Below are 56247 nucleotides of genomic sequence, written 5' to 3'. Positions count from 1 at the left end.
CGCCGTCAGCGGCATCAAGGGCCCGAAGAAGTGCGCCCTGCTGCTGGTGCACACCGACGGCACCTCCGAGCGGGTCGCCGACTGGACCGTGACCGACGCGGGCTGGGGCACCGCCGCCAACCCGAAGCCGCTGCTGCTCCAGGCGGTCACCGCGACCCCGCGCAAGGAGATCGCGCACGTGCGGGTCCAGGAGATCACCACGACCGGTGCGGGCGAGACCTTGGTCAGCGTTCCGTAACCGTCAGTACACGAAATGGCCCGGCCGCGTCAGCGGCCGGGCCATTTTTTGCCTGGTGGATCTTACTTTTACGTACGCGACGGCCGGAAGGTTCAACCGAAAAATCATTGATTTGATCGACCCGAATGTTCAACCGACTTCGCACCCCCTCCGTACTACTGCCCGGAAATGGCCAAAGCCATGACACACCCGGGAGGGGCCACGTGGTACCGGAGAAGCGCAAGTTGATGGTTGTAGGCGCAGCGCTGGCGGCGGGGTTCGCCCTGTCGGCATGTGCCCCGACCGGATACACCGCCGCCGACTACGGCAACGCGGCCGAGCCCGCATCGAACGATGTCGCGGCCACGCCGGGCGCCACCGCCGGCGCGGAGGCCGAGGTGGACCCCACCGCGGAGGCGACGGCCCCGGCCGCTCCGGCCGGTGGCGGCGAGGCGAACACCGCCGAGATCAGTGACGAGCTGGCGACGACCGAGCTGAACGCCGCGAAGGTCGCCCGGATGGGCACCACCGTCCAGGACGAGGACGGCTTCGTGCTGTACCGGTTCGACGACGACCAGGACGACCCGGCGAAGTCGAACTGCAACGGCGACTGCGCCAAGGTGTGGCCGCCGTCGCTGACCAACGACGGCAAGCCGACGCTCAAGGGCGTCGACAAGTCCCTCGTCGGCACGGTGACCCGGGCCGACGGCACCAAGCAGCTCACCCTCAAGGGCTGGCCGCTCTACCGCTACATCGGTGACAAGAAGCCCGGTCAATGGAAGGGCCAGAACGTCGGCGGCAAGTGGTTCGTGATCCAGCCGAACGGCGCGAAGAACCTCACCTGCCTCCCCGCCGTCTCGAAGGCGGTCGCACCGCCCGCCGACGACAGCTCCGGCGCCGCCGGCAGCGACGCGAGCGGCGACATCAGCTACTGAATCGGCACAGGCACCGGAAGTTGGAGGAGAACATGAAGGCGGGCCGTATCCCCCGATGGCTGGTCGGAACCCTGGCGATGACCTTGGCGTTCCTCATGACGCCGGCCGGGATGGCTCGTGCCGACGAACCCGTGCCCGTGCCGCCGAACACCGGCCTGACCGACACCGGGGCCGGGACGATCAGCGCCGCGGACCGGGACTTCGTCGTCAAGGTCCGGCTCGCCGGGCTCTGGGAGGTCCCGGCCGGCAACATGGCGCAGGAGAAGTCGGACAACGCGAACGTCGCGAAGATCGGCAAGGCGATCGCGGCGCAGCACGTCGCGCTCGACAACCTGACCCGTGTCGCGGCCAGGAAGCTGGGCATCAGCCTGCCGAACAAGCCGAACGGCGACCAGCAGGCCTGGCTCAACGAGATGAAGACGGCGCCCACCGCCCGGCAGTTCGAGCAGATCTTCATCGACCGCCTGCGGTCCGCCCACGGCAAGATCTTCCCGGCCATCGCCACGATTCGCGCCACCACGCGCAACGACACGGTCCGCAAGCTCGCGCAGCAGACCAACCAGTTCGTGATGACGCACATGACCCTGCTGGAGAGCAGCGGCATCGTCGACTACGCCGCGCTGCCCACCGCGCCGGCGCCGGCCGCTGCCGCGGGGCAGGGCCCGGTGTCCATCGACAACCAGATGCTGGTGGCCGCTCAGAAGGGCGAGAACATGCCCGGCCTCAGCAACACCGTGATCCTGTTGGTCCTCGCTGCCGCGCTGGTGGTCGGGGTTGTAACGACCATGCGCATCTTCCGCGCGCGGTAACTCGAATCGCCCCCGGCGACGAAGAAAGGTGTCACCCATGCGAAGGTCCAAGTACCGCCGCGCCAATTCTCCGACTTGGTTCAGCGGTCGGCGCCGCGTCATCGCCATCGCCGCAGCGTCGGCGGCCGCGTTCGCCGGCGTAGTGACCGTCACGCAGATCTCCAACGCGGCAACCGAGAGTGACAAGGTCACCGACCGGGCTCTCGCCGCGTGTGACGATCTGGCGGCGCCCAAGTCGGCCAAGCTCTCCACCCAGACCCGCAAGGGCACGTACACCACGAACAACGGCAAGGTCACGCAGCACGCGGACGACGGCGCCGGCGACGTGGCCACGACGGCGGACGTGCGCGCCCGCTGCCGGGAGTGGGTGCTGCAGAACGTCTCGTCCGACGGGGCCGCCCAGGCGGAGACCCTCCGGCGCAACCGTGGCAACAACGGTGGCGGCGGCCGTGGCAACAACGGTGGCGGCCAGAACGGCGGCCAGAACGGCGGCCAGCAGCCCAGCGCCGCGCCGTCCGACCCGGCGGCCAGCGCGCCTGCCGAGGACGGCCAGAACCAGGGTGGCGGCGACCAGAACCAGGGTGGCGGTCAGAACAACGGGGGCGGCGACCAGAACCAGGGTGGCGGTCAGAACAACGGTGGCGGCGACCAGAACCAGGGTGGCGGTCAGAACAACGGCGGCGGTCAGAACAACGGCGGTGGCCAGGCGACCACGCCGCCGCCCGGCGCCGGCCTCGGCATCCTGACCAACAGCTGCGAGACCTCGGGCCTGGATGCGCACGACGGCTTCCAGCGGGGCAACCGCTGCGTCTCGACCGAGTTCGGTGAGGTCGGCGCGGCCGCCAACAACCCGACCCTGCTGATCACCAACGCTCCCCGCCAGGTCAACCGGAACACCCCGTTCACCCTCCAGGTGAGCACCCGGAACCTGATCCGGGACCGGTTCCTCGCGGCCGGCCAGGGCGGTTACTACGTGGAGTCCAGCGTGCTCCAGGGCGGCCTGGTGCGCGGTCACTTCCACACCGCGTGCCGGATCCTGGACAACCAGAACCAGGCTCCCGCTCCGGACCCGGTCCCGGCGTTCTTCGTCGCGACCGAGGACAGCCGCGGTGGCGCGCAGCCGGACACCGTCGCCATTCAGGTGCCGGGTCTGCCGCAGTCGGGCACCTTCCAGTGCTCCTCGTGGGCGGGTGACGGTTCGCACCGTACGCCGATGATGGAGCGCGCCAACCAGACGCCGGCCTTCGACTCCGTTCGGATCCGCGTCCGCTGATCGTGGAACCGGCCGCCACCGTGGCCGGGAGCGAGCCGGTCCGGGATCCACGCGTCCCGGACCGGGCCCCCCGACGTTCCCGTCCCGCGTCCTTCCCCCTGCCGGACGCGCAGGTGGCGGACCGCCCGGCCACCACCGGGCATCGGTTCCACCCCGGGTGACCGGACCGTTCTCGGGTGTCCGGTCACCCGTCCCGATGGCCCTGACCACGGAGCATGGTCAGGGCCATCGGCGTGCCCGGCGGTGGCATAGTGGCCCGGTGACCGTGTCCCGACGGCTGACACCACCGGAGCGTTACGCCTTCGGCGCCTCGGTGCGGCCGCTGCTGGTGCCGAAATCGGACCCGTGCGGGCGGTTCGCCGACGACGGGTTCTGGCTCGCGTTGCGTACGCCGCAAGGTCCTGCGTCTCTGCACCTGGCCCGCGCAGCGGGTGATCTGATCGCGACCGGACATGGACCGGGGGCGCGCTGGGCCGCCGACCGGGCCGACGCGATCGCCGGGCTGCGCGACGACGTGAGCGGTTTCCCGGCGCTCGCCGCGCGGCATCCGCTGGTCCAGCGCCTGGCCAAGACCTTTTCGGGGGTACGCCTCCCGGCCACCGGCCTGCTCTTCCCGCGCCTGCTCCGGGCGATCCTGGAGCAGAAGGTCACCGGCAAGGAGGCCCATCGGTCATACCGGGCGATCTGCCGGCATTTCGGTGAGCCCGCTCCCGGCCCGGCCGGCCTGGTCCTGCCACCGGACCCGGCCGCGGTGGCCGCCACGGCGTACTGGGCGTTCCACCCGTTCGGCGTCGAGCAACGCCGTACCCAGGCCCTGCTCCGCGCCGCCCAGGTCGCCGACCGGCTGGAACGCTGTGCGGACGCCGTCGAGGCGACCGCCCGGATGACCGCGCTGCCCGGCATCGGCCCGTGGACCGCCGCGGAGACGGTCCGGTTCGCGTACGGGGACCCGGACGCCGTCAGCGTCGGCGACTTCCACATCCCGAACACCGTCGCCTACGCCCTGGCCGGGGAGGCCCGCGGCACCGACGAGCGGATGCTGGAGCTGCTGGAGCCGTTCCGGGGGCACCGGGGCCGGGTCTGCGACCTGTTCGCCCTGGGCGGGATCTCGGCGCCGAAGTTCGGTCCCCGGATGCCGCTGCGGTCGTTCTCCCGATTCTGATCGGCTCGGCTCGCTAGCTTGGGTGCATGGAAGGCGTTTGGCCGGTCGTACTGGTATTTATGCTGATTCTGGTCAATGCCGTGTTCACCGGCAGCGAGATGGCGCTGATCTCGCTGCGGGAGGGCCAGGTGCAGCGCCTGGAGCGGGAGTCCCGCTCCGGCCGGGTGCTGGCCCGGCTCAGCCGCGACTCCAACCGGTTCCTGGCCACCATTCAGATCGGCATCACGCTGGCGGGGTTCCTGGCCTCCGCGGTGGTCGCGCTCTACCTGTCCGATCCGCTGGCCGTCCGGCTCGGATTCCTCGGCACCGCGGCCGAGCCGGTCGCCACGTTCCTGGTCACCCTGGTGCTGACCTTCGTCACCCTGGTCTTCGGGGAGCTGGCGCCCAAGCGGATCGCGATGCAGCGGGCCGAGGGCTGGGCGATGCTGGTGGCCCGGCCGCTGGACCTGCTGTCGAACTTCTCCCGCCCGGCGGTCTGGCTGCTCGGCCGGGCCACCGACGGGGTGGTCCGGCTGGCCGGCGGCGACCCGCACGCCCGGCGCGACGAGGTCACCCCCGAGGAGATCCGTGACATGGTCGCCGCCCAGCAGGAGTTCTCCGCCGAGCAGCGGTCCATCATCTCCGGCGCGTTCGAGATCGCCGACCGGATCCTGCGGGAGATCCTGGTGCCCCGCCGGGACGTGCTCTCGCTGCCCAGCGGCCGGCCGGCGCCCGAGGCGCTGCGCACCCTGATCGACGGCGGGCACTCCCGGGCCCCGGTGATCGGCCCGGCCGGGCTGGACGACGTGATCGGCGTGGTGCACCTGCGGGACCTGGTCGGCGCCGACGGGCCGGTCGACGACGTGGCCCGGCCGCCGCTGTTCCTGCCGGAGACGCTGCGGGTGTCCGACGCGCTGAAGCAGCTGCGCGCCGAACGGCAGCCGCTCGCCCTGATCGTCGACGAGCGCGGCGCCATCGACGGCATCGTCACCATCGAGGACCTGGTCGAGGAGATCGTCGGGGAGATCTACGACGAGACCGACGCGGACGTCGCGGCGACCGTCCGGGAGGACGACGGGGCGCTGCTCATGCCCGGCTCGTTCCCCATCCACGACCTGCCGGACGTCGGGTTCCACGGCAACGCGCCGGAGGAGGGCGACTACACCACGGTCGCCGGGATGGTGCTGGCCCGGCTCGGGCACATCCCGACCGAGCCGGGGGAGGTGGTGACGCTGCCGGAGTTCACCGCCGAGGTGACCGAGGTGACCGGGCGGGCGATCACCGGGCTCCGGGTGCGGGCGCTGCCCGGGGACATCGACTGACCTCTTGTGCGACGCCGGCGCGACCGCCGGGAATAGCCTGCCGTCCATGACAGAGCCGTCGAACGCCTACGAGTACCTGGACAACGTGGATCCGCGGGAGCGGGCCCGCCTCGCGGCCGTGCGCCGGTACCGGCTGGTCGATCAGCCGGTCGAGGACGCGTACGACCGGATCGCCTTCATCGCCGGAGCGCTGTTCGGCACGCCGATCGCCACGGTCTCGCTGGTCGAGCAGGACCGGGTGTGGCTGGCCGCCTGCCAGGGACTGACCGGGGTACGGCAGCTCGGCAAGGAACCCGGCCTGTGCGCCTCGGTGATCGCCCAGGACGACGTCTACGTGATCAACAACGCGGCCGTGGACCCGCGCACCCTGGAACATCCGCTGGTCCGCGGCGATCTGGGCCTGCGGTTCTACGCCGCCGCGCCGATCCGCACCCACGACGGGTACCGCCTGGGCACCGTCAACGTGATCGACAGCGTGCCGCGGGAGGCGAACCCGCGTCAGCTCAAGGCGCTGGAGCACCTCGCCGCGATCGTCGCCGACGAGCTGGAGCTGCGGCTCATGGTGATCCGCAGCGCCGCCGCCGAACAACGGATGCGGGAATCGGTGAACTGATCGCCCGGAATGGGTAATACAGCGGCATGTTCATCTGGAGTTTCATCCGCCGTGCCGTCCTCACCGCCGTCCTCGTCCCGCTCGGCGTCGCCGGAGCCCGCAAGCTCAGCGACACCGTCGAGCGCCGCCGGGGCCCGAACAACCGCGCGTCCCGGCTGCTGCGCCAGGGCGCCGACACCGCGCAGACCCTGTTCGGCCGGAAGAAGAAGCGCCGCTTCGGTTTCCTGTGATGGTTTCGGCCCCGTTCCGGACCGGGTAACGGCGGCGATATGCGAACCCCCCGCACGATCGCCGTCGTTGCCCACCAGCGCAAGACGCTCGGTGGCGGCCTGGACGAGCTACGCCGCCTGCTCACCGGCCGCGGCGTCGAGAAACTGATCTGGTACGAGGTCCCCAAGAGCCGCAAGGCCCCGAAGAAGGTCCGCAAGGCCGTCCAGGCCGGCGTCGACCTGCTCGTGGTGTGGGGCGGTGACGGGATGGTCCAGCGCAGCCTCGACGTGCTCGCCCAGGAGAAGGGCGGCAACAAGATCCCGGTCGCGATCATGCCGGCCGGCACCGGCAACCTGTTCGCCGGCAACCTGGGCATCCCCACCGACCTGGCGAAGGCCGTCGACATCGCGTTCACCGGCGAGCGCCGCCGCTTCGACCTGGGCCGGCTCGACGGCGAGCACTTCGCCGTGATGGCCGGCATCGGCTTCGACGGGGCGATGATCAAGGACGCGGACGGGGCCCTCAAGGACCGCCTCGGCAAGCTCGCCTACGTCTGGACCGGCCTGCGCCACGTCAACGGCGAAGCGGCCCGGGCGAAGATCAAGGTGGACGGCACCGACTGGTTCGACGACGAGGCCAGCTGCGTGCTGATCGGCAACGTCGGCCGGATCACCGGCGGCATCGAGGCCTTCGACGACGCCTCGCCCGAGGACGGCTGGCTCGACGTCGGCGTGGCCACCGCGCAGAACGCGATCCAGTGGGCCCGGGCGCTCGGCACCATGGCGGTCACCCGCTCCGACCACTCGCCGTTCGTCCGCACCACCCGCGCCCGCCGCATCGACGTCACCCTGGACTCCAAGCTCGAATACGAGCTCGACGGCGGCGCACGGGCCAAGACGAAGAAGTTCACCGCCGAGATCGTCCCCGCCGCCGTCCAGATCTGCGTCCCCGCGTGAGAACCCGGCTGGTCGTCAGGGCTGTCTCCACGCCGCCGAGACAGCCCTGACGGCCAGCCGCCGAGAAACCTCAGCTGATCTGCTGCCACCAGCCGTCGACGGCGGGCGGGTTGTCGATGTCGATCCGCTCGCCCGGCCGCGGCACCGCCAGGGTCACGCCGCGGGCCTTCGCCTCCCGCCAGGTGCGGTCGGCCGGCTCCGCCCAGTCGTGCAGGGCCAGGTTGAACGTCGCCCAGTGCACCGGGATCATCACGCCGGCCCGCACGTCGACGTGGGTGGCGACCCCGTCCTCCGGCGTCATGTGGATGTCGGGCCAGGCATCCCCGTACGCCCCGACCTGCACCAGCGACGCGTCGAACGGCCCATACGAAGCGCCGATCTCCGCGAACCCGTCGAAGTAGCCGGTGTCGCCGGAGTAGAACACCTTCCGGGTCGGGCCGTTGATCACCCAGCTGGCCCAGAGCGTCTCGTCCCGGCCCAGCCCACGGCCGGAGAAGTGCCGGGCCGGTGTGGCGACGAACTCGATCCCGGCGACCGTCGCCGTCTCGTTCCAGTCCAGCTCGACGATCCGCGGCGCCGGGACGCCCCAGCGCTCCAGGTGCGCGCCCACCCCCAGCGGCACCAGGAACCGGGCCGCCTGCAGATCCACCAGGGTCCGGATGGTGTCCATGTCGAGGTGGTCGTAGTGGTCGTGGGAGATCACCACCGCGTCGATCGGGGGCAGGTCCCGCAATGCCACCGGCGGCTCGTGCAGCCGGCGCGGGCCGGCCAGGCGGGACGGGGAGCAGCGGTCGCTCCACACCGGGTCGAGCAGGACCCGCCGGCCCTCGATCTCGATCAGGGCGGAAGAGTGCCCGTACCACGTCACGTGCAGACCCTGAGCGTCGCCGCCCGCAGCCGGGGTGACCAGCGGAACCGGCTGATGGGGTCGCCGCGCCTCGCGGCCGGTGGCGGCAGCCACCGCGAGCCGGGGCATCGACGCCGCGACCAGATCGGTCGCCGGGACGGTGTTGCGGAACTTCCCGCCGGAGAACTGCGGCGACGCCTCCACCCGCGCCAGCCGGGCGCCACGCGCTCGCCCGCCGATCTGGGCGGGGATGTCACGGGCGGCCCACACCGCCGCCGCGGCGCCCAGCGCCAGAGCCATCACCGTACGGGTACGCGTTCGCTTAGCCATGACCACCAGTCTGACCCGCTCCGGTTACCGGTTGCCACCGCCACCCACAGCATCTCCTCAGGAAGTGACCGGTATGACACACTGCCGCGGTGACGCTCCATACCCTTCAGGCGCAGCAGCACCTCATCGTGCGTCAGCGCATCCGTTTCATGGTCAACCAGTACGAGGTTCACGCCGTCGACCCGCAGACCGGCGGCGAAGCGGGCATCCTCGCGTTCGCGCAGCAGAAACGGCTCGCGTTCAAGGAGCAGGTGACCCTCTACACCGACGACACCAAGCAGACCCCGCTGCTCGGTTTCAAGGCCCGGCAGGTCATCGACCTGGGCGCGACCTACGACGTGACCGACGCGAACGGGCACCCGATCGGCCTGTTCCGGAAGAACTTCGCGGCCTCGCTGTTCCGGTCCAGCTGGGTCGTCGAGCAGCCCGGCTACGGCGAGATCGCCGGCCAGGAGCGCAACCAGTGGGTGGCGATCCTGCGGCGCTTCGTCGACTCCCTGTCCTGGCTGCCGTACCACTTCGACTTCACCGTCCAGGGCCGGCCGGCCTTCTCGGTGGTGCGCAAGTGGGGTCTGCGGGACACGTACCAGGTCAGCATCCACGACCCGAACCTGGACCGCCGTCTGGTCGTGGCGATGGCCGTCGCACTGGACGCCCTGCAGTCCCGGTAACCTCCCGGCATGGACGATCCACGTGCCCAGCGCCTCTTCGGTGACAGTCTGGTAGCTCCCGGAGACCTGGCGTCGAGCCCCTTCCGGGTGGACCGGGACCGGATCGTCAGCTCGCCCTTCCTCGCCCGTCTCGCCGGGGTCACGCAGGTGATCAGCCCCGGCGGGGCCGGCCTGCTGGTGCACAACCGGCTCACCCACAGCCTCAAGGTGGCGCAGGTGGGCCGGGCCGTCGCCGAACGGCTCCAGGCCGGCGACCCGGACCTGGCGGAGAAGCTCGGCGGCTGCGACCCGGACGTGGTGGAGGCGGCGGCGCTCGCCCACGACCTCGGGCACCCGCCGTTCGGGCATCTCGGCGAGCGGGTGCTGGACCGGCTGGCCCGGCACCGGCTGGGGCTGCGCGACGGATTCGAGGGCAACGCCCAGTCGTACCGGATCGTCACCAGCACCGAGATCCGCGGCCAGGCCACCATCGGGCTCAACCTGACCAACGCGGTCCGGGCCGCGATCCTGAAATACCCGTGGACCCGGCACACCCACCCGGACCCGCACCCGCGATTCATGGACCCGCCGCCGCGCGGCGCCGCCTCCGTCCCCGACGACCCGGACGGCGGATCACTCAAGTTCGGCGCCTACTCCACCGAGATCGCCGACGTACGGGCCGCACGCGCCCCGTTCGCCGGCCGGGTCGCCGACTGGCAGCAGACCGTCGAAGCCTCGGTGATGGACGCCGCCGACGACATCGCCTACGCCATCCACGACCTGGAGGACGTGCACCGGGTCGGCGTGCTCCAGCAGGGCGCCGTCGCCTCCGAACTGATGGCCTGGCAGCGCTGGGGCAGCGAATCCGACCTCAACCGGGCCGGCGGCGCCATCGAATCGCTGCGCCGCCGGCTGTGCCGCAAGGAAGACTGGATCGCCGACGACGAGGCCTTCGCCGACGCCGTCGAACTGGTCCGCGCCGAACTCGTCGACGGCCTCCTCGCCCGCCCCTTCGACGGCTCCCTCGAAGCCGAGGCCCGGGTCGCCGCGTTCAGCGCCAACTGGACCCGCCGCCTCGTCGAATCCGTCGAACTCATCGAGACACCGGCCATCCGCAGCAGCCACGCCCAACTCGCCCGCGCGCAGTGGCACGAAGTGCAGATCCTCAAGTTCGTGCAGAACCGGTTCGTCCTCGAACGCCCCGACCTCGCCCTCCACCAGCGCGGCCAGGCCCGCCTCCTCGCCTCCCTGGTCGAAGCCCTGATCGCCTGGCTCACCGACCCCGACGAGGAACAGCGCCTGCCCCGCCGGCTGCGCGACCTGGTCGAACTCGCCGAGACCGAGCTCCCCGCCGGCACCCCCGACCGCATCACCCTGGCCCGCGGGCGCGCCGTCGTCGACTTCGTCGCCGGCCTCACCGACAGCCAGGCAGTCGGCCTGATGGAGGCGCTGTCCGGCCGCTCCCGCCAGCTCTGGACCGACGCTTTCGTCCTCTGACGATCCGCCTGCTCGGGTACGGGGTGAGCGCCGCCCTCGCCGCGGCTACCCCGAGTTCGTGAGCCGTACGGCAGGCGGGTTTCGGGGTCGCCGTGGGGTGTGTGGGCGACGGCTGAGGTGGCGGGCTGTTCGCGGGCCGTACGTCAGGCGGGTTTCGGGGTTGCGGTGGGGTGTCTGGGCGGCGGCTGAGGTGGCGGGCCGTACGTCAGGCGGGTTTTGAGGTTGTGGTGGGGTGTGTGGGCGACGGCTCGTTCGGCCTGGTCGGCGCGCCACGGCCGGGGAACCGCCTGCGCGGCGCGGAGTGCCACGGGATCAGAGCAGTAAGCCGCCGCCTGCCCGCACGTTCTGGCCGGTGATCCAAGCGGCGTCGGGGCCGGCCAGGAAGGCGACGACCGCGGCGATGTCGGCGGGGGTTCCGAGACGGCCGAGGGCGGTGAGGGCGACGGACTGCGCGAGGGCTTCCGGTGGGTTGGCGCCGCGCAGCATGTCGGTGTCGGTGGCGCCGGGGGAGACGGTGTTGACGGTGATGGCGCGGGGGCCGAGTTCCCGGGCGGCGACTTTCGTGACCTGTTCGAGGGCGGCCTTGCTGGCGCAGTAGAGGGCGAGGCCGGGCGCCGGCACGGCGGTGTTGAGGGTGGACAGGTTGACGATCCGGCCGCCGTCGCGCAGCAGGGGGATGGCGGCCTGGATGGTGAACAGCGGGAACTTCGTGTTGATCGTCAGCAGCCGGTCGAAGTCGTCCGGGGTGAGGTCGGCGATCGGGCGGCTGACGGTGATCGCGGCGTTGTTGACCAGGATGTCCATGCCGTCGCGGACCGGTTCGAGGATGGCCGGGAGGGTGCCGAGGTCAGCCTGGTCGCAGCGGACGGCGGTCGCGCCGATCTCCTCGGCCAGGGCTTCGGCGGCGTCCTTCGACGAGTGGTAGGTGAGGACGACCCGGGCGCCGTCGGCCGCGAGACGTCTGGCGACGGCCTGGCCGATCCCGCGGGAACCGCCGGTGACCAGCGCGGTCTTTCCGGTGAGTGTCATGCCTTCGGACGCTAGGCGACGGCGCGGTGCGAAGTCTTGAAGGAATGCGGCGGTTCGGCCCGGGTCAGCGCGGGAGGAGGGCGCGGAGTTGAGGCTGGGCCAGCGCGGGAGGAGGGCGCGGAGTTGAGGCCGGTCAGCGTGGGATGAGGGCGCGGGGTTCGGGCCGGGTCAGTGCTGGATGAGGGCGCGGAGTTCGGTGGGGGTGAGGCCGGCGAAGGCGCGGATGTCGCGGGTGAGGTGGGGCTGGTCGGCGTACCCGGTGTCAGCGGCGGTCGTGACGATCGGGGCGCCGGACAGGAGGCGGACGGTGGCGCGCTGGAAACGGGCGATCCGGCTGACGGTTCCGGGAGAGAGGCCGATCGTGCGCTGGAAACCGCTCTCCAAATAGCGCCGGGAGACTCCGAGAGCGGCGGCCACGGCCCCGACCCGGGTTCGTCCCGGACCTCGTTGCAGGCGTACCCAGGCCTCCGTGATCAGCCCGTCGTCCGGCGGAGTGGGCAGGCGTGCCGTCAACCAGCGGTCCAGCAGGGCGAACCGGGCGTCCCAACCGCCGGCGGCGGCGAGCTGTGCGGTGGGAAAGCGAAAAAGGAGATCATCAATCGGGACGATTTGTCCAGAAATTTCGGTTACCGGCAACCCGAGCAGCGCGGACACGCCGACCGGGGTGAGCGCCACGGTGACGCCGTGACCCCAGCGGCTGGCCCCGCCCACGGTGGGAGTGGCACTCGGACCGGTGATCACCCGGCACGCCCCGGTCAGGTCGATGACCAGGGCGGGCACGTTGATCGCCAGAAGACGGTGCGGGATCGGGGAGGCGGTGGAGAAACCGCTGTAGGCCAGCACGTGCCCGCGCAACCGCGGATCCGGCCGGCGCATGACCGTCCGGCAGGGCGTCCCGACCGCCCGAGCCGGCACCGAGTGGATCATCGGGGGCGGATCGTCAGGCGGAGCGCCGCCGGGGCGTGCGCCGGAACGGCGGGCGAGCGCGGCGCGATCGGTTCGAGGCGCTGGTACGGGTCCCCGAGCGCCGGCCGCTGATCCGTCTCGCCCTTGTTGGGCCAGAGGGCGATGGCCCGCTCCGCCAGCGCCGTGATCGTCAGCGACGGGTTGACGCCGAGGTTGGCCGGCACCGCCGAACCGTCGATGACGTGCAGGCCGGGATGGCCGAAGACCCGGTGGTACGCGTCGACCACCCCGGTCTCGATCGACTCGCCGATCGTCGCGCCGCCGAGGATGTGCGCGGTGAGCGGGATGTTGACGATGTCGCCGACGGTGCCGCCCGGGAAACCGCCGATCCGGTCCGCGAGCCGCCGGACCGCCTGGTGGCCGACCGGGATCCACACCGGGTTGGGCTTGCCGTGCCCGAGTGAGGTGGTGAGCCGGCCGGTACGGGTACGCCGTACCGTCAAGGAATTGTCCGCCGTCTGCATGACCAGCGCGATGATGGTCCGCTCGCTCCATCGCCGTACCGACAGCGAATGCCCGAAGACGACCGGATGCCGCACCGCCTGCCAGAGGAACCGCAACGGCCGCGGCACCCGCCCGCCGCCGTCGACCAGGATCGTCGACAGCAGGCCCATGGCGTTGCTGCGCGGGCCGTACCGGACCGGCTCGATGTGGGTGTCGGCGTCCGGGTGGAACGACGACGTGATCGCGATGCCCTGGGAGAACGGCTGCTCCGGCACGTCCTTGACCGCCGCGCCGAGCAGCGCCTCCGAGTTGGTCCTGGTCAGCCGGCCCAGTTGCGCGGACAGCCCGGGCAGCACCCCGGTGTCCTTCATGGCGTGCAGCAGCCGCTGGGTGCCGAGCGCGCCGGCCGACAGGATCACCTGGCCGGCGGTGAATCCGCCGCGCCGGGTCGCGATCCGCCAGCCGTCGCCGTCCGGCCGCAGCGCCGTGACCTCGGTGTCCGGGTGGACCGTCACGCCGGCCTTCTCGGCCAGGTAGAGGTAGTTGACGTCGAGCCGGTTCTTCGCGCCGACCCGGCAGCCGATCATGCAGTCGCCGCATTCCCGGCAGCCGGTCCGGTCCGGGCCGGCGCCGCCGAAGTACGGGTCCGGCACGGTCTTGCCGGGTTCGCCGAAGAACACCCCGACCGGGGTCCGCCGGAACGTGTGCCCGACCCCCATCTCGTCGGCGACCTGCCGGATCGCCACGTCCGACGGGGTCATCGTGGGCTGCTCGGTGACGCCGAGCATGCGGGACGCCTGGTCGTAGAAGGCGGCCAGCTCGCCGGCCCAGTCGGTGATGCCGGACCACCGGGGGTCGGCGAAGAACGGGGCGGGTGGCACGTACAGGGTGTTGGCGTAGACCAGCGAGCCGCCGCCGACCCCGGCCGCGGACAGCACCATGATGTCCTTGAGCAGGGTGATCCGCTGCATGCCGCGCAGCCCCAGGTTCGGCGCCCAGAGGAAGTTGCGCAGGTCCCAGGACGTCTTCGGCAACGTGTCCGGGGTGAACCGGCGGCCGGCTTCGAGCACGCCGACCCGGTAACCCTTCTCCGCCAGGCGCAGGGCGCTGACGCTGCCACCGAAGCCGCTGCCGACGATCACGATGTCGTAGTGCGTCATCGTGTCACCTAAGCATTACCGATCGGTAACCTTCAAGAGGTCAGCGCCTATAGATGCTGATGGAGTGGCCTACCTGATCGATCTCCCGCGAGGTGGAGATCATCTGTTTCAGCCGCGGGCTGGCCAGCGCCACCCGCGAATCGGAGATCACCAGAAGACCACGGACCTGATCGAGGGGTGCGGCGTAGGGGTTGCCGGCCTGGATGCCGTAATAGCTGGGCACTCCGGAGCCCTTGTAGACCAGCCAGACCGTTTCGCCGGGATATTTCGTCTTCAGATGCTGGGCGAGGCGGGCCAGATCCTGTCCCCAGTCGACGTTCGCGTCGTGCAGGTTGCGGTGGGTGTTGGCGGTGCCGCCGAAGGCCTCATTGGAATACGGCAGATAGAACGGGAATGTCAGAAGTGAGCTGACGGCCACGAAGGCGACCAAGACCGCTGTGGGCCATTTCATCCGGATCAACGCGAGTGTTCCGGCGGCGACCGCGAGGAACATCGGCAGAACGATCACATAGCGGGTGCCGAAGTTCCGCGCCCCGGTCATCGTCACCAGCAGGACCACCAGCGAGATCGGCAGAACGTGGAGCGCCGCCGCCCGCAGCCGCGGCAGCGCGAGCATGGTGATCGCGCCGGCCAGCCAGAGCGCCAGCATCCCCAGCGGCGTCTTGATCAGGATCGCGGCCGGCATGTAGTACCACGGCGAGCCCCGGTACGCCTCACCGAGCAGGAACCCGTTGTAGACCTTGTTCTCGAAGGAGAACTGGATCAGCATCCCGTCCCGGTACGCCTGCGGGAACGGCAGCAGATCCACCGCCAGCCCCTTCAGCCCGCGCAGATCCGGCAGGCCGGGCGGGGCCGTCCAGCGCAGCCGCGGATCCACCACCAGATAGGCGAGCCACACCACCGCCACCGCGATCAGCCCGGCGCCCAGCGCCCCACCCACCGCCCGGGCGATGCGCCGCTTGCGGTCCGCGGCCCGCTCCCGCCAGCCGATCCACCCGCTCCACCCCAGGAGCAGGACCAGCAGCGGTACGGCGGGAAGCGCGCTCATCCTCGTCGCGAGCGCCGCCCCGAGCGCCGCCCCGGCCAGCGGCACATAGCGTCCCGGGTTCTCCCGCGCGCGCCAGGCCAGCCAGAACGCGGTCAGCAGGAACCCGGCCGCCGGCACGTCCAGGGTGGCCAGGGAGCCGTGCGCGATCACGTCGGGGGAGAAGCTGTACAGCGCCAGCGCGATCAGCCCCGCCCACGCCCCGGCCAGGTCCCGCGCGAAGACCAGCACCACCAGCCCGAACAGCAGGGTGAGCAGGATGACCGGCAGGCGGGCCAGCAGCATCAGCCGGAACGGGTTGTTGCCGCTCTCGTAGAGCAGGTGCCGGCCCAGCTGGGTCTGGTCGCCCGGATAGGCCGGGTCCAGCTCGGCCCCGGCGAACGCCGTCCCGGCCGCGATGATCAGCTTGCCGAGCGGTGGATGCTCGGGGTTGTACCGCAGGCTGTGCTGCTGCCGGTAGACCTCGGCGGCGGCCACGTAGACCGGCTCGTCGATGGTCGGCGACTGCTGCGTCGCCGTGGTCACCATCGCGAACGCCATCTGGCCCAGCATCGCCACGACCGCCAACAGGTACAGCAGACGGCGTCGGGGCATCGGGCCAATCTATCCCGGACCCGGTCGGACGCCCACCGTACGGGTGGCGACCAGCCCCCGTGTCGCGTCACCGGTCACCGACGGGATCTCCAGCGCCCACCCGCCGGTGGAACAGCCGTCCGGGCGATGCTCATCCCGTCCAGCCGCCGCCGTTCGGCCGCGCAGTACGCCTTCGCGCACGCGTCTCCCGGCAGCGCCAGCTGCGCGGCGTGCAGCAGCCCGTCGGAGTCGCCGTCGGCGTGCACGGCGACGTGCACGGGCGGCCCGAGTTCGCGCTCACCAGGCGCAGTCTCACGGTGAGCGGCACACCCCGCGCCACGTCGTCACGCTGCTCCGTCATGGCCGTCTGTTGGGCGCGCCCGGGGAATCCGTTACCGGTTGCCGGTTGCGGAACGGTCGCGGCGCAGGTCGGCGCCGACGTCGTGCAGGTGCCGCAGGGCCTGCCGGTACGACTCGATCAGCCCGGTCATCTCGTACGGCACCCCGATCTCGGCGCAGTAGTCCCGCACGATCGGCTGCGCCAGCCGCAGGTTCGGTGTCGGCATGGCCGGGAACAGGTGGTGCTCGATCTGGTAGTTCAGCCCGCCCAGCGCCGCGTCCACGAATCGGCCGCCCCGCACGTTGCGCGACGTCAGCACCTGCTTGCGGAGGAAGTCCTCGGTGCCGTCCGGATGCGGCATACCTTTGTGGTTGGGGGCGAACGTCATCCCCAGGTAGACCCCGAACAGCGCCTGATGCACCACCAGGAAGGCCACCGCCTGCAGCGGGGTGAGGACCAGGAGCAGCGCGGACGCGTACGCCAGGAAGTGGATCCCCAGAAGCGTGGCCTCCAGGCCGCGCCGCTTCACCGTGCCCCGCCGCACCGCCCGCACGCTGTCGCGTTTCAGGGAGACGCCCAGCAGCGTCAGCATCGGGAAGAACAGCCACGCCTGATGCCGGACCAGGAAACCCTTGCCGCGGGCCTGCTCCCGGGACCAGACCAGGTTGTCCGGGCTGACGTCCGGGTCCAGATCGTCGTGGTTCGGGTTGGCGTGGTGCTTGGTGTGCTTGTCCATCCAGAAGCCGTAGGACATGCCGATGGCCAGGTTGCCGGCGATCATCCCGGCCCGGGAGCTGGGCTTGTTGGTGCGGAACACCTGCCGGTGCGCCAGGTCGTGCGCGACCAGCGCGACCTGGGCGAACGCGACGGCCAGGAGGACCGCCACGGCCAGCGTCCACCAGGAGGCGCCGACCAGGAAGAAGGCGGCCCAGCCGCCGATCAGGGCGATCGAGACGAGACTGAGGCGTACGGCGTAGTAGCCCGGCCGCCGCCGCAGCAGGCCGGCCGCGCTGATCCGGCGGTTGAGTTCGGCGAAGTCGCTCCCGGTGGCACGGGGTTCGGTCGTCGTGGTCATACCCCGACTCAACCGGTTCGGCCCCGCCGGGTCAGGAGACCCAGCACCCCGTGGTAGGTAGGGCTGGCACTACCGACAGACTGGCGGCGGATGGCCAGGATGGGAGCATGGACTCGCGTGACTGGATCCGGGAGGGCATGCGCGCCGTGGGAGGCGGAGCCGTCGCCGTCCCGCTCGCCCTCGTCAACCTCCCGCTCCTCGTGCTCTTCGGAGTCGCGCTGGTGCTGACCCCGGTGCTCGGGCTGGGCCTGCTGCTGGTGCCGCTGGTGACGCGGCTGATCCGGTTCCGTGCCGACCTGGCCCGCCGGTTCGCCGCCGGGTCCCGGGTGCCGATCGCCCGGCCCTACCTCCCCCGCCCGGAGCGGGCCGTCCTCGGCGGCATCCGGCACTTCCGGTGGATCGTCACCGACCCGGCGACCTGGCGCGACGTGGCCTGGCTGCTGCCCGGTGGGCTGGCCGGTCTGGCCCTGGGCGTGCTGACCCTGGCGATCCCGCTCTACGGGCTCCAGGGCATCCTCCTCATCCCGCTGTGGATCTCCCTCGGCGTGGAGGGTTACGGCTACGGCGTGATCTGGCCGATCGAGACCCTCGGCGAGGGCTTCCTGTCCCTGCCGCAGGGCGCGGTGATCCTGGCCATCGGCGTGGCCCTGGCGCCCTACCTGCGCCACGGCGACGCGCTGGTCAACCGGCTGTTCCTCGCCCCGACCCGGGCCGCCGAGCTGCGGCTGCGGGTCAGCCAGCTTACCGTCACCCGGGCCGACACGGTCGACGCCCAGGCCGCCGAGCTGCGCCGGATCGAGCGCGACCTGCACGACGGGGCCCAGGCCCGGCTGGTCTCCCTGGGCATGACGATCGGCCTGGCCGAGGCGATCCTGGACGCCGACCCGGCCGCCGCCCGCGCCCTGCTCGCCGAGGCCCGGGACAGCAGCTCCGCCGCCCTGGTCGAGCTGCGGCACCTGGTCCGCGGCATCCACCCGCCGGTGCTCGCCGAGCGCGGGCTCGAGGGCGCGGTGCGGGCCCTCGCCATGGCCCTGCCGATGCCGGCGACGGTGACCGCCGCGCTGCCCGGCCGGCTGGACACACCGGTCGAGTCGGCCGCCTACTTCGCGGTCGCCGAGGCCCTGGCCAACGCGACCCGGCACAGCGGCGCCACCGGCCTGACCGTCGACCTGTGGCACACCGGCGGCACGCTGCTGCTGCGGGTCGGCGACGACGGCAAGGGCGGGGCCGACCCGTCCGGCGGCACCGGCCTCCGGGGTATCGAACGCCGTCTCGCCGCCTTTGATGGCACGATGAGCCTGTCCAGCCCGCGGGGCGGGCCGACCGTCGTGACCATGGAGCTGCCGTGCGCGTTGTCATCGCCGAGGACCTCGCCCTCCTCCGGGACGGGCTGATCCGGATCCTCCAGGCGTACGACTTCGAGGTCGTCGCGGCGGTCGACAACGGACCGTCGCTGCTGCCGTCCCTGCTGGAGCACCAGCCGGACGTCGCCGTGGTGGACGTGCGACTGCCACCCACCTTCACCGACGAGGGCCTGCAGGGCGCCATCGCGGCCCGGCAGAAGATCCCCGGGATGCCGGTGCTGGTGCTGTCCCAGCACGTCGAGCCGCTCTACGCCCGGGAACTGCTGACCGACCGGGCCGGCGGCGTCGGCTACCTGCTCAAGGACCGGGTGGCGAACGTGTCCCAGTTCGTCGACGCGGTCCGCCGGGTCGCCGCCGGCGGCACCGCCATGGACCCGGAGGTCGTCTCCCAGCTGCTGGCCCGCCGCCAGCCGCCGCTCGCGGCGCTGACCGCCCGGGAACGCGAGGTCCTGTCCCTGATGGCCGAGGGCCGCTCCAACGCGGCGATCGCCACCAAGCTGTTCGTCGGCGAGAAGGCCGTCAGCAAACACATCAGCGGCATCTTCACCAAGCTGGGCCTGCCACCCTCGGACGACGATCACCGCCGCGTCCTCGCCGTCCTCGCCTACCTGGACGTCTGACCCGCGTGTTGAGTTGGGGCGGGCCGTCCCGCCCGAACTCCACACGCTCTTGGGTGTGTTGAGTTGGGGCGGGCCGTGCCGCCCGAAAACCACACGCTCTTGGGTGTGTTGAGTTGGGGCGGGCCGTGCCGCCCGAAAACCACACGCTCTCGGGTGTGTTGAATTCGGGCGGACCGTGCCGCCCGAACTCCACACGTGGGTTCAGCGGAGGCGGGCGATCCGGCCCTTCTCGCCGGAGGCCCAGCAGGCGCCGGAGGACGTGCAGGCGACCGCGTCGAAGCTGCCCGTGTCGAAACGCCGCCACGTGACGCCGCCGTCGTAGGACACGTCACTGCCGGTCGGGCCGACGGCCAGCGCCGTGGTGCGGCTGCGCCAGGCGACCCCGGAGCGGTATTCGCCCGGTTCCCGCTTCGCCACGGTCCAGTGCCGCCCGCCGTCCCGGCTCACCGCGGCCGCGTCCGGCGCCGCCGCCGGGGTGACGTAGTCGCCGCCGACCGCGAGCCCGTGCCACGGGTCCCGGAACGCCAGCGAGTAGATCCCGGCGCTGGCCCCGCTCGGCACCGGTGTCGTGGTGACCGTCCAGGTCCAGCCGCCGTCGCGGGAGGCGAACACCCGGGCGGTGGCGTCGCCGCCGGTGGCGAACCAGGCGTGCCGCCCGGCCGAGACCAGGCAGGTGCCGCTGGCCGCGAACGCGAACTCGCCGGGCAGCGCGTCCGGCATGCCGGTGGTGGGCCGGACCTGCCAGCTGCGGCCGCCGTCGCGGGTCGCCAGGATCCGGAACTTCCCGCCGACCGGGTCGGACAGGGCCAGGCCGTGGCTCCGGTCGAGGAAGGTCACGCAGTCGTAGAAGGCCGCCGGGTCGTCGTTGCGGAACGCCTCGGTCCAGGTGGCGCCGCCGTCGGTGGTGCGGTAGATCCGGGAGTCGGGGCCGTTGCCGATGGTCAGGGCCACCGCGTGCCGGGCGCTGAACGCCTCGATGTCGCGGAACTCCAGGCCGGCCGCCTCCGGGGGCCCGACGGAGGCCCAGTTGCGGCCGCCGTCGACCGTGCGCAGCACGGTTCCCGCGGACCCGGCGGCCCAGGCGACGGTCGCGCTGACCGGCGCGAGCCCACGGAACCGTGCGGTGGCGCCGGTGTCGGTGAGCTGCCAGGACAGCCCGTGGCCCGGGGTGAATCCGGTGCTCGCGAGCATGACGAGGGCAAGCACTGCGATGGACAGTTTTCGATGCAGCGTCATGCCGGAAAACTACCGTGTCAAGCGATGGATCTCGATGGGCTGGGGGCGGGTGACGGCGCCGGCGTGCCGGGTTCCTCCTCGTCGAGGAGCAGGCGGCCGGCGAGCAGCGCGCCGCCGAGGATGACGACGGCGGCGAGCATCGCCGCGACGCCCTGGACGATCGGCCGTTGCCGCCGCCCGGGCACGCGCGCGAACCCGCTCCGCGGATCGCCCATCCCGCCACCCCCTCCGCAGTCCTCCTCGCATCTCAACGCGGAAGGGGCGCCGGCGGGTATCACCCGAACCGGGCGATGTCCATGACCACATCTAGCGGTCCAGCAGCTCCCTGAGGCGGATGCTGTCGGCGGTGGTCCAGCCTGCCGGTGGGGCGATGGCGGCCCACCCGTCGACCGTCTCGGACTTGTAGACGTGCCCGTGCCCGGTCGGCACCTTGGTGGAGAAGACCAGGTCGCAGGTGATCTGCCAGAACGTGATGCCGGGGTACCAGTGCATGTCGGGGGTGACGTCGGCGGCCCGTTTCCCGGTCAGCCACTGCGGTTTCTGCCAGAGCAGGTCCCAGCTCCACCAGACCACCGGGTCGGTCGCGTTCTGCAGGTACACCACCTTGGGCCGGGGGCCGGTCAGGTCGCGTAGCTGGGTCGCGTCGTCGGCGAACTCGATCGGCAGGCGGGGGTACTGCGGGTCCCAGACCGGGCTGCCGGCGGCCCGCCCGTCGGTGAGTTCGCGGTGTGCCGGGTTGGCGAAGGTCGGCCCGAGCAGCAGCGCCCCGTCGGCCCCGTCGACCAGGCCCTCGGGCGTGCCGAAGGTGGTCTCCATCCCGTACGTCCCGAGGCTCTCGCCGAACAGCAGCAGCCGGGGCCGCTCGCCCGCCGGCATGGCCGCCCAGCGTTCGCGGACCGCGCCGATCAGGGCGTCGGCCGCGTTCACCACCTCGGACCGGTCGCCGACGAAGGCGAAGAAGCTGGGCAGGTACGAGTACTGCATGGAGACCAGGGCGGTGTCCCCGGCGTACATGTACTCCAGGGCGCGGGTGACCTTGTAGTCCACCCAGCCGGTGCCGGTCGGGGTCACCACGGCCACCACCGACCGGTCGAAGGCCCCGGTCCGTTCCATCTCGGCGACCACCAGCCGGGACCGTTCGGCCAGGGAGTCCGCCGAGGTCAGGCCGGCGTAGACGCGGATCGGCTCGACCGCCGGGCGCCCGGCGAACCCGGTGAGCTCCTCGACCGTCGGCGCGCCGGTCACGAAGGCGCGGCCCTGCCGGCCCAGCGACTCCCAGGTGATCAGCGACTGCGGGCCGCCGGAGCGCAGCGCCGAGGACGGGACGGTCACCCCGTTGGCGGTGCCGCTGTTCTCCAGCGCCGCCGAGCGGTCGGCCATCGCGAACATGTTGGCCACCAGCACGCCGTCGAAGGCGCCGTAGGCGAGCACGGCGACGACCAGGATGCCGGAGAAGTACGCCGCCGGGGCCGGGAAGACCCGCTGGAACAGCAGCGCGCAGCCGCGGGTGGCCAGCCGGAGCAGGCGGGAGATCAGCAGCAGCAGGCCGAAGGTGAGCAGGCTGATGCCGACGGTGCGGAGGATGTCGATCTCCGGGACGGCCGGCATGCCCAGCCGGACCCGCAGGTCACGCTGCCACCGGGTGCCGAGCCACAGGAAGACGGCGACGAGCACGGGCACGAGCGCGGCCAGCAGCGCCCAGCCGATCCGCGCGGTCCGGGCCCGCATCGGCCCCCGTAGCCGGCGGGCCAGCGCGCCCAGGGTGGCGCCGAGCGCGTACCCCATCGCGGCGGTGATCCCGGCGACCACGCCCTGCAGCAGCCAGGCGCGTGGCAGCAGGGACGGGGTGAAGGAGAGGCAGTAGAAGGCGGCGGCGAAGGCGGCGCCGGTGAGGCTCAGGCCGGATCGGACGATGCGGCGCGGGCCCGGGGGGCCGGTCGTGGGGGCGGGGGTCCGTTCGGAGGAGCGACGCGGCGAGGGGATCCGTCCACGGAGCGGCGTCAGCCACCCGGGCGGTGGCGCCACCACCTGTCTGCGCATCCGGTGCTCCGTTCGTCGGGCCGGGACCGTACGAGGGGTGAGGGATCCACCCCGGTACGTGGCCCCTCCATCATCGTGGGTCTATGGCGCTGAACGCCGCCCTATTTGCCTCCGGGTTCTCCCTGGTTTTGTCCTCCGGGGTTCTTTCACTCCGGGCCGCCGCTGCCGATGGGCAGCGTGAGGAGGATTTCCATGCGGCTGCGCAACTGGATCGCGGTGCTGGTCAGCGTCTTACTGCTGGCCTGTGCCGGGGTCGTCGGCATCCTGGTGAACCGGTCGGCCGTGCAAGCGGTCGAGAGGGTGCACCGGAATGACACGACCGCGCTCGGCGACAACAACGGCACACTCACCGCCCAGCTCCAGACCTACTCCGCGGTCGAGCTGGGCCGGATCGCCGCGCAGTACGCCGCCGGATCGCCGGGGACCCCGGCGCAGATGCGGGCGGTGCTGGCCGCGGCCGCGAAGAAGACGAGCACCTTCACCTACGGCCTGATCCTGGCGGACTCCACCGGCGCGCGCGTGCTCGCGAGCCGGCCGTCCGGCCTGCCGTCGGCCGCCGATCCCGGCTGGAAGCGGATGTGGTCGCAGGTCCGCGGCACCGGGGCGGGCTTCTCGGACATCATGCTGGTGGAGGGCGCGAACGCGGGCGACCCGGAGTCCTATGTGGCGGCGGTCGCGGTGCCGATCTCCACCGCCGCCGGGTACCTGATCGGCCTGAACCAGGTGGCCCGGACCTCGCTGCAGGGATACATCGGTGAGCTGAAGAGCGACATCCACGAGACGACGATCGTGGACGCCAACGGCCGGATCGGCGCGGCCAGCAACCGGTCCCGGGTCGGCTCGACGATCAGCCAGAGCGTCTTCGCGCCGGAGGAGACGTTCGAGACGGACTCGCGGAAGTCCTCGTTCGTCCAGTACGACCAGGACGGCACCGCGATGGTCGCGGTGATCTTCGACAAGACGCCCAGTGGCTGGTCCTACGTGCGGACGCAGACCAAGAAGGAGTTCGACGGCGCGGTCTACAGCAAGAGCCAGACGCTGAACATCACCCTGTTGTCGATGCTGGTGATCGGGGTGGCCGGCATCATCGCGCTCGGGTACCGCCAGCAGATCCAGCGGCGCCGCGCCGACGAGCGGTTCCAGGCCCTGTTCCAGCACGCCCCCGACCTGGTGTCGGTGCTGGACCAGACCGGCCGGATCATCTTCAGCAGCCCGAGCACCACCTCGGTGCTGGGCTTCAAGCCGGGCTCGCTGGCCGGGCACAGCGTGTTCGACGTGCTGCACCCGGAGGACGAGCCGCAGATGCGGGAGCGGCTGGGCACGCTGCTCGCCGACGCGTCCGGGGTGCTGCGCCTGCAGTGCCGGGTCCGCACGGCGGGCGGCGAGTACCGCTGGTTCGACTTCACCGCCTCCAACCAGATGCAGAATCCGGCGCTGAACGGCATCGTGATCAACGCCCGGGACGTCTCGGAGCACCGCGCCTTCCAGGAGCGGCTGGAGCACGACGCCCAGCACGACCCGCTCACCGGCCTGCCCAACCGCCGGCGGATGCAGGACAGGCTGAACTCGACGCTGACCACGGGCGCGGTCGCGGTGCTCTTCGTCGACCTGGACGGGTTCAAGCCGGTCAACGACGTGCACGGGCACGAGGTCGGTGACGAGTTGCTGCGCCAGGTGGCAGACCGGCTGAGCGCCTGTGTCCGGGCCGAGGACGTGCTGGCCCGGGTCGGCGGCGACGAGTTCGTGATCCTGATGCCGGGCGTGCTGACCGCCGCCGATGCCGAGAGCATGAGCGGCCGCGTACGGTACGTCCTGGAACTGCCGTTCCGGATCGACGGTCACGAGATCGCGATCGGCGCGAGTGTCGGTGTCCATGTGGCCCCGGCCGCCACCGACCCGGACGAGGCCCTGCGCGCCGCCGACCACGCCATGTACGAGATCAAGCACGCCGGCCGGATGCCGGCCGGCGCGATCCGGATCGGCAGGCATCGCGCGGGGGACTAAACTTCGTGCACACTGGGTGCAGTAAGTTCCTCTCGAAACGGTGGTGGCGTGGTGTCCAAGGTGCTCTCCCGGCGTGACCTGGAATTCCTGCTCTACGAGTGGCTGGATGCGGAGTCGCTGACCGCCCGCGAGCGGTTCGCCGAGCACTCCCGGGAGACGTTCGACGCGTTCCTCGACGTCTCGCAGCAGATCGCCGAGCGTGACTTCGCCCCGCACAACCGCAAGGGCGACCTCAACGAGCCGACCTTCGACGGCGAGAAGGTCACGATCATCCCGGAGGTGAGCCGGGCGTTGCGGGTCTTCGCCGAGTCCGGTCTGCCCGCCGCCGGGTTCCCCGCCGAGCTCGGCGGCCTGCAGCTGCCGCACGTGGTGCAGCGGGCCTGCTTCCTCTGGTTCCAGGCCGCCAACACCGGCACCTCGGCGTACGCGATGCTCACCTCGGGCAACGCCCACCTGCTGGTCACCCACGGCACCGAGGAGCAGATCCAGCGGTACGTGCTCCCGATGCTCGAGGGCCGCTTCACCGGCACCATGTGCCTGTCCGAGCCGCAGGCCGGGTCCTCGCTCAGCGACGTGACGACGAAAGCCGTCCGGCAGCCGGACGGCACCTACCGGGTCGACGGCGGCAAGATGTGGATCTCCGGTGGTGACCACGAGCTCAGCGAGAACATCATCCACCTGGTCCTCGCCCGGGTGGAGGGCGCGCCCGCCGGGGTGAAGGGCCTGTCGCTGTTCATCGTCCCGAAGAGAAACCTGGAGACCGGCGAGCGCAACGGCGTCGTGCTGGCCGGTCTCAACCACAAGATGGGTTACCGGGGCACCACCAACACGGTGCTCGCCTTCGAGAACGCGGCCGCCGAGCTGGTCGGCGAGGAGGGCCGCGGCCTCCAGTACATGTTCCACATGATGAACGAGGCCCGGATCGGGGTCGGGGCGGGCGCGGTGGCCCTCGGCTACACGGGCTACCTGCACGCGCTCGCCTACGCGCGGGAACGCCAGCAGGGCCGCCCGGTCGGCGACAAGGACCCCACGGCGCCGCCGGTCGCGATCGTGAAGCACCCGGATGTCCGGCGGATGCTGCTCAGCTCGAAGGCGTACGTCGAAGGCGGTCTGGCTCTCGTCCTCTATGCGGCGAAGCTGCTGGACGAGCCCTCGCCGGAGAACGACCTGCTCCTCGACACGCTCACCCCGATCGTGAAGGCCTGGCCGTCGCAGTGGTGCCGCCTCGCCGACGACCACGCCATCCAGATCCACGGCGGCTACGGCTACACCCGGGAGTACCCGGTCGAGCAGTTCTACCGGGACAACCGGCTCAACTCGATCCACGAGGGCACCGACGGCATCCAGGCCCTCGACCTGCTCGGCCGCAAGGTCACCCAGCGCGGCGGGGCCGGTCTGGGCCTGCTGCTCGACCGGATCCGCACGACGGCGGCCCGGACGCCGGAGCTGGGCGCCGCCGTGACGAAGGCCGCCGACCGGCTCGCCGCGACCACGGCCACCCTGTGGTCGGATCCGTCGAAGGCTCTGGTCAACGCCACGGCCTATCTGGACGCCGCCGGCCATCTGGTGATCGCCTGGCTCTGGCTGGAGCAGCTGCTCGCGGCCGAGGGCAAGGAGGGCGGCTTCTACGAGGGCAAACGGCTCGCCGCGCGGTATTTCGTGACCCACGAACTGCCCCGGATCGGACCCGCGCTGGACCTGCTGGACTCCGGCGACACCCTGCTTCGGGACATGGACGACGCCTGCCTCGGCTAACTTGAAGGGCATGGCGGGCAAAGCCACGATCATCGAAGTCGGCGACCACGACGTGCGGGTCTCCAACCCGGACCGGATCTACTTCCCGGAGCTCGGCGTCACCAAGCTCGACCTGGTCGAGTATTACCTGGCGGTGAGCGACGGGATCGTCCGGGCGCTGCGCGAGCGCCCCTGCATGCTGCACCGTTTCCCGGACGGCCTGGCCGGCGAGAAGGTGCATCAGAAACGGGTGCCGAACGGTGCTCCGCCCTGGCTGGAGACGGTCCGGGTGAAGTTCCCGCGCTACCACAGGCACGCCGACGAGCTGTGCGTGACCAAACCGGCCGACGTGATCTGGGCCGTGCAGATGTCGACAGTGGAGTTCCACCCGTGGAACTCCCGGCGGGCCGACACCGAGAAACCCGACGAGTGGCGCATCGACCTGGACCCGATGCCGGACTGCCCGTTCGGCACGGTCCAGCGGGTCGCCCCGGTTGTCCGCGAGGTCCTCGCCGAGCTGGGCATGACCGGTCACCCCAAGACCTCCGGTGGCAGGGGTCTGCACGTCTACGTGCGGATCGCCCCGCAGTGGGGCTTCCCGGACGTACGCCGTGCCGCGCTCGCCTTCGCCCGCGAGGTGGAACGGCGCGCCCCGGACGACGTGACGACCACCTGGTGGCGCAAGGACCGCGATCCCGCCGCGCTGTTCATCGACTACAACCAGAATGCCCGCGACCACACCATCGCCAGCGCCTACTCGGTCCGCGGCGTGCCCACGGCCACCGTCTCCACCCCGGTCACCTGGGAGGAGATCCCGGACCTGGACCCGAGGGACTTCACCATCCGTACGGTCCCGGCGCGCTTCGCCGCCCTCGGCGACCTGCACGCCGGCATCGACGACCACGCGTACTCGCTGGACACCCTCCTGGAATGGGCCGACCGCGACGAGAAGGCCGGCCTGGCCACCCCCGACGAGAATCCCCGCGACTGAAACCGTGTGTGGAGTTCGGCCGCTATGCGCGCCCGAACTCCACACATGAAGTCGCGATCGCCGGGAACCGATCGTGGCTGTCCCGCGTGTATCGGACATGGCGGTTCAGACAGCGATGACCCACACCGCGGTGGCGCACCCGGAAGAGGACGGCTTCGAGGCCTTCTACCGGGCCAACGCCGACCGGGTGTACCGCGCTCTCGTGGTCACCCTGCGCCGTGACGACCTGGCCGCCGAGGCGGTGGCCGAGGCGATGTCGCGGGCCTACGCCCGCTGGCCCACGGTCAGCCGCCTGGACAATCCGGCCGGCTGGGTCTTCCGGGTCGGGCTCAACTGGGCGACCTCCTGGTGGCGCAAGGTCCGCCGGGAACGCCCACCGGCCGACGAGGCGGCCCATCCGCACACGCGGGGGCCGGAGGTCGGAGCCCGGGAGGCCCTGGGCCGGCTGCCCGAGCCACAGCGCGCCGTGATCACCTGCCGGGTGCTGCTCGACCTGAGCACCGCCGAGACCGCCGACGCCCTGCGGATCAGCGAGGGCACCGTGAAGAGCCGTCTCTCCCGGGGGCTGGCCGCTCTCCGGCACGAGCTGAACAGCGAGGACTGAGTCATGGAGACGATTCCCCAGGACGTGGCCGACACGGTCCGGGCGGCTGCGGGAGCCGCACCGGGATATCCGGGTGACCTGGCCGGCGTGCACCGGCGAGCCGGGCGCCGCCGCAACCGGCGGGCCGTGCTGTCCGCGGCCGGGGTGGTGGCGGTGGTGGCCACGGCCGCGTTCGGTGTGGCGGCCCAGCGAGGGACCCCGCGGGACGTGCCCGTGGCCGGATCCTCGTCCGCCCCGCTCCCGCAGGCCGCCTTCACGAAGCAACGGCTGATCCTGGACGGCGCGGCGGGTACCTACCGGGTCGGCGGCGGGGCTCCGGTGAAACTGGGCGGCACGTCCTCGATCGGGGAGATCCGGGACGGCAAGATGATCATCCACCGGGTCGCCGGCGCGCGGAGCTGGGACCGGGTGGTGCCGGTCGGCCCGCTGGACCTGGTGGCGCTCGGCACGGTCGACACCACGTTCGGGGTGAGACGGCCGGACGGGGCCCACGTCGCCGCATTCAAGACCCTGTTGGTGACGGTCGCGCACTCCGGCGGGGTGCTTTCCTACGCCGGCGTCCGCCGCTCCGGCGAATCGGTCGGTTTGCTCACGGCGGATCCCTTCACGGCGTACCTCTGGCGCCCCGCCGGTCTGGTCCGGTACGACCTCCTCAAAGGCACGGAGAAGACCGTGATCACGAAGGAGGCGATGGATGTCCCGGGCGTCTTCGACGGCTCGATCCGGGCCGCCGACCTGGCCGGGGACCGGCTGGCGCTGGTCCGCGAGCGGGACGGCTGCCGGGTCACGATCCTGGACGGCCCGTCCGGCGTGGAACGCACCCGGCTCCCGGTGGGCGAGGACTGTGACCGGGTGATCGGGGTCCGGCTCAGCCCGGACGGCGTCTCGGTGGCGGTCGCCTATCAGGCGAAGCCCGGACGGCCGGGCAGCATGCTGGGCGTCACGATTCTCCGGGTCGCCGACGGGGTGATGGCCCGCGGTGGGAGCGTCACCCTGGATGCGGGGACCGGCGCGGTCCTCGGCGCGACGGCGGATCCGCAGCGGGTCGCGATGGCCTGGCAGGACGAGCACACCCTGCGGGCCGTCTCGTTCCCGGCCGGTGACGGCGCCTACGAGTTGAACGAGCTGACCATCTCGTTCTGAGTGCGCGGTGGAACGCCCGGCGACCCCCGGTCACCGGGCTTCTGCCGTACCCCCGCCGGTGCTCTCGCGAATGATCAGCCGGTGCGGTGCCCGCAGCTCCAGTCCCGGCGGCGGGGTGGCGCTGGCGATGCGCAGCAGCAGCCGTTCGACGGCGGTGGTGGCGATCCACTCCTTGTCCGGCGAGATCGTGGTGATCGTCGGGTTGGAGTAGGAGCCGTCCTCGATGTCGTCGTACCCGACCAGCGCGATGTCCTCGGGGATCCGCAGGCCACGGGAGACGATGCTGCGGATCGCGCCGAGCGCGACCAGGTCGGAGTAGCAGAACACCGCGTCCGGTGGCTCCGGCAGATCGAGCAGGTGGTTCATGGCCTGCGCGCCGTCGATCCGGTTGAACCGTGGCGTCTGGATGATCAGGTCCTCGCGCGGGGTCAGGCCGCGCGCCTTGTGCGCGTCGCAGAAACCGCGGGTGCGCCGCTGCGCCGCCTCACCGGTGGCGTACGGCTGGTCGCCTATCGCGGCGATCCGCTGCCGCCCCAGGTCGAGCAGGTGCTCGGTGGCCTGCCGGGAGGCGGCCACGTCGTCGATGCCGACGTGGTCGAACGTGCCGTCGCTGCTGCGCTCGCCGAGGATCACCAGCGGGAGCGCCGGGTCCCGGTCGGTGAGGGCCTGCTGGTCGAGGCCGAGCGGGCTGAAGATGACGCCGTCGAAGAGGAGCCGGCGCGAGCCGTCGGCGATGAACGCGCGCTCGTGCTCGGGGTCGCCGTCGGTCTGGTCGATCAAAACGTTATAGCCGCCGACCCGCGCCGCGCGGATCACGCTCTGCAACAACTCGGAGAAGTACGGGGTGTCCAGGTACGGCACGACGACGGCGATCTGCCCGGACCGGCCCTGCGCGAGGTTGCGCGCGAGTACGTTCGGTCGGTATCCGAGTTCTTCCACCGCGCGTTGAACGCGCTCTCTCGTACGTTCCGTGACATTGGCGTAGCCGTTGACCACGTTGGAGACCGTCCGGCTGGATACGCCAGCCAGTTCAGCGACGTCACGCAGAGTTACTTCTCGACGCAAGGTGGCTCCCTCTGCCCGCTCCAAGTTTCCGGCAGGTTACCCCTTGCCGTCGTTAAGGCGTCCGTGCATGCTTTGCTTTGCAGCGCTGCAAAAGCGTAGCAAGACCGCCCGACGGACCGGGAAAACTGTTTGGCGGCGAAGTCCGGCCTTACGGCCGACCCCCGGTGTGCCAGCACCGGAGGCCGGCTCTCTGAGCCCTGAACCGGCTCAGAACTGATCAACTGGATACGCATCTACTTGTCTGTGAGGACCCAGTGAACATCAGCAAGCTTAGTGCACGTGGGGTCAGTCGGCGATCGGTTGTGGCGGCGATCGCTGCGTCCGCGCTGGCCCTGACCGCGTGCAGCAGTGGCGGCGAGAAGGCCGCGGAGAAGCCGGACGGCCCGGTCACCATCAAGGTCTGGGCGTGGTACCCGGAGTTCAAGGCCGTCGTCGACCAGTACAACGCGACCCACACCGACGTCAAGATCGAGTGGACGAACGCGGGCACCGGCCAGGACCAGTACACCAAGCTCCAGACCGCGCTGAAGGCCGGCAAGGGCGCGCCCGACGTGGCGATGCTCGAGCTGCAGGAGATCCCCACCTTCGCGCTCACCAAGCACCTGGTCGACCTCGGCAAGTACGGCGCCAACGACGTCAAGGGCGACTACGTCGACTGGGCGTGGAAGCAGGTCAGCTCCGGTGACCAGGTCTACGCGATCCCGGTGGACGCCGGCCCGATGGCGATGATGTACCGCGAGGACATCTTCAAGAAGTACAACCTGACCGTCCCGACCACCTGGGACGAGTACAAGGCGCAGGCCGAGAAGCTGAAGACGGCCTCCGGCGGCAAGTCCTTCATCACCGACTTCGGCGCCAACGACGGTGGCTTCATGACCGGTCTGTTCTGGCAGGCCGGCGCCAAGCCGTACGCCTACGACCTGGCCAACCCGTCCAGCATCGGCGTGAACGTCAACAACGCCGAGGCCAAGAAGGTCCTGGAGTACTGGGAGGGCCTGGTCAACGGCGGTCTCGCCGACACCACCGCGTTCCACACCACGGACTTCTACAACGGCCTCAACACCGAGAAGTACGCGACCTACATCGCGGCCGGCTGGGGCCCCGGCTACATCCAGGCCAACGCCGCCGGCTCGTCCGGCAAGTGGAAGGTCGCGCCGCTGCCGCAGTGGGCCGCCGGCGAGAACAAGCAGGGCGACTGGGGCGGCTCCTCGTTCGCGGTGACCGACCAGGCCAAGTACCCGGACATCGCCGCCAAGGTGGCGATGGAACTGTTCGGCGCGAAGAACACCGAGGCCTGGAAGATCGGCATCGACAAGGCGTTCCTCTTCCCGACCGCCACCCCGGTCCTGGAGTCCGACACGTTCAAGAGCAAGTCGTACGACTTCTTCGGCGGCCAGAAGGTCAACGAGGTCTTCGTCCCGGCCTACAACAACATCGGTGAGCTGGCCTGGAGCCCGTTCAACAGCTACAACTTCAACCAGCTGACCACGAACCTGAACCAGGCGATCGAGAAGAAGACCTCCTGGACGGCGGCGCTGAACACCGCGCAGGAGAACATCAAGACCTACGCCACCCAGCAGGGCTTCAAGGTTCAGTAATGACCGAGGTCCAGACTCCCCCCGCGGCCGCTCCGGCGGCCGCGGGCCCCTCGGCCGCGACCGGCACCCGGCGATCGGCGAAGGTGAAGGAAGCGGCCACCGGCTGGCTGTTCGCCCTGCCCTTCACGATCCTGCTGATCGCCTTCCTGTTGCTGCCGATGGGCTACGCATTCAAGATCAGCCTGTACCGGTCCACCCTGCTCGAGGGTGAGGTCTTCGCGTTCTTCGACAACTACCAGCAGGCGTTCTCCGACCCGCTGGTCCGTGAGGGCGTGGTCCGGGTCCTGATCTTCGGGCTGGTGCAGACGCCGGTGATGATCGGGATCGCGCTCGTCGCGGCGCTGCTGATCGACGCCACCACCTCCCGGTTCTCCCGGTTCTTCCGGCTCGCGGCCTTCGTGCCGTACGCCGTACCGGTGGTCATCGGCACCCTGATGTGGGGCTTCCTCTACAGCGACAGCATCGGCCCGTTGTCCGGGCTGGGCATCGACTTCGTCTCCGGTGACACGGTGCTGGCGTCACTGGGCAACATCACCACCTGGCAGTGGGCCGGATACAACATGATCGTCCTGTACGCGGCCCTGCAGGGTCTGCCGCGGGAGACCTACGAGTCCGCGCGCATCGACGGCGCGAGCGAGGTCCAGATCGCGCTGCGGATCAAGACGCCGATGATCTCCTCGGCGCTGATCCTGGCGACCCTGTTCACCATCATGGGCACGCTGCAGTTCTTCACCGAGCCGCTGATCCTGCAGCCGCTCAATCCCGGCGCGATCACCCAGCACTACACCCCGAACGTGTACGCCTACAACCAGGCGTTCTCGTTCCAGCAGTACAACTACTCGGCGGCGATCTCGTTCCTGCTCGGAGCGGTGGTCTTCATCGGGTCGTACATCTTCCTGTTCGCCACCCGGAAGAGGAGCGCGCTGCGATGAGCTTGAAGAAAGGCAGCGTCGCCGCCCACGTCGTGATGGGGCTGATGGCGATCTACTTCCTGCTGCCGTTCTGGTGGCTGCTGGTCGCCGCGACCAAGGACAACCAGGGTCTCTTCGACTCCGCGTCGCTCTGGTTCTCCGACTTCCACCTGATCGACAACCTGAAGGCGCTGTTCGAGCAGGACAACGGGGTCTACCTCACCTGGGTCCGCAACTCGGCGTTCTACGCGGTGGTCAGCGGGGTCGGCTCGACGGTGGTCGCGGCGCTGGCCGGGTACGCCTTCGCGAAGCTCCGCTTCCCCGGCCGCAACGCCCTGTTCGCGCTGCTCCTCGGCCTGATCATGGTGCCGGCCACGGCGCTGGTGCTGCCGACCTACCTGCTGATGTCGCAGGCGAACCTGGTCGACACGATCTGGGCGGTGATCCTGCCGTCGCTGCTCAACCCGTTCGGCGTCTACCTGCTGCGGGTGTACGTGCACGACTCGATCCCCGAGGAGATGCTCGAGGCGGCCCGCATCGACGGCGCCGGCGAGCTGCGGGTCTTCACCAGCGTGGCGCTGCCCGCGATGAAGCCTGCCCTGGTGACCGTTCTGCTGTTCGGCATCGTCGCGTCCTGGAACAACTTCTTCCTGCCGCTGGTGATGCTCAGTGACGACCAGCTCTACCCACTCACCGTCGGTCTGCGGAGCTGGTACATGTCCGCGATCATGGGCAACGGTGGCGCGGCCACCTTCAGCGTGATCGTGACCGGCGCTCTGATGGCGATCGTCCCCCTGATCGCCGCCTTCCTGATGCTGCAGCGGTACTGGCGCGGTGGTCTCACCATCGGCGCAGTTAAATAAGCCCCGCGCATCTCCTCTTCTTCTTGGTAAAGGGACACAACAATGCTCCGTGCGCGTGTCGCATTGAACCCGGGCGCCGTCGTGGCGCCGGTCAGCCGCCGGACCTTCGGCTCGTTCGTCGAGCACATGGGCCGCTGCGTCTACACCGGCATCTACGAGCCGGGTCACCCGCTCGCCGACGAGGACGGCTTCCGTACCGACGTGCTGGCGCTGGCCCGCGAGCTGGGCGTCACCATGGTTCGCTACCCGGGCGGCAACTTCGTCTCCGGTTACCGCTGGGAGGACGGCGTCGGCCCGCGCGAGCAGCGGCCCCGCCGCCGGGACCTGGCCTGGCGCAGCATCGAGACCAACGAGGTCGGCATCGACGAGTTCGCCAAGTGGGCGGAGAAGGCCGACGTCGAGATCATGTACGCGGTCAACCTCGGCACCCGCGGTGTGCAGGAGGCGCTCGACGTCCACGAGTACGTCAACCACTCGGAGGGCACCGCGCTCAGCGAGCAGCGGCGGGCCAACGGGGCGGAGAAGCCGTACGGCATCAAGCTCTGGTGTCTCGGCAACGAGCTGGACGGACCCTGGCAGACGGGACACAAGACCCCGGAGGAGTACGGGCTCCTCGCGGCCAGCACGGCACGGGCGCTCCGCTCGGCCGAACCGGACCTGGAACTGGTCGCCTGCGGCAGCTCGTCGTCCTCGATGCCGACGTTCGGCATCTGGGAGTCGACGGTGCTGGAGCACGCGTACGACGTGGTCGACTACGTCTCCTGCCACGCGTACTACGAGGAGCACGACGGCGACCTGGGCTCCTTCCTGGCCTCCGCCGTCGACATGGACTTCTTCGTCAACAGCATCGTGGCCACCGCGGATGCGGTCGGCGCCCGGCTGAAGAGCACCAAGAAGATCAACCTGTCGTTCGACGAGTGGAACGTCTGGTACCTGTCGCGGTTCCAGAACGCCCCGCTGCCGGAGGAGTGGAAGGTCGCCCCGCCGGTCATCGAGGACCAGTACAACGTGGCCGACGCGGTGGTGGTCGGCAACCTGCTGATCTCGCTGCTCCGGCACAGCGACCGGGTCACCGCGGCCTGCCAGGCGCAGCTGGTCAACGTGATCGCCCCGATCATGACCGAGCCCGGCGGCCCGGCGTGGAAGCAGACCATCTTCCACCCGTTCGCCAAGACCGCCGCCCTGGCCAAGGGCGACGTGCTGCGCCTGGACATCGCCGCGCCGACCTACGAGACGGCGAAGTACGGCGCGGCCCCGCTGGTCGACGCGGTCGCCACCCACGACGCCTCGACCGGTGACGTGACGGTCTTCGCCGTCAACCGGGACGTGGCGAACCCGGTGGAGTTCACGGTGGACCTGACCGCGTTCGGCGCCGGCTTCGAGGTCGCCGAGGCGTGGACCCTCACCGACGACGACGTCTACGCCAAGAACTCCAAGGACGCCCCGGAGCGGGTCGCCCTGCGCCCGACCGGCGAGGTCCCCGGCGGCTCGGTCGTGCTGGACGGCGCCACCGCCACCCTGACCCTGCCGCACGTCTCCTGGAGCGCCATCCGCTTCACCCGCGCCTGATCCGCTCAGCGCACGACCGGCCGGCTCCCACCGCCAGGGGAGCCGGCCGGTGTGGGTTTCGGCCATCATGCGCGCCCCAACTCCACACGCCGTCGGGGCACAGCTCAGCGTGTGGAGTTCGGCCGTTATGCGCGCCTCAACTCCACACGCCGTCGGGGCGCAGCTCAGCGTGTGGAGTTCGGCCGTCATGCGCGCCTCAACTCAACACGCTGAAAGTGTTATCCGCGGTGAGTGAAAAACGTCGGCGATTTAGACCTTAAAGGACCCTTAAAGGCTCTGGGAGAGCGGTTTCTCGCCACGCATGATGGCGTGCGTTCCCTGTCTTTGGAGGTCGCACCCCCATGCGCCGTAAACGGAGCTTGATACTGGCCGCCGCGGCTACCGCCGCCGCGCTCGCCACCGCCTGGATCGCCCTGCCCGCCTCGGCCGCCGCGCCCACCGCCACCGTGCGTACGGTGTCCGACTGGGGCACCGGCTGGCAGGACGAGGTGACCATCACCAACTCCGGGGCGTCCGCGATGACGTCCTGGAAGCTCGAGTTCGACCTCCCGGCGGGCAGTACGGTCGGCAGCTTCTGGGAGGCCGACATGGTGGCCTCGGGCAGCCACCGGACCTTCACCAACCGCCCCTGGAACGGCGCCGTCGCCGTCGGGGCGAGCGTGACGTTCGGTTTCGTCGGCACCGGCGCGCACCCGCTGAACTGCAAGCTCAACGGCAACCCGTGCAACGGTGTGGCCACGACCCCGCCCACGACCGTTCCGGCGACGCGGGTCCCCACGGCGGCCCCGACGACTGCTCCGGTGACGGTCGCGCCGACCACGACGAAGGTGACCGTGCCGCCCGCCGGTGACCTGCTGCCGGTCACGGTCAGCAACCGGTCAGGGCGCAGCGAGCCGGTCTACCTCTACGTGCTCGGCGTCAACCTGGCCACCGGCAAGCTCGGCTACGTCGACGCGGGTGGCCGGTTCACCCCGTGGAGCGGGGGAGGCCCGGTGCCGGTGCCCGCCCCCGACGTGTCCATCCCCGGCCCGGCCGACGGCGCCAGCACCACGATCAAGGTGCTGAAGAACATCTCCGGCCGGATCTACTTCTCCTTCGGCCGCAAACTCGACTTCCGGATCACCGGCGACGGCCTGGTCCAGCCGGCGCCGTGGGCGGGCGGCGACCCCAACCGCGACATCCTGTTCGACTGGAGCGAGTTCACCCTCAACGGCTCCGGACTGTGGCTGAACAGCTCGCAGGTGGACATGTTCGCGGTGCCGCACATCGTCAGCGTCACCGGCGGCAGCGGCGTCACCAGCAAGACCGGTGAGCTGGCCGCGGGCGGCCGGCAGAAGGTGATCGACGCGGTCCGGGCGAACCCCGACTTCGCGAAGAGCGTGGTGACCGGTACGAACGGGACGGTGCTGCGGGTGCTGGCCCCGGGCAAGGCCACCGACGCCGGGCTGATGAGCGCGAACTACCTCGACGCGTACATCACGAGCGCGTGGAACGCGTACACCGCAAGGAATGTGACCGTCGTGCCCTTCGGCGACCGGCCGGACGTGAAGTATGTCGGCCGCACCTCCGGATCGGTGATGAACTTCACTGATGGCAGTGGCCGGACGGTGGCGTCGTTCACCAAACCGTCCACCGCGAACGTCTGGGGCTGTGACGGCGCGCTGGGCGCACCGAACGACCAGGTCGTCGGGCCGATCGCCCGGACCCTGTGCGCGGCCCTGTGGCGGACCACGCTGGGCCGGATCGACACCCAGCCGGGTGGGACGGCGGCCGACTTCTACACCGGCGGGCCGGCGAACCCGTACGCCAAGGCGGTCCACGGCAACATGCTCGACGGCAAGGCGTACGCGTTCGCCTTCGACGACGTGCAGAACCAGGAGTCGCTGGTGCACGACGGCGACCCGCGCGCGGCCGGGATCACCCTGACCGGTTTCTAGCCGAGCGGCCGGTACGCGACCTCCGGGTCGAGGAGAGTCACCCAGGACGGGCGGTAGGCGGGCAGCCTGCCGTCCATCTCCTCCTGCAGGTTCGTGCGCCACGGGCCGGACACGCCGTCGTCGTGCCACCAGGCCGGCCACGAGTCGTAGCGGCGTTCCACGCGTACGCCGGTCGCGCTGGTCTCCACCCGCAGGAACAGCCACCTGCCGTACCGCGGGTCGGACTCGGCCCGGCGCAATGCCCGGACCAGCTCGGTGAGCCGCCGGAACGCGGCGTACCGCTCCTCGCCGGGCCGGTCCGCGGGCGGGAAATCGCCCGGCTGCGCGCTGAAGCTGGTCGCGTCGGCGTACGCCAGCAGCGTGCACCGCCCGTCCCCGTGCGGCGCCCGGTCCTGCAGCCAGGAGACCAGCGTGTCCAGCTCGCCGGTGGTCGGCGGAGCCGGCCGGGACAGCTCCGGCGCGTCCTGCATCGCCGACCAGACCAGCCGGTCGTGCTCGCCCTGGCTCAACCGCCGCACCCGGCGCATCGGCGGCCGGCGGCCCGCCTCGATCCGCGGCGCGGCGCTGCCCGGCACCAGCCCGCCCCGGGCGGCGACGGCCACCGCGGCGTCCGGCTCCGGCACCGGATCGCCGAGCAGTTCGGTGAGGTGGGCGACGGTCACCTCGGCCCGCACCGCGGCGGCCAGCAGCTGCTCGGCGGCCGGCCGGGAACCCAGCCGGGCCAGCGCGGCGACGGTGTTCTCGGCGGTGAGCAGCGGCCCGGCCATCTCGGCCATCCCGTCGGACAGGCCCTCGCGATAGCGCACCCGGGACCAGCGCCCGCTCTCGTGCCAGATCACGAAGCCCAGCCGCTCCCGCTCGGCGAGCGGCAGCAGGGTGTCCCAGGGGAGCCAGTCGGGGGCGCCGGTGAGCAGGTCCAGCGGCGGGTCGGACGCGGTGGTCGCGCTGTGCTCGCGGTGGTGGCCGTAGAGGACCGCGCGCCGGCCGTCGAGCAGCGCGAACCGTGCCCAGCTCCCGTCCTCGTCGTCCCGGCCGGCGCCACGGTCGTCGATCGACCAGGTGCCGGGCCGGCCGAGGGCGGTGTGCGTGGCGCTCAGTGCCGCCCAGCGTGTCCAGAGCAGTCCGGGCGCGGGCAGGTCCACGTCGGTCAGCATCTGTCCACTGTGCCAAATGCGAACCGGGCGGCGTCAAACCCGGGGTGCCCTTGTGGTGCGGGCGGTAGCGGTACGGGTGCGAGCGGTCAGCGCCCGCCGGCCCGGGCCGAACTGCCCGGCGATGCTTACCCACGTCTTCGGCCTTCTCGGCGCCGCCCTGTCCATGTCCATCGCCTGGCCTCAGGTCTACCGGTCCTGCGTGCGCCGCCGCACCGGCGGCCTGTCGGCCACCGCCTGCATGCTGGCCGTGGCGATGCCGCTGGGCTGGGTGACGTACGGGCTGCTGATCGGCGACCGCTTCCAGGTGGTGACGAACACGGTCAGCGCCTCGACCGGTGTCGCCATCCTGATCGCGCTGCTGGTGACCCGGCCCGCCGTGCGGTCCGGCCGGGCGCTGCTGGGCAGCGCGGGCGCCGCCGCGGGTGTGCTGCTGGCCGTGTCGGCGATCGCCGCCTCCGCCGCGCTGCCGCAGATCAGCGGCCCGCGGGCGGCCGCGATGCTGGGCACCGTGCTGGCCGCGATCTCGTTCGTCTCGGCGATCCCGCAGCCGCTCGCCCTGCTGCGCGACCGGGAGCAGGACATCTCCGGGCTGTCGCCGGTGCGCTGGACGCTCGCCGCCTCGGCGTGCGCCTCCTGGTTCGCCTACGGCATCGGCGTCGGCCAGCCTGCCGTGTGGGCGTCCGCCCTGGTCGGCCTGACCAGTGCGCTGACCGTCTGCGGCGTGCTGTTCACCCGCCGGGCCGGCGCGGGCTCCCGCGTCCTGGCCACCGCCTGACTCGCATCGACTTCCTTTTGATGCGCCCGAGAAGGAACCCGAGGGGAACCGCATGCGCCGTCTGATCGCCGGTGTGCTGAGCGCCGCCGTCATCGCCCTCCCGGCGCCCGCCCGGGCCGCGGCCCCGGGTGCCGGGGTCACCGACCGGGTCGCCACCCCACGCCTCGGCTGGTACAAGTGCTTCGGCATCGCCGAGTGCGCGACCGTCGCGGTGCCTCTCGACTACGACCACCCCCGCGGCGAGAAGATCGAGCTGGCCGTCCTGCGGATCCGGGCGAAGAGCCCGAAGCGCCGGATCGGCAGCCTGTTCGTCAACCCGGGCGGCCCCGGCGGCTCGGCCACGTCGATGGCCCTGGCCGCCGGCGACTTCCTCAGCGACTCCGTGCTGGAGCGGTTCGACGTGGTCGGCGTCGACCCGCGCGGTGTCGGGTTCAGCGCCAACCTGAAGTGCTGGGACTCGGCGAAGAGCCAGAACGCCGTCCTCGGCCGGATGGACGTCGCCTTCCCGATGGGACGGCAGCAGACCCAGCGGTACGTCAGCGGGGCGCAGGCGATCGGCAAGGCCTGCTCGACCACCGGCCGCAAGATCGCCGGCGCCATGTCGACCACCGAGGTGGCCCGGGACATGGAGGTGATGCGCCGGGCCGTCGGCGACCGGAAGCTGACCTACCTGGGCTTCAGCTACGGCACCGCGCTCGGCCAGTATTACGCCAACCTGTTCCCGGACCGGTTCCGGGCGATCGCCGTCGACGGCACCATCGACCCGCGGCAGTGGGCCGGGACCAACGGGACCGGCGGCGCGATGCTGGACACCCGGATGCGGTCGGGCGAAGGGGCCTACCGGGCCCTCCAGGAGATCCTCCGGCGGTGCGACGCCCGGGGCGAGGAGTACTGCGCGTTCGCCGCCGGCGACCCGGCCGCCCGGTTCCGGGCGATCACGGCGCGGCTGCGGGCCGCCCCGCTGGTGGTCGACGACGAGTTCGGCAGGATCACCCTCACCTACGCGGATTTCGTCGGCGCGACCCTGAGCTACCTCTACACGCCGTACGCCGGTGACCTGGTCACCCGGTTCGCGGCCGAGGTGGAGGCCCTGCAGACCGGCGCCGCGAGGACCGGCACCCTGCGCCGGCGGCTCCAGGCGGCCGCGTTCCCGTACGACAACAGCCTGGAGGCCCAGAGCGCCGTCATGTGCACCGACGGGCTGCACCCGGCGAACGCCGCGACCTGGCCGGCCCGCGTCGCCGGGCGGGACGCCGCCGCCCCGTACTTCGGGCGGCTCTGGGGCTGGAACACCGCCCAGTGCGCGAGCGGCACCTGGACGGTCCGGGACGAGGACGCGTACCGCGGGCCGTTCAACAAGCGGACGGCGGCTCCGGTCCTGATCGTCGGCAACCGCTGGGACCCGGCGACCAGTTACGCCGCGGCCGTCTCGTCGAGCCGCCTGCTGCCGAACTCCCGGCTGCTCACCAGCGACAACTGGGGGCACACGGCGTACGGCACGGGCGCCTGCGCGACCGCGGCGATCGACCGGTACCTGCTGACCGGCAAGGTCCCGGCCGAGGGCACGGTCTGCGCGGCGGCGCACCAGCCGTTCACCAGCAAGCTGGGCGGCGACACGGAGAAGGCGGCCCTCTCCGGCAAGAGCCTGCCGCCGGTGGTCGCGCCCTGGGGTTTCTGAGCCCCGATGATCTCCGCAGCCGGGCCGGTGTTCGTGGGCGGTCCGGCTGCGGTGCCCCTGCCGTCATGCGGCCCTGCGCCCGTTCTTCGAGGGCTTCCAGTCGGCGCTGTCGCGGCTGTCCGCGGGCAGGCCGGCGATCGAAGTGACCAATAGTAGGACGAAGAAGACAACCAGTGCGATTTCCATGACTCAAGGGTCGCGCTGTTTCGCGCGCCGGAACAGTGGCAGGAATGCCATACATCTTCAAGAAACTGCCAACCTGCGGGTAGGGTGGCCACATGTTGCGAAGCGTCGCTGTGATCGCGTTGCCCGAGGTGGCGGTCTTCGAGATGGGCGTCCTCTGTGAGCTGTTCGGCTACGATCGCACCCCCGAGGGCCTGCCCGGTTACGAGTTCTCGGTGTGCAGCGTCGGCGGCGCCCCGGTCCGCACCCACGCCGGATTCAGCCTCACCCCGGATCACGACCTCACCCCGGCCGAGACCGCCGACCTGATCGCCATCGCCCCCAACGACATCCAGGACCCGCCGGCCGAGGTGATCGAGGTCCTGCAGCGGGCCCACGCCCGCGGCGCCTGGATCATGAGCGTCTGCACCGGCGCGTTCACCCTCGGCGCCGCCGGCCTGCTCGACGACCGCCGGTGCACCACACACTGGCGGCACACCGACGCCCTCGCCGAGCGGTTCCCCCGCGCCAAAGTGGACCCCGGCGTCCTCTACGTCGTCGACGACAACATCCTCACCAGCGCCGGCACCGCCGCCGGGATCGACGCCGGCCTGCACCTGATCCGCGAGGAGCAGGGCTCCGCCGTCGCCGCCCAGATCGCCCGCCGCATGGTCGTCCCGCCGCACCGTGACGGCGGCCAGGCCCAGTTCATCGAGACCCCGATGCCGACGATCTCCTGCGAGACCCTTCAGCCGCTGCTCACCCACGTGCTCGAGACCCTCGACCGGGCGCACACCGTCGACACCATGTCCGACCTGGTGCACATGGCGCCGCGGACGTTCGCCCGCCGTTTCCGTGCCGAGACCGGCGCCACCCCGCACGACTGGCTCACCAACCAGCGGGTGCTGCTGGCCCGCCGCCTGCTCGAGGACACCGACCTGGGCATCGACGCCGTGGCGGCCAGGGCCGGGTTCGGCAGCGCACAGACGCTGCGGCATCACTTCACCCAGCGCCTGTCCACCACACCGCAGAGCTATCGGAGCACTTTCAAAGCCAAAACCTGATTGCGGCGGTACGCCGTGAGCAGTCCTTCTCCGGCCCGGTGCTTTCTCACCGGTTCGTTACCTCGCCGGCCCGTTCGTGGCGAGCCAGGCGGTCAGGGTGGTCGGTCCCAGGTAGGCGGACGGGCCGGCGACCAGCGCGTCCACCGGGATGTCGGCGCCGAAGAACGGCCTGCCGTCACCGGTCACCCGCTGCCCGGGCGCGGCCAGCCGGCGGCCGACCTCGTCCATCGCGAACACCTCCGGCCCGGCCGCCTCCACCGTCCCGCCGGCCGGCTCCGCCTCGGCGATCACGGCGAGACGCGACACCAGGTCGGTCAGGGCGATCGGCTGAACCCGTACCGGTCCCATCCTGATCTCGTCGCCCTCGGTGTTCGCCTGCAGCAGCGTCCCGAGGAACTCGAAGAACTGCGCCGCCCGCACGATCGTCCACGGCACCCCGCCGGCCCGGACGGCCGCCTCCTGCGCCAGCTTCGCCCGGTAGTAGGGCAGGTTTGATCCCTGTTCCAACCCGATGATCGACAGCAGGACGTGGTGCCGCACACCCGCCTTGCCACCCGCCGCCGTCAGGTTCTCCGAGGTCACCCGGAAGAACTCGGTCGCCGCCGCCTCGTCCCGCGACGGCGTGTTCGTCACGTCGACGACCACGTCCGTACCCGTCAGCGCCTCCTCGAGACCCACCCCGCTGAACGCGTCGATCCCGGTCGACGGCGACGCCGGCACCACCTCGTGACCACGGTCCCGCAACGCCTCGACCAGCAGCCGACCGGTCTGCCCGGTCCCACCCACCACGACGATCCGCATCTTCCGCTCTCCTCCACTCGCGTGCCGTTCGCCCCGCCGCGGCGGGGCCGGAACATGGACGAGACAGCCCGGCGGAATGTGACATCAGCGGCGGGGGAGCTCGCTCTGGGCAGCGGAGAGCCAGTCCAGGGCGTACTCCAGATCCATCGCGGCGGACCGGCGGCGATAGGACCGGTGCCCGCGGGCGACGGCAGCGCAGGCCGCGATCCGGCGGCGGAAGGCCGCGTACCGGTACACGTCGTCGATCGGCGCCGCCCCACCGTGATCGTCGCCGTCCCAGCGGCGCCGCAGACGCCGCACGACGGCCGCCACGGTCAGCGCCACCCAGACCGCCACGACGCCGGTCACCGCCAGCGGCGCCGGCCGGGCCACCGCGGGCCAGCCCACCACCGCCAGCACCAGCGTCACCAGAGCCCCGGAAGCGCCCCCGGCCACTGCCGTCACCGGATCCCGTAGCGCTCTCACCGGTCCCGGGGCCGTCCCGCCTCTGGTCACCCTTCCCGGCGTTGCCCTTCCCGCTGCCGTTCGGATCTGCTGCTGGACCTGGCCCCATCGGGCGAAGCCCACATGATCCGGCCTATCCGCTGTCCAGTCCCGACTCTGCGCATCGATGATCACGGCATCGAGGTCGCGCTCTATCCGGGCGAGCCGCGGCACCGCCTCACCGGAGAACGGGTCCTCCCGTACCGCCGCCCGGGACCGCCAGAAAGCCATCAGACCGGGTCCTTCCGGGCGTCCTCGAGGTGCCGTTCGAGACAGTCGATGGCTTGGCAGAGCAGCTGATCAGCGTAGGCGAGGTGACGAACCACCGGATCGTCGCGAAACTCGCGCCGCAGCCGGGCGACCGTCCAGTTCCCCGGCCTCACCTGCCGCAGGCCCGCCGACACCAGCCGTACCCGCGCCCGATAGAGCCCTTCCGCAACCGCCGCCAGCCGCTCGACCGCCGCCGCCGACCGTTCGGCCGCCGTGACCCCCGCATCCGCTGCTGGCGGCTCCAACGGCGACAGTGTGGCTCCTGGGGCCGCAGGCGCCGGCGCCGTCCGGAGATCCGCCGCGCGGGCGAGACGCCGGTGGCCCACCGCGAACCGGGCACGCCGCGCCACCCACGGCGACACCGCGAGAATCACGGCCGACACCGCCGCGCAGACAACGAGGACACCCGCCGGACCGAACCCCACCGCCCCCGCCAGAGCCGCCGACCCGAACACCACCAGAAACGTCACCAGCGACACCACACCCACCTGCACCGGCCCCGCCGGCACCCCCGCCGCCTCGGTGAGCGTGCTGTCGAACGTGGACAGCCGGGCACACGCTGTACGAACCCACACCTGCCCGCTGTCACCGGCCGCATCGATCCCGGTCAGCCCGTCGGCGGCCATCGCACGGACGGCGGCGAGTTCGGCGTACAGAGCGTGGCCGGCCATGTTCCGAGCGTCGCACCGCATGGCTCGTCGCGCAGCTCACAGACTGTCGTGTTTCAGCGCGCCCGCCGCCGCAGCCACGCCGCCGCGTCGTCCGCCGTGGACACCGTGTCCGCCGCCGGAGACACCGGGCGATCCACCATCACCACCGGAATCCCCAGCTCACGGGCCGCGACCAGCTTGGCGTCCGAGCCACCGCTGTCCTTGGTGACGACGACGTCGATGCGATGCCGGACGATCAGCTCCCGTTCCCCCGCGACGGTGAACGGCCCCCGATCGAGCAGCACCTCCATCCGCCGCGGCATCGGCGCCTCCGGTGGCTCCACCGACCGCGCCAGGAACCAGCAGTCGTCCAGCCCCGCGAACACCCCGATGCCCTGCCGCCCGGTGGTCAGGAACACCCGCCGTCCCTGCCGCGGCAGCGATTCCGCCGCCTCCGCCAGCGACGCGACGCGGTGCCACTCATCGCCCGGCCCGGCGGTCCAGCCCGGCCTTCGCAGGACCAGCAGCGGTACGCCCACCGCCGCACAAGCCTCGAACGCGTGCCCACTCATCGCCGCCGCGAACGGATGCGTCCCATCCACCACCACGTCGATCCGGGAGTCCCGCAGGTATGCCGCGAGCCCCGCCACCCCACCGAACCCACCGATCCGTACCTCCCCCGCGGGCATCAGCGGCTCCCGTGTCCGCCCCGCCAGCGAACTGACCACAGCGAACTCCCCGGCGACCAGCCCCGCCAGCCGCCGTGCCTCCGTGGTCCCACCCAGCACCAGCACTCTCACCCGGGCATTCTCGCCGAGCCGCACTCACGGGCAGAGGCCCCCGGCCTCCTCGCCGCCCGAGCACAGGCCTGCTGCCCGCGGAGCGCCCGGCGGTCGGCTGGTGAATTGCGGCTGGTTCTGAGGGCGACCGGGCGGGGCGCTGGGGCATTCAGCCGGGGGAAGCGGGTCGGGGCGGCAGCGGGTGGTGGAGTACAGGTGGCTGTCGGGGAACTGGGCGGCGGTCAGGGCCGCGCCGACGACGATCACCGCGGTACGGCGTACACCGGAGGCCTTGACCTTGGCGGCGATGTCCGTGAGTGTGCCGCGGATGACGAGTTCGTCGGGGCGGGAGGCGCGGGCGACGACCGCGACCGGGCAGTCCGGCCCGTAACCGGGGACGAGTTCGGCGGCGACCGCGTCGATGCGCTGGACGGCCAGGTGCAGCACCATGGTGGCGCGGCTGGCGCTGAGGGTGGCCAGGTCCTCGCCGGGTGGCATGGCGGTGGCGCGTTCGGCGGTGCGGGTGAGGATGACGGTCTGGGCGACTTCGGGGACGGTGAATTCGCGGGCCAGGGTGGCGGCTGCGGCGGCGAAGGCGGGTACGCCGGGTGTCACGTCGTAGGGGACGCCGGCGGTGTCGAGGCGGCGCATCTGTTCGGCGACGGCGCTGAACACCGACGGGTCGCCGGAGTGCAGGCGGGCGACGTCGGCGCCGGACTCGTGGGCGGCGACCATCTCGGCGATGATCTCGTCGAGGTTCAGGTTCGCGGTGTCGATCTTGCGGGCGCCGGGTGGGCAGGCGTCCAGGAGTTCGGCGGGGACCAGGCTGCCGGCGTAGAGGCAGACCGGGGACGCGGCGATCAGGCGGTGGCCGCGCAGCGTGATCAGGTCGGCGGCGCCGGGGCCGGCGCCGATGAAGTGGACGGTCATCGTGGCAAATCCTCCGGGACGGTGGTGGGGACGACGGACCAGATGGTCACCGGCATGAAGGAGCGCCATCCGGTGAATCCGCCGACCGGGGAACCGCGTTGTACGGTGATCCGGCTCAGTTCGCCGCCGTGTCTCGCGTAGGCGCCGGCCAGTACCGCCTCCGATTCGACGGTCACCGCGTTGGCGACCAGGCGGCCGCCGGGGCGCAGCGCGGCGAGGCAGCGGTCCAGGACGCCGTCGCGGGTCAGCCCGCCGCCGATGAAGATCGTGTCCGGCTGGGGGAGCCCGTCGAGGACGTCCGGGGCCCGGCCGTGGACGACGCGCAGGCCGGGTACGCCGAGGGCGGCGGCGTTCGCGGTGATCGTCGCGACCCGTTCGGCCGAGGACTCGACGGCGACGGCCCGGCAGGACGGGTGGGCGCGCATCCATTCGATGCCGATGCTGCCGGAGCCGGCGCCGATGTCCCACAGCAGTTCGCCGGGCGCCGGGGCGAGCGAGGCCAGGGTCACCGCCCGGATCTCCCGTTTGGTCAGTTGCCCGTCGCCGGCGAAGGAGGTGTCGGGCAGCCCGGGCACGACGCTGGTGGCCGGCCCGTCGCCGCAGTCGATCGCGATCACGTTGAGCGGGTCGCCGTCGGGAAGCACCCAGCCGTCGGCGGTTCCGGTGACGACCCGTTCCCCGGACCCGCCGAGCTGTTCCAGAACGGTCATTCCGGCGGCGCCGTACCCGCGGCTGACGAGCAGTTCCGCGACCGCGGCCGGGGTGTGCGCGCCGGCCGACAGCACCAGGATCCGGCGTCCGGGATTGATCACCCGGTTCAGGGTCTCGACCGGAGCGGTGACCAGGCTCACCACGTCGGCGCCGGCAAGGTCCCAGCCGAGCCGGGCGGCGGCCAGCGACACCGACGACGGGTGCGGCAGCACGCGGACGGCCTCCGCGCCGAGCAGCCGGACCAGGGTGGCGCCGATGCCGTGGAACATCGGGTCACCGCTGGCGAGCACGCACACCCGCCGTCCGCGTTCCGCCTCGAGGAGCCCGGGCAGCGCCGGGAGCAGCGGGGACGGCCACGGGACACGCCGGACGTCGTGGTCGGTGGCGAGCATCCCGAGCTGGCGGGCGCTGCCGAACACCACCTCGGACCGGAGCAGGGCGGCCCGGGCCGTACCGGAGAGGTCCGGCCAGCCACCCGCGCCGATGCCGATCACCGTGACCAACTGCTGAGGTTGCATTCCGAAGAACCTAGTCTTCGGGATTTTTCTGATCTCGTTGAGCCAACTCGGCGTGATGCGCGTACCCAACCATGACGGCCTTTCCGCGCACGGGTCGTCACGTCGGCCGCAGGGGTGGCAGGCGCCGTGAGACGACTGCTGAGCAGGTGAGGACGTTGACTATTCCGGCTTTCCGGGATCAACGGGAGCTACCCGACGACGATCGGTACTTCTCCGACCTCCGGGACGACGCCCCCCGTCAGGGCTGGGACGGCCCGTCCCTGCCGCCGTGGCCGGAGCAGCAACAACAGCCCCAGTACGGGCAGCCGTACGCCGCCCCCGACAACTACCGCCGCGGCGACATCGTGGTGTCCTCGGAGACCGACCCGACCGGCTGGAAGGCCGGCGCCGGCGTCCCGATCCCGGACGAGCGCCCGCCCGGCGAGTCGACCAGCGGCAACCGGCTCTTCACCGTCCTGCTGTTCTTCTCCGGCCTGGCCACCAGCGTCGCGCTGTGGTTGTTCAACACCCAGGCCGGGGCGGTCGCCGACACCCCCACCATGATGATCGCGGCCGGCCGGGTGACCGGCCTGATCGGCGGTTACCTGCTCTTCATCCAGCTGCTGATGATGAGCCGGGTGTCCTGGCTGGAGGAGTGGGTCGGGTCCCGGGACCTGCTGCGCTGGCACCGCTGGCTGGGCACCTCGCTGCTGACCTTCGTGGTCGCGCACATCGTCTTCATCGTGTACGGCTACGCGCTCACCGCCGAGACCGGCGTGATCGAGCAGGGCTGGACCGTGATCACCACGTTCCCGGAGATGATCAGCGCCACGATCGCGACCGGCCTGCTGGTGTTCATCGCGCTGATCTCGATCCGGGCGATCCGCAACGTCCTCAACTACGAGCTGTGGCACCTGATCCACCTGAGCAGTTACGCGGTGCTGCTCCTCGGGTACGGCCACCAGATCGCCGCCGGCGCCGACATGAGCGGGAAGTTCGCCTCGGTGTTCTGGCCGGCGCTGGGCTGCATCACGATCGCCGCGCTGTTCTGGGGCCGCGTCGTCGAGCCGCTGTGGCTCAACGCCCGGCACCGGTTCAGTGTGGCCGAGGTGGTGAGCGAGGGCGCCAACACGTTCTCGATCTACATCGAGGGCAACCGGCTCGACAGGCTCCCGGTGCAGGCCGGGCAGTTCATGCGGTGGCGGTTCCTGACGGCGAACGGCTGGTGGCAGTCGCACCCGTTCTCGCTGTCGGCGGCCCCGAACCCGCGCTGGCTGCGGCTCACCGTCACGATCGCCGGAGGCCACACCCGCAAGCTGGCCACGATGCGCCCGGGCACGCCGATCTGGGCGGAGGGGCCGTTCGGGACGTTCACCGCGGAACGCCGTACCCGCCGCCGTGCCCTTCTGATCGCCGGCGGCAGCGGCATCGCCCCGATCCGCGCCCTGCTCGAGGACATGCCGCCGGACACCATCGTGATCTACCGGGCGAGCCGTCCGGACGAGCTGGTCTTCCGCACCGAGCTGGAGGATCTGGCCGAGCAGCGGGACGCCTGGGTGCGCTACATCGTCGGCGGCCGTAACGACCCCGGCCCGCGCCGGCTGTTCACCCCGGACGGGCTGCGCGGCCTGGTCCCGGACGTGAACCGCCGTGACGTCTACCTGTGCGGCCCGCCCGGCCTGGTCAACGCGGCCGTCGACACGCTCAAGCAGCTCGACGTGCCGGAGAGCCAGCTGCACCTGGACCCCTTCGAGTTCTGACCCGTTCCCTCACGGATCTAGGAGTTTCCCGATGCGACGTAGTACCGCAGCCGCCCTCGGCACACTGACCGGCGCGGCCCTGATCCTCGGGGTCCGGCTGAGCGTGCAGCCGGCGGCCGTGCCGGTGGCCGCCGCCGCGAACGGCGCCGCCGCCGAGGAGCCCGAGATCGACGAGGCGGGCGGCGAGGCGACCGCCGCCCCGGCGCCGGCGGGCACCAAGAAGCCGGCCGGCGGGAAGAAGACGACCGCGCCTGCTGCTCCCGCCGGGGAGAAGACCCAGGAGGCGGAGGAGGCCGGGCTCAAGGCCGGCACCTACAAGGGCAAGGCCGTGCAGAACCCGTACGGCACGGTCCAGGTCACCATCAAGATCAGTGGCGGGAAGATCTCCAGCGCGAACGCGACCGCCCCGACCGACGGGTTCAGCGGCACGATCAACCCGAAGGCCGTGGAGAAACTCAACGCGGCCACGCTGAAGGCGCAGAGCGCCGACGTCGACGCCGTCTCCGGCGCGACGTTCACCAGCCAGTCCTACACCGAGTCGCTTCAGGCGGCGCTGGACAAGGCCGGCGCGTAGGGTTCCGGTTCGTGCGCCACGTCGAAGAGGTCATGGGTACGGTCGTCAGCATCGAGCTGGCCGACGACCTTCCCGACGCCCGCCTCCGGGAGCTGATCGGCACGACGTGCGCATGGTTGCACGAGGTGGACGCCAGGTTCAGCACCTACAAGCCGGACAGCGAGGTGTGCCGGTTCCGTGACGGCGCGCTGCGGCTGCAGGACTGCTCGGACGATCTGCGGTTCGTGCTGGACCGGTGCGCGGACCTGTGGCGGGACACCGACGGATACTTCGACGCGTACGCGGGCGGCCCGCTCGACCCGTCCGGATACGTCAAGGGCTGGTCGGTCGAGGTGGCGTCCCGGCGGCTCGCCGAGGCCGGTTCGGTGCGGCACCACATCGGCGCGGGCGGCGACATCCGGATGCGCGGCGCCGGGCCGGGCGGGCGGCCCTGGCGGGTCGGCGTCCGCCACCCCTGGGAGGCGGACAAGCTCGCCTGGGTGCTCGCGGTCACCGACGGCGCGGTCGCGACCTCGGGGACGTACGAGCGGGGCGCGCACGTCTGGAACCCGGTGGCCGGGAGGCCCGCCGCCGGACTGCGGTCGGTCACCGTCACGGGGCCGGATCTGGCGGTCGCCGACGCGTACGCCACCGCCGCCCTGGCGATGGGGGAGCCGGGACTGTCCTGGCTGGCGAAGCGGGTCGCCGAGGGCTACGAGTCGGCCGTCGTCACCGACGACGGCCGCGCCTTCACCTCCCCGGGCCTGCCGGTCGCGTGAACCCCGCGTGTTGATTTCGGGTGGACTGTTCGGCGTAAGTCAACACACTGGGGTGACCGCGCCCGGCCAGGGACCGGGAGTGGCCGCCTGGTCGTGCGGGATCGTCTCGGTGCGGAAGACGCGCATGCCGCGGGAGCGGTAGTTGGCGAGGGCGGCGGGACCGTCCAGGCTGCACGTGTTGACGACCACGCGCTTGACCGGCGGCCGGCCGGGGTGGCGTTCGGGCAGGTTCCAGGCGTGCCGGAGGCCGGTGGTCAGCAGGTGGCCGCCGAGGCCCTGCCCGGTGAACTGCGGCAGCAGGCCGAAATAGGCGATCTCGACCTCGCCGGGCTCGTGGCCGTCCAGTTCGATGTAGCCGGCCGGGGTGCCGCGCAGGTAGGCGACCCACGTCTCCACGCCCGGCTGATCCAGGTAGTCCTTCCAGCGCTGCCAGGTCCAGGGCAGCCGGTCGGTCCAGTGCCAGTCGCCGCCGACCGCGGTGTACAGGTAACGGCTCAGCTCCGGGCTCGGCACCTCGGCCCGGATCACCGCGACCGGCGTCCCCGGCTCCTGAGCAGCGCGGATCTGGTCGGGGGAGTCCTGCTCCAGGTACCACTTGGTGATCTCCACGCCGCCCATGATGACCCGTCGCGCGACACGCCGGGACCCCCGGTTTGGAGCTTTGCGGGGGGACCGGATAAAGTTCTCTCGTCGCCGGGGGAAACGCCGGAGAGACAAGCGGAAGTGGCGCAGTGGTAGCGCATCACCTTGCCAAGGTGAGGGTCGCGGGTTCGAATCCCGTCTTCCGCTCGGAGCGGCCTTGAACGCGGGGTCACCTCGGTGGAGTGGCCGAGAGGCGAGGCAACGGCCTGCAAAGCCGTGTACACGGGTTCAAATCCCGTCTCCACCTCGCTTGACAGTGCGGGGCGATTGGCGCAGCGGGAGCGCGCTTCCTTGACACGGAAGAGGTCACTGGTTCGATCCCAGTATCGCCCACCATTTCGACCAGACAGCCGGATGCCCGATGGGTGTCCGGCTGCTGTCGTTCCGGCAGGTGTTCCGTGGGTTCGCGCCCGGCGGGCGGCCGGGCGCGGCGCCGGCGCTCAGGCGCGGCGGAAACGGACGGAGTCGTCGCCCACGCCGAGCGTCATCGTCGTGCCGGCCATCTCGGCGGTGAAGGTGCGGCAGCTCTCGCCGGAGTTCTCGAACGGGGTGAAGACCAGGGTCTGCGCCCGCGCGGTGACCTCGCCGCCGCAGCTTCCGCTCGCCGGGGCGGGCATGCCCTCCATCGCCATGGTGACGCCGAAGCGGTAGACGGCTTCCTGACTGATCGTCAGGGTCCCCTCGGTCACCCGGAACATGCCGGCCCGCTGTGTGCCGTCGAGTTTCCAGGTCCCGGCGGCCCGCACGACCTCCGGGGCGGGCGCCGCCTCGGCGACGGCGGGCTTGTCGTCCTGTGTCACGACGGCGGCGGCTCCACCGCCGCCCACCACGACCACCGCTACCGCCACCGCGATCTGGCCCAGTCCGAGGTCGAAGCTGCCGACCCGGATCGAGGTCCGCCGGCTGTTGTCGATGTCGTTCCGGTTGTTGTCGCCGTTCTGAGTGATGCGCAAGGGCCTGTGCTTTCTGTGCGGCACGACGGTTTTCGGTGCTCAACGAGCACGGCCACGGTCGGGACGCCACGGGAGAGTGCCATCACCGGTACGTCCGGCCTGCGGGGGCGCGAACCACCCTTTGGTGAGGCGGCCTCCATCTCGGCGGCACGCTTTCCGGCGCCCCGGTCACCACCGTCGTCGCCGGCAACCGCTGACCAGCGACCGAGATCCACACGCCGGGTCTCGTATCGTCGAATCATGACGACGCACGCCGATATGCGGGTGCCCCGCCGGTTCGCGATGGACAAGATCTGGGCGGAGCGGGCCGCCCGGCCGCTGCGACTGGTCGCCGGGCCCGGGGCGGCCCCCACGCCGGAGGAGATCGCCGCCCTCCAGGCCGGGCTGACCCGGCAGGACGACCTGGCCGCCGGTCTGATCGCGGCGGTGCCGCCGAACGAGCTGCACCGGGCGCTCGCCGCCGGCCCCTCCGCGGACGGGCCGGCGGCGATGCGCGCCTTCTACGACACCGTCTCCCGGCGGCCCGACTGGGTCGACGACGCGCTGCTGGCCCGCGGCGCCGAGGCGTGCCGGGCGTTCGGGATGGACGCGGGACTGGTCCTGGCGTACGGGTCGCTGCTCGGCGGCTACCGGACCGCGGCCGCGCTGGAGCCGCTGGTGCGCACCGGCCGGCTGACCGGCGGCGAGTCGCTGCGGCGGATCCAGGAGACGTCGCTGTGGTGGCGGGCGGTCACCGCGCCCGGCGGGATGGCGCCGGACGGCCCGGGCTTCCGGATGACACTGCACGTCCGCGTCATGCACGCGCTGGTCAACGCCCGGCTGGCCGCCGACCCCACCTGGGACCGGGAGCTGCGGGGCACGCCGATCAACCAGTACGACCAGGCCAGCACCCTCGGTGTCTTCAGTACCAGCTTCCTGCTCCACCTACGGCTTCTGGGCGTACGGGTGTCCCGCGCCGACGCCCGCGCGGTCATGCACCTGTGGAGTTACGTCGGCTGGCTGATGGGTGTGGACGAGCGGTGGCTGCCGCACACCGAGCGCCGTGGCCGCCGGCTGCTCTACCACTTCCTGGCCAACGATCCGCCGCCGGACGCCAACAGCGTCGCCCTGGCCCGTGCCCTGATCACCATGACCGACGACGTGACGACGGGGTGGCGGCGGGCGTACGAACGGGAGCGCGCCCTGTCGGTGAGCTGCTGGCTGCTCGGCCGGGCGGCGATGCGCGATCTCCGGCTGCCGTACCGCCCACCCTGGTACGGCCTCACCCGGATCGCCGCGAACCTGCTGGTCAGTCACGGGCTGGGCCGGTTGCCGGGCGGCCGTGCCCGGCTGCTGGCCCGCTCCGAACGGCAGGCCCACGCCCAGTTCCGGCGCTGGGGAGCGACGCTGGAGATCCACTGACAGAAACGTGCCAGAAAGACGGCAGGAAGGACTGACAGGCTGTCGCCGGTGCCGTACGGGACGACGACGCGATGCGCTGGCGGGTGCCTGTTTCGACGTTCCCCACCTCAGGACGTGGGAAGTGCGGGGTTACACAAGGGGGGCCCCGCACCTTCCGCGTCCTGCACCGTCCATCGGGCCGCCGCGACGGTCGCCGCGTCACAGGAGCAGCCGAAACCGGCGCGCCACGCGGTCAGCTCGGCGTTCTCGCGTACCCCCAGCCTCTGAAAGATCTCGGCGGCGGCCGCCCAGTCGCGGTGCGCGCCCTCGTGATCGCCGGCCACCCGGCGCGCCGCGCCCAGATCCCGCAGCGTGCGGGCCAGGCCGAGATCCATGCCGATGGCCCGCCACTGGGCGGCAGCCGAGGACAGCAGGGCGGTCGCCTCGGCCGTCCGCCCGGCGGCCAGCTCCAGCTCGCCGAGCGTCCGGGTGACCAGCGCCGTCCCCAGCCCGTCCCGCCGCGCGCCGGTGGCGATCAGGGCGGTCCGCAGCGGCTCCCGGCCCCGTTCCGGATCACCCTGCCGGATCCACACCTTGGCCAGGGCCTGCGCGGTGTACGCGGCCAGATGCCGCTCGCCGATCTCCACCGCGATCCGGTGCGCGGCGGCACAGTGCGCCTCCGCCTCGGCCAGCTCGCCGCGGGCCCGGTGCACCAGGCCGACACCGCGGATCGAGATCAGCTCGCCGCGCCGGTGTCCGAGCTTGCGATACCGCTCGAGCGCCGCCGCGAAGTGCTCCAGCGCCACCGTGTCGTCGCCGGCCTCGCGGTGCGCGTATCCCAGCCCGTAGTGGGCGTGCGCCACCCCGGCGTCGTCGCCGAGCCGTTCCAGCATCCGCCGGGCCCGGTTCAGCAGCGGCACCGCTGTCGCGTGTTCGCCCAGCTCCCGGCTGACCGTGCCGAGACCGTTCACCGCCACCGCCAGCCCGCGGTCGTGCCCGGCCGCCTCGAACAGCGTGGCGGCCCGGGAGAAGTGCCGCCGCGACTCCGGGAACCGGTCCTGGGCGTACCGCAGCTGGCCGGTGCCGCATTCCATCGCCGCCTCGGCGAGCGTGTCCGCGGCCCGGCCGGCGGCAGCGCACGCCGCGGTGTGCGTACGCTCCCAGCCGTCGAAGTTGTTGCGGGCCGCGAACGACGCGAACACCAGCGCGTCCGCCAGCCCGCAGGCCGGGGCCACCAGGTCCAGGGCGGCGGCCCGCTCCACCGCGGCGATCAGCGCCGGCTCCTCGTCGTCGAACCAGCTCGGCAGATCCATCCGGGCGATCGTCGCCGTCCACCGCGGATCCGGCTCGGGCAGACCGGCCGGGTGGTAGAGCCGCGGGGTGGCCACCGGCAACTGCTGCGCCAGATGCTCGACCAGCCGCAGCAGCGTGGTCACCGCGCCGGTGACGGTGGCCCGCAGCGCGTGCGGATCGGCCCGGGCCAGCTCCCCAGCGTAGAGCCGGACCAGGTCGTGCATCCGGTAGAGGGTGAACGGCCCGTCCGCGCCGACCACGTCCAGCAGCCGCGCGTCGGTGATCTCCTCGACCAGGTCGTCCGCCTCGTCCAGGGTGGTGTCCAGCAGCGCGGCCACGGTGACCGCGGTCAGCACCGGCGGGTCCAGGCAGCCGAGCGCCCGGAACGCGGCCTGCGCCCGCGGGGTCAGCCCGCGATAGCCGACGGCCAGCCCGGCCCGCACCTCCAGGTCGTCGATGGCCAGCTCGTCCAGGCGCCGCCGCTCGTCGTCGAGCCGGTCGGCGAGCTGACCGACCGCCCAGTGCGGCCGGGCCGCCAGCCGCGCCCCGGCCACCCGAACCGCCAGCGGCAGCCGGGCGCACAAGGCGATCAGCCGGGCCGTCTGACCCGGCTCGGCCTCCGCCCGCTCCGGGCCGATCACCCGGGTCAGCAGCGCCGACGCCTCCGCCACCGACATCATCGGCAGCTCCACGCGGCTGGTCGCGGGCACCGTGGCGAGCCGGTTCCGGCTGGTCACCAGCAGCGCCGACCCGGCGTCCCCGGGCCGGAACGGATGCACCTGCCGGGCGCTGACCACGTCGTCGACGACCACCAGCACCCGGCGGCCGGCCAGCTCGGCACGGTACCGGGCTTCACGTTCCCGCAGGTCGGAGCGGCCCTGCGCGTCCGCGTCGACGACACCGAGCATGCGCAGCAGCCGGCTCAGCGCCTCGGCCGGCTCGAGCGGATCGGCGCCGCCCACGTTCAGGAACAGCAGGCCGTCCGGATAGTGGTCGCGGACCGCGTGCGCCACGTGCACCGCGAACGCCGTCTTCCCGGCGCCACCCTGCCCGGACACCACCACGACCGGGCTGCCACCGGACCGCAGCGCCGTCACCGTGCCGGCGACCTGCCGGTCGAACCCGGTGTAATCCGGCAGATCCGGCGGCAGCAGAAAAGGGCGGGCCGGCTCACTCTCCGCGGCCGGCTCCCGCAACACGCTGGTGTGCGCCTCCCGCACCAGCGGGCCCGGCTCCGCGCCCAGCTCGTCGATGATCCGGTTGCGGGACCGGGCGAAGAGATCAAGAGCTTCGACGGTACGGCCGGACGCGTGCAGCGCGCGCATCAGCGCCGCGATCAGCGGTTCGCTCAACGGGTCCCGGGCCAGCGCGGCGGTCAGCCGGTCGGTCGCCTCGGCGTGCCGGCCGCGGACCACCGCCACCGCCGCCCACTCGGCCAGCGCCGTGACCCGCTGCTGCTCCAGGCTCTCCCGGGTGCGCCGCGCCCACTCGCCGGGCAGCCCGGCCAGCGCCTCGCCCCGCCACAGCGTCAGCGCCTCGTCGAGCGCGGCCAGCCGCTCCCCGCCGGACCGGCTGCGGGCCAGCTCCATCAGCTCACGGAAGCGGTACAGGTCGACCGAGCCGGACGGGACCTGCAGGGTGTAGCCGCCCGACCAGCGGACCAGGGTGACACCGGCGCTGTCCTTGACGACCCGCCGCAACCGGGCCACGTAACCGTACAGCGCGCCCCGGGCGTCGGCCGGCGGCTCGTCGCCCCACAGCCGGTCGATCAGCGTCTCGAAGGTGACCGGGTGCCCGCCGTCGAAGAGCAGCGCGGCGAGCA

52 protein-coding genes and 3 tRNA genes (2 of these 55 cut by a window edge) are annotated in these 56247 nt (G+C 71.7%); 33 read left to right on the top strand and 22 right to left on the bottom strand.

Annotated elements, in window-relative coordinates:
• The 9 genes from ACZ3II_RS14940 to ACZ3II_RS14900 all read left to right on the top strand — a co-directional run.
• A protein-coding gene (locus ACZ3II_RS14940) for an anti-sigma factor family protein (RefSeq protein WP_465518194.1) crosses the window boundary here: on the top strand, nucleotides 1-238 show its 3' end. The gene continues 539 nt to the left of window position 1, outside the view; 238 of the gene's 777 nt are visible here — the last part of the coding sequence; its start codon lies beyond the left edge, outside the window; it ends in the stop codon at nucleotides 236-238.
• A gap of 227 nt (nucleotides 239-465) precedes the next feature.
• Nucleotides 466-1152 (top strand): COG4315 family predicted lipoprotein, encoded by a 687-nt coding sequence (locus ACZ3II_RS14935; RefSeq protein WP_465518193.1) that lies wholly within the window; start codon nucleotides 466-468, stop codon nucleotides 1150-1152.
• A 32-nt stretch (nucleotides 1153-1184) separates the two neighbouring features.
• Nucleotides 1185-1961, top strand: a complete 777-nt coding sequence (locus ACZ3II_RS14930) for a DUF4142 domain-containing protein (protein WP_465518192.1) — start codon at nucleotides 1185-1187, stop codon at nucleotides 1959-1961.
• Nucleotides 1962-1998: 37 nt separating this feature from the next.
• The gene (locus ACZ3II_RS14925) at nucleotides 1999-3234 is read left to right on the top strand and encodes a Pecanex-like protein 1 (RefSeq protein WP_465518191.1); all 1236 of its coding nucleotides are present in this window, start codon (nucleotides 1999-2001) and stop codon (nucleotides 3232-3234) included.
• A gap of 265 nt (nucleotides 3235-3499) precedes the next feature.
• On the top strand, nucleotides 3500-4396 hold the full coding sequence (locus tag ACZ3II_RS14920) for a DNA-3-methyladenine glycosylase family protein (protein WP_465518405.1): 897 nt from the start codon (nucleotides 3500-3502) through the stop codon (nucleotides 4394-4396).
• 59 nt (nucleotides 4397-4455) lie between these two features.
• Nucleotides 4456-5697, top strand: a complete 1242-nt coding sequence (locus ACZ3II_RS14915) for a hemolysin family protein (RefSeq protein WP_465518190.1) — start codon at nucleotides 4456-4458, stop codon at nucleotides 5695-5697.
• Between the two features lie 46 nt (nucleotides 5698-5743).
• Nucleotides 5744-6310 (top strand): GAF domain-containing protein, encoded by a 567-nt coding sequence (locus ACZ3II_RS14910; protein ID WP_465518189.1) that lies wholly within the window; start codon nucleotides 5744-5746, stop codon nucleotides 6308-6310.
• Between the two features lie 26 nt (nucleotides 6311-6336).
• On the top strand, nucleotides 6337-6540 hold the full coding sequence (locus ACZ3II_RS14905; protein ID WP_465518188.1) for a hypothetical protein: 204 nt from the start codon (nucleotides 6337-6339) through the stop codon (nucleotides 6538-6540).
• A 39-nt stretch (nucleotides 6541-6579) separates the two neighbouring features.
• Nucleotides 6580-7476, top strand: a complete 897-nt coding sequence (locus ACZ3II_RS14900; RefSeq protein WP_465518187.1) for a diacylglycerol/lipid kinase family protein — start codon at nucleotides 6580-6582, stop codon at nucleotides 7474-7476.
• A 70-nt stretch (nucleotides 7477-7546) separates the two neighbouring features.
• Here ACZ3II_RS14900 and ACZ3II_RS14895 read toward each other — a convergent pair whose 3' ends face one another.
• On the bottom strand, nucleotides 7547-8653 hold the full coding sequence (locus tag ACZ3II_RS14895; protein ID WP_465518186.1) for an MBL fold metallo-hydrolase: 1107 nt from the start codon (nucleotides 8651-8653) through the stop codon (nucleotides 7547-7549).
• A gap of 149 nt (nucleotides 8654-8802) precedes the next feature.
• Here ACZ3II_RS14895 and ACZ3II_RS14890 point away from each other — a divergent pair, with 149 nt between their 5' ends.
• Together ACZ3II_RS14890 and ACZ3II_RS14885 are read left to right on the top strand one after the other, a co-directional pair.
• Nucleotides 8803-9324 carry an LURP-one-related family protein gene (locus tag ACZ3II_RS14890; RefSeq protein WP_465518404.1) on the top strand — a complete coding sequence of 174 codons (522 nt, stop codon included), beginning with the start codon at nucleotides 8803-8805 and terminating at the stop codon, nucleotides 9322-9324.
• 9 nt (nucleotides 9325-9333) lie between these two features.
• Nucleotides 9334-10800: a deoxyguanosinetriphosphate triphosphohydrolase family protein gene (locus tag ACZ3II_RS14885; protein ID WP_465518185.1), complete on the top strand. Its 1467-nt coding sequence runs from the start codon at nucleotides 9334-9336 to the stop codon at nucleotides 10798-10800.
• Between the two features lie 312 nt (nucleotides 10801-11112).
• On the opposite strand, the gene ACZ3II_RS14880 is transcribed toward ACZ3II_RS14885, so the two are convergent.
• From ACZ3II_RS14880 to ACZ3II_RS14855, 6 genes are all read right to left on the bottom strand, one after another.
• Nucleotides 11113-11829 (bottom strand): SDR family oxidoreductase, encoded by a 717-nt coding sequence (locus tag ACZ3II_RS14880; protein WP_465518184.1) that lies wholly within the window; start codon nucleotides 11827-11829, stop codon nucleotides 11113-11115.
• A 168-nt stretch (nucleotides 11830-11997) separates the two neighbouring features.
• On the bottom strand, nucleotides 11998-12744 hold the full coding sequence (locus ACZ3II_RS14875; RefSeq protein WP_465518183.1) for an AraC family transcriptional regulator: 747 nt from the start codon (nucleotides 12742-12744) through the stop codon (nucleotides 11998-12000).
• Between the two features lie 8 nt (nucleotides 12745-12752).
• Nucleotides 12753-14399: a GMC oxidoreductase gene (locus tag ACZ3II_RS14870; protein ID WP_465518182.1), complete on the bottom strand. Its 1647-nt coding sequence runs from the start codon at nucleotides 14397-14399 to the stop codon at nucleotides 12753-12755.
• Between the two features lie 40 nt (nucleotides 14400-14439).
• Nucleotides 14440-16038, bottom strand: a complete 1599-nt coding sequence (locus ACZ3II_RS14865) for a phospholipid carrier-dependent glycosyltransferase (RefSeq protein ID WP_465518181.1) — start codon at nucleotides 16036-16038, stop codon at nucleotides 14440-14442.
• Nucleotides 16039-16112: 74 nt separating this feature from the next.
• Nucleotides 16113-16295 (bottom strand): hypothetical protein, encoded by a 183-nt coding sequence (locus ACZ3II_RS14860; protein WP_465518180.1) that lies wholly within the window; start codon nucleotides 16293-16295, stop codon nucleotides 16113-16115.
• Nucleotides 16296-16409: 114 nt separating this feature from the next.
• Complete coding sequence (locus ACZ3II_RS14855) at nucleotides 16410-17432, bottom strand: fatty acid desaturase family protein (RefSeq protein WP_465518179.1); 1023 nt, start codon at nucleotides 17430-17432, stop codon at nucleotides 16410-16412.
• A 107-nt stretch (nucleotides 17433-17539) separates the two neighbouring features.
• Between ACZ3II_RS14855 and ACZ3II_RS14850 the strand changes: the two genes are divergently transcribed.
• On the top strand, nucleotides 17540-18826 hold the full coding sequence (locus ACZ3II_RS14850; RefSeq protein WP_465518178.1) for a sensor histidine kinase: 1287 nt from the start codon (nucleotides 17540-17542) through the stop codon (nucleotides 18824-18826).
• A complete protein-coding gene (locus ACZ3II_RS14845) occupies nucleotides 18778-19416 on the top strand; it encodes a LuxR C-terminal-related transcriptional regulator (RefSeq protein WP_465518177.1) in 639 nt (212 codons plus the stop codon). The genes ACZ3II_RS14850 and ACZ3II_RS14845 overlap by 49 nt, the downstream gene beginning before the upstream one ends.
• Before the next feature lie 201 nt (nucleotides 19417-19617).
• On the opposite strand, the gene ACZ3II_RS14840 is transcribed toward ACZ3II_RS14845, so the two are convergent.
• From ACZ3II_RS14840 to ACZ3II_RS14830, 3 genes are all read right to left on the bottom strand, one after another.
• Nucleotides 19618-20652, bottom strand: a complete 1035-nt coding sequence (locus tag ACZ3II_RS14840) for a WD40/YVTN/BNR-like repeat-containing protein (RefSeq protein ID WP_465518176.1) — start codon at nucleotides 20650-20652, stop codon at nucleotides 19618-19620.
• Nucleotides 20653-20669: 17 nt separating this feature from the next.
• A complete protein-coding gene (locus ACZ3II_RS14835) occupies nucleotides 20670-20867 on the bottom strand; it encodes a hypothetical protein (protein ID WP_465518175.1) in 198 nt (65 codons plus the stop codon).
• Between the two features lie 91 nt (nucleotides 20868-20958).
• Nucleotides 20959-22692 (bottom strand): alpha/beta hydrolase, encoded by a 1734-nt coding sequence (locus ACZ3II_RS14830; protein WP_465518174.1) that lies wholly within the window; start codon nucleotides 22690-22692, stop codon nucleotides 20959-20961.
• A gap of 192 nt (nucleotides 22693-22884) precedes the next feature.
• On the opposite strand from ACZ3II_RS14830, the gene ACZ3II_RS14825 reads away from it, so the two are divergent.
• From ACZ3II_RS14825 to ACZ3II_RS14805, 5 genes are all read left to right on the top strand, one after another.
• Entirely contained in the window at nucleotides 22885-24696 is a 1812-nt protein-coding gene (locus ACZ3II_RS14825; protein ID WP_465518173.1) for a diguanylate cyclase domain-containing protein, read from the top strand.
• A 51-nt stretch (nucleotides 24697-24747) separates the two neighbouring features.
• Entirely contained in the window at nucleotides 24748-26451 is a 1704-nt protein-coding gene (locus ACZ3II_RS14820) for an acyl-CoA dehydrogenase (RefSeq protein WP_465518403.1), read from the top strand.
• Between the two features lie 10 nt (nucleotides 26452-26461).
• Complete coding sequence (gene ligD / locus ACZ3II_RS14815) at nucleotides 26462-27421, top strand: non-homologous end-joining DNA ligase (protein WP_465518172.1); 960 nt, start codon at nucleotides 26462-26464, stop codon at nucleotides 27419-27421.
• Nucleotides 27422-27518: 97 nt separating this feature from the next.
• On the top strand, nucleotides 27519-28025 hold the full coding sequence (locus ACZ3II_RS14810; RefSeq protein ID WP_465518171.1) for an RNA polymerase sigma factor: 507 nt from the start codon (nucleotides 27519-27521) through the stop codon (nucleotides 28023-28025).
• A gap of 3 nt (nucleotides 28026-28028) precedes the next feature.
• Nucleotides 28029-29168 carry a hypothetical protein gene (locus tag ACZ3II_RS14805; RefSeq protein ID WP_465518170.1) on the top strand — a complete coding sequence of 380 codons (1140 nt, stop codon included), beginning with the start codon at nucleotides 28029-28031 and terminating at the stop codon, nucleotides 29166-29168.
• A 30-nt stretch (nucleotides 29169-29198) separates the two neighbouring features.
• Here the strand turns inward: ACZ3II_RS14805 and ACZ3II_RS14800 are convergent, their stop codons facing one another.
• On the bottom strand, nucleotides 29199-30233 hold the full coding sequence (locus ACZ3II_RS14800) for a LacI family DNA-binding transcriptional regulator (RefSeq protein ID WP_465518169.1): 1035 nt from the start codon (nucleotides 30231-30233) through the stop codon (nucleotides 29199-29201).
• Between the two features lie 302 nt (nucleotides 30234-30535).
• Here ACZ3II_RS14800 and ACZ3II_RS14795 point away from each other — a divergent pair, with 302 nt between their 5' ends.
• The 5 genes from ACZ3II_RS14795 to ACZ3II_RS14775 all read left to right on the top strand — a co-directional run bounded on the left by ACZ3II_RS14795 (nucleotide 30536) and on the right by ACZ3II_RS14775 (nucleotide 37111).
• The gene (locus tag ACZ3II_RS14795) at nucleotides 30536-31831 is read left to right on the top strand and encodes an ABC transporter substrate-binding protein (protein ID WP_465518168.1); all 1296 of its coding nucleotides are present in this window, start codon (nucleotides 30536-30538) and stop codon (nucleotides 31829-31831) included.
• Nucleotides 31831-32763 (top strand): carbohydrate ABC transporter permease, encoded by a 933-nt coding sequence (locus ACZ3II_RS14790; RefSeq protein ID WP_465518167.1) that lies wholly within the window; start codon nucleotides 31831-31833, stop codon nucleotides 32761-32763. Before ACZ3II_RS14795 ends, ACZ3II_RS14790 begins: the two co-directional genes overlap by 1 nt.
• The gene (locus ACZ3II_RS14785; protein ID WP_465518166.1) at nucleotides 32760-33605 is read left to right on the top strand and encodes a carbohydrate ABC transporter permease; all 846 of its coding nucleotides are present in this window, start codon (nucleotides 32760-32762) and stop codon (nucleotides 33603-33605) included. Before ACZ3II_RS14790 ends, ACZ3II_RS14785 begins: the two co-directional genes overlap by 4 nt.
• Nucleotides 33606-33647: 42 nt before the next feature.
• Nucleotides 33648-35174 (top strand): arabinosylfuranosidase ArfA, encoded by a 1527-nt coding sequence (gene arfA, locus ACZ3II_RS14780; protein WP_465518165.1) that lies wholly within the window; start codon nucleotides 33648-33650, stop codon nucleotides 35172-35174.
• Nucleotides 35175-35515: 341 nt separating this feature from the next.
• Nucleotides 35516-37111, top strand: a complete 1596-nt coding sequence (locus ACZ3II_RS14775; protein ID WP_465518164.1) for a beta-1,3-glucanase family protein — start codon at nucleotides 35516-35518, stop codon at nucleotides 37109-37111.
• Here ACZ3II_RS14775 and ACZ3II_RS14770 read toward each other — a convergent pair.
• Nucleotides 37108-38265: a hypothetical protein gene (locus ACZ3II_RS14770; protein WP_465518163.1), complete on the bottom strand. Its 1158-nt coding sequence runs from the start codon at nucleotides 38263-38265 to the stop codon at nucleotides 37108-37110. The two genes, ACZ3II_RS14775 and ACZ3II_RS14770, sit on opposite strands and share 4 nt — an antisense overlap.
• A 52-nt stretch (nucleotides 38266-38317) precedes the next feature.
• Here ACZ3II_RS14770 and ACZ3II_RS14765 point away from each other — a divergent pair, with 52 nt between their 5' ends.
• A complete protein-coding gene (locus tag ACZ3II_RS14765; protein ID WP_465518162.1) occupies nucleotides 38318-39040 on the top strand; it encodes a SemiSWEET transporter in 723 nt (240 codons plus the stop codon).
• Nucleotides 39041-39092: 52 nt separating this feature from the next.
• On the top strand, nucleotides 39093-40718 hold the full coding sequence (locus ACZ3II_RS14760; protein ID WP_465518161.1) for an alpha/beta fold hydrolase: 1626 nt from the start codon (nucleotides 39093-39095) through the stop codon (nucleotides 40716-40718).
• A 63-nt stretch (nucleotides 40719-40781) separates the two neighbouring features.
• Here the strand turns inward: ACZ3II_RS14760 and ACZ3II_RS14755 are convergent, their stop codons facing one another.
• On the bottom strand, nucleotides 40782-40904 hold the full coding sequence (locus ACZ3II_RS14755) for a hypothetical protein (RefSeq protein ID WP_465518160.1): 123 nt from the start codon (nucleotides 40902-40904) through the stop codon (nucleotides 40782-40784).
• Nucleotides 40905-40996: 92 nt separating this feature from the next.
• On the opposite strand from ACZ3II_RS14755, the gene ACZ3II_RS14750 reads away from it, so the two are divergent.
• Nucleotides 40997-41944 (top strand): GlxA family transcriptional regulator, encoded by a 948-nt coding sequence (locus ACZ3II_RS14750; protein ID WP_465518159.1) that lies wholly within the window; start codon nucleotides 40997-40999, stop codon nucleotides 41942-41944.
• A gap of 57 nt (nucleotides 41945-42001) precedes the next feature.
• Here the strand turns inward: ACZ3II_RS14750 and ACZ3II_RS14745 are convergent, their stop codons facing one another.
• The 6 genes from ACZ3II_RS14745 to cbiE all read right to left on the bottom strand — a co-directional run bounded on the left by ACZ3II_RS14745 (nucleotide 42002) and on the right by cbiE (nucleotide 47086).
• The gene (locus tag ACZ3II_RS14745; RefSeq protein ID WP_465518158.1) at nucleotides 42002-42745 is read right to left on the bottom strand and encodes an SDR family oxidoreductase; all 744 of its coding nucleotides are present in this window, start codon (nucleotides 42743-42745) and stop codon (nucleotides 42002-42004) included.
• Nucleotides 42746-42829: 84 nt separating this feature from the next.
• The gene (locus ACZ3II_RS14740) at nucleotides 42830-43153 is read right to left on the bottom strand and encodes a hypothetical protein (protein WP_465518157.1); all 324 of its coding nucleotides are present in this window, start codon (nucleotides 43151-43153) and stop codon (nucleotides 42830-42832) included.
• A gap of 305 nt (nucleotides 43154-43458) precedes the next feature.
• Nucleotides 43459-44169 (bottom strand): hypothetical protein, encoded by a 711-nt coding sequence (locus tag ACZ3II_RS14735; RefSeq protein ID WP_465518156.1) that lies wholly within the window; start codon nucleotides 44167-44169, stop codon nucleotides 43459-43461.
• A 53-nt stretch (nucleotides 44170-44222) separates the two neighbouring features.
• Nucleotides 44223-44948, bottom strand: a complete 726-nt coding sequence (locus tag ACZ3II_RS14730; RefSeq protein WP_465518155.1) for a cobalt-precorrin-6A reductase — start codon at nucleotides 44946-44948, stop codon at nucleotides 44223-44225.
• 24 nt (nucleotides 44949-44972) lie between these two features.
• Nucleotides 44973-45857, bottom strand: coding sequence for a precorrin-4 C(11)-methyltransferase (cobM, locus tag ACZ3II_RS14725; protein WP_465518154.1), 885 nt, complete (start codon nucleotides 45855-45857; stop codon nucleotides 44973-44975).
• Nucleotides 45854-47086, bottom strand: coding sequence for a precorrin-6y C5,15-methyltransferase (decarboxylating) subunit CbiE (gene cbiE, locus ACZ3II_RS14720; RefSeq protein ID WP_465518153.1), 1233 nt, complete (start codon nucleotides 47084-47086; stop codon nucleotides 45854-45856). Before cbiE ends, cobM begins: the two co-directional genes overlap by 4 nt.
• 155 nt (nucleotides 47087-47241) lie before the next feature.
• Between cbiE and ACZ3II_RS14715 the strand changes: the two genes are divergently transcribed.
• From ACZ3II_RS14715 to ACZ3II_RS14705, 3 genes are read left to right on the top strand one after another with little or no spacing between them, the layout of a single operon-like run.
• Entirely contained in the window at nucleotides 47242-48825 is a 1584-nt protein-coding gene (locus ACZ3II_RS14715; RefSeq protein ID WP_465518152.1) for a ferredoxin reductase family protein, read from the top strand.
• A gap of 31 nt (nucleotides 48826-48856) precedes the next feature.
• Complete coding sequence (locus ACZ3II_RS14710; protein ID WP_465518151.1) at nucleotides 48857-49399, top strand: FMN-binding protein; 543 nt, start codon at nucleotides 48857-48859, stop codon at nucleotides 49397-49399.
• 32 nt (nucleotides 49400-49431) lie between these two features.
• Nucleotides 49432-50157 (top strand): FAD:protein FMN transferase, encoded by a 726-nt coding sequence (locus ACZ3II_RS14705; protein WP_465518402.1) that lies wholly within the window; start codon nucleotides 49432-49434, stop codon nucleotides 50155-50157.
• A 39-nt stretch (nucleotides 50158-50196) separates the two neighbouring features.
• On the opposite strand, the gene ACZ3II_RS14700 is transcribed toward ACZ3II_RS14705, so the two are convergent.
• Nucleotides 50197-50766 (bottom strand): GNAT family N-acetyltransferase, encoded by a 570-nt coding sequence (locus tag ACZ3II_RS14700; protein WP_465518150.1) that lies wholly within the window; start codon nucleotides 50764-50766, stop codon nucleotides 50197-50199.
• Between the two features lie 108 nt (nucleotides 50767-50874).
• On the opposite strand from ACZ3II_RS14700, the gene ACZ3II_RS14695 reads away from it, so the two are divergent.
• The 3 genes from ACZ3II_RS14695 (at nucleotide 50875) to ACZ3II_RS14685 (ending at nucleotide 51135) form a co-directional block, all read left to right on the top strand.
• Nucleotides 50875-50946: transfer RNA gene (locus ACZ3II_RS14695), tRNA-Gly, on the top strand.
• Between the two features lie 29 nt (nucleotides 50947-50975).
• Nucleotides 50976-51046, top strand: a tRNA-Cys gene (locus ACZ3II_RS14690).
• 14 nt (nucleotides 51047-51060) lie between these two features.
• Nucleotides 51061-51135: transfer RNA gene (locus tag ACZ3II_RS14685), tRNA-Val, on the top strand.
• Nucleotides 51136-51239: 104 nt separating this feature from the next.
• Here the strand turns inward: ACZ3II_RS14685 and ACZ3II_RS14680 are convergent.
• Nucleotides 51240-51752, bottom strand: a complete 513-nt coding sequence (locus ACZ3II_RS14680) for a hypothetical protein (protein WP_465518149.1) — start codon at nucleotides 51750-51752, stop codon at nucleotides 51240-51242.
• 240 nt (nucleotides 51753-51992) lie between these two features.
• On the opposite strand from ACZ3II_RS14680, the gene ACZ3II_RS14675 reads away from it, so the two are divergent.
• Nucleotides 51993-53153 (top strand): oxygenase MpaB family protein, encoded by a 1161-nt coding sequence (locus ACZ3II_RS14675; RefSeq protein WP_465518148.1) that lies wholly within the window; start codon nucleotides 51993-51995, stop codon nucleotides 53151-53153.
• Between the two features lie 107 nt (nucleotides 53154-53260).
• Here ACZ3II_RS14675 and ACZ3II_RS14670 read toward each other — a convergent pair whose 3' ends face one another.
• Nucleotides 53261-56247, bottom strand: partial view of an AfsR/SARP family transcriptional regulator gene (locus ACZ3II_RS14670; RefSeq protein WP_465518147.1) — the 3' portion only. 82 nt of this gene lie beyond the right edge of the window; the window shows 2987 of its 3069 coding nt (coding positions 83-3069); the start codon falls outside the window, past its right edge; its stop codon occupies nucleotides 53261-53263.

This window comes from Actinoplanes sp. NPDC019969 (assembly GCF_055562375.1).
This window is presented reverse-complemented; position numbering and strand designations above follow the sequence as displayed.

Coding starts and splice junctions, on each gene's coding strand:
- ACZ3II_RS14935 (WP_465518193.1), top strand. CDS start 466: ATGGTTGTAGGCGCAGCGCTGGCGGCGGGGTTCGCCCTGTCGGCATGT.
- ACZ3II_RS14930 (WP_465518192.1), top strand. CDS start 1,185: ATGAAGGCGGGCCGTATCCCCCGATGGCTGGTCGGAACCCTGGCGATG.
- ACZ3II_RS14925 (WP_465518191.1), top strand. CDS start 1,999: ATGCGAAGGTCCAAGTACCGCCGCGCCAATTCTCCGACTTGGTTCAGC.
- ACZ3II_RS14915 (WP_465518190.1), top strand. CDS start 4,456: ATGCTGATTCTGGTCAATGCCGTGTTCACCGGCAGCGAGATGGCGCTG.
- ACZ3II_RS14910 (WP_465518189.1), top strand. CDS start 5,744: ATGACAGAGCCGTCGAACGCCTACGAGTACCTGGACAACGTGGATCCG.
- ACZ3II_RS14905 (WP_465518188.1), top strand. CDS start 6,337: ATGTTCATCTGGAGTTTCATCCGCCGTGCCGTCCTCACCGCCGTCCTC.
- ACZ3II_RS14900 (WP_465518187.1), top strand. CDS start 6,580: ATGCGAACCCCCCGCACGATCGCCGTCGTTGCCCACCAGCGCAAGACG.
- ACZ3II_RS14895 (WP_465518186.1), bottom strand. CDS start 8,653: ATGGCTAAGCGAACGCGTACCCGTACGGTGATGGCTCTGGCGCTGGGC.
- ACZ3II_RS14890 (WP_465518404.1), top strand. CDS start 8,803: ATGGTCAACCAGTACGAGGTTCACGCCGTCGACCCGCAGACCGGCGGC.
- ACZ3II_RS14885 (WP_465518185.1), top strand. CDS start 9,334: ATGGACGATCCACGTGCCCAGCGCCTCTTCGGTGACAGTCTGGTAGCT.
- ACZ3II_RS14880 (WP_465518184.1), bottom strand. CDS start 11,829: ATGACACTCACCGGAAAGACCGCGCTGGTCACCGGCGGTTCCCGCGGG.
- ACZ3II_RS14870 (WP_465518182.1), bottom strand. CDS start 14,399: ATGACGCACTACGACATCGTGATCGTCGGCAGCGGCTTCGGTGGCAGC.
- ACZ3II_RS14865 (WP_465518181.1), bottom strand. CDS start 16,038: ATGCCCCGACGCCGTCTGCTGTACCTGTTGGCGGTCGTGGCGATGCTG.
- ACZ3II_RS14855 (WP_465518179.1), bottom strand. CDS start 17,432: ATGACCACGACGACCGAACCCCGTGCCACCGGGAGCGACTTCGCCGAA.
- ACZ3II_RS14850 (WP_465518178.1), top strand. CDS start 17,540: ATGGACTCGCGTGACTGGATCCGGGAGGGCATGCGCGCCGTGGGAGGC.
- ACZ3II_RS14840 (WP_465518176.1), bottom strand. CDS start 20,652: ATGACGCTGCATCGAAAACTGTCCATCGCAGTGCTTGCCCTCGTCATG.
- ACZ3II_RS14835 (WP_465518175.1), bottom strand. CDS start 20,867: ATGGGCGATCCGCGGAGCGGGTTCGCGCGCGTGCCCGGGCGGCGGCAA.
- ACZ3II_RS14830 (WP_465518174.1), bottom strand. CDS start 22,692: ATGCGCAGACAGGTGGTGGCGCCACCGCCCGGGTGGCTGACGCCGCTC.
- ACZ3II_RS14825 (WP_465518173.1), top strand. CDS start 22,885: ATGCGGCTGCGCAACTGGATCGCGGTGCTGGTCAGCGTCTTACTGCTG.
- ligD (WP_465518172.1), top strand. CDS start 26,462: ATGGCGGGCAAAGCCACGATCATCGAAGTCGGCGACCACGACGTGCGG.
- ACZ3II_RS14810 (WP_465518171.1), top strand. CDS start 27,519: ATGGCGGTTCAGACAGCGATGACCCACACCGCGGTGGCGCACCCGGAA.
- ACZ3II_RS14805 (WP_465518170.1), top strand. CDS start 28,029: ATGGAGACGATTCCCCAGGACGTGGCCGACACGGTCCGGGCGGCTGCG.
- ACZ3II_RS14790 (WP_465518167.1), top strand. CDS start 31,831: ATGACCGAGGTCCAGACTCCCCCCGCGGCCGCTCCGGCGGCCGCGGGC.
- ACZ3II_RS14785 (WP_465518166.1), top strand. CDS start 32,760: ATGAGCTTGAAGAAAGGCAGCGTCGCCGCCCACGTCGTGATGGGGCTG.
- arfA (WP_465518165.1), top strand. CDS start 33,648: ATGCTCCGTGCGCGTGTCGCATTGAACCCGGGCGCCGTCGTGGCGCCG.
- ACZ3II_RS14775 (WP_465518164.1), top strand. CDS start 35,516: ATGCGCCGTAAACGGAGCTTGATACTGGCCGCCGCGGCTACCGCCGCC.
- ACZ3II_RS14770 (WP_465518163.1), bottom strand. CDS start 38,265: ATGCTGACCGACGTGGACCTGCCCGCGCCCGGACTGCTCTGGACACGC.
- ACZ3II_RS14760 (WP_465518161.1), top strand. CDS start 39,093: ATGCGCCGTCTGATCGCCGGTGTGCTGAGCGCCGCCGTCATCGCCCTC.
- ACZ3II_RS14755 (WP_465518160.1), bottom strand. CDS start 40,904: ATGGAAATCGCACTGGTTGTCTTCTTCGTCCTACTATTGGTCACTTCG.
- ACZ3II_RS14750 (WP_465518159.1), top strand. CDS start 40,997: ATGTTGCGAAGCGTCGCTGTGATCGCGTTGCCCGAGGTGGCGGTCTTC.
- ACZ3II_RS14745 (WP_465518158.1), bottom strand. CDS start 42,745: ATGCGGATCGTCGTGGTGGGTGGGACCGGGCAGACCGGTCGGCTGCTG.
- ACZ3II_RS14735 (WP_465518156.1), bottom strand. CDS start 44,169: ATGGCCGGCCACGCTCTGTACGCCGAACTCGCCGCCGTCCGTGCGATG.
- cobM (WP_465518154.1), bottom strand. CDS start 45,857: ATGACCGTCCACTTCATCGGCGCCGGCCCCGGCGCCGCCGACCTGATC.
- cbiE (WP_465518153.1), bottom strand. CDS start 47,086: ATGCAACCTCAGCAGTTGGTCACGGTGATCGGCATCGGCGCGGGTGGC.
- ACZ3II_RS14710 (WP_465518151.1), top strand. CDS start 48,857: ATGCGACGTAGTACCGCAGCCGCCCTCGGCACACTGACCGGCGCGGCC.
- ACZ3II_RS14705 (WP_465518402.1), top strand. CDS start 49,432: ATGGGTACGGTCGTCAGCATCGAGCTGGCCGACGACCTTCCCGACGCC.
- ACZ3II_RS14675 (WP_465518148.1), top strand. CDS start 51,993: ATGACGACGCACGCCGATATGCGGGTGCCCCGCCGGTTCGCGATGGAC.